Source organism: Inquilinus sp. YAF38, assembly GCF_052113205.1.
Taxonomy (GTDB): Bacteria; Pseudomonadota; Alphaproteobacteria; order DSM-16000; family Inquilinaceae; genus Inquilinus.
In genome coordinates, this window is the sequence record NZ_JBFRCU010000050.1 from 1 (window position 1) to 52,895 (window position 52,895).

Annotated in this window: 51 protein-coding genes and 1 riboswitch; of the genes, 23 read left to right on the forward strand and 28 right to left on the reverse strand. The window is 70.4% G+C overall.

The window, feature by feature from the left end; all coding sequences use genetic code 11:
- Nucleotides 1-146: 146 nt before the first annotated feature.
- The 4 genes from AB4Z01_RS21255 to AB4Z01_RS21270 form a co-directional block, all read right to left on the reverse strand.
- Entirely contained in the window at nt 147-584 is a 438-nt protein-coding gene (locus AB4Z01_RS21255; RefSeq protein ID WP_441697222.1) for a cupin domain-containing protein, read from the reverse strand.
- Nucleotides 581-1,183 (reverse strand): glutathione S-transferase, encoded by a 603-nt coding sequence (locus AB4Z01_RS21260; protein ID WP_441697225.1) that lies wholly within the window; start codon nt 1,181-1,183, stop codon nt 581-583. Before AB4Z01_RS21260 ends, AB4Z01_RS21255 begins: the two co-directional genes overlap by 4 nt.
- 166 nt (nt 1,184-1,349) lie before the next feature.
- Nucleotides 1,350-2,120: a hydroxyacylglutathione hydrolase gene (gloB, locus tag AB4Z01_RS21265; RefSeq protein WP_441697227.1), complete on the reverse strand. Its 771-nt coding sequence runs from the start codon at nt 2,118-2,120 to the stop codon at nt 1,350-1,352.
- Between the two features lie 267 nt (nt 2,121-2,387).
- The gene (locus AB4Z01_RS21270; RefSeq protein ID WP_441697230.1) at nt 2,388-4,274 is read right to left on the reverse strand and encodes a DNA/RNA non-specific endonuclease; all 1,887 of its coding nucleotides are present in this window, start codon (nt 4,272-4,274) and stop codon (nt 2,388-2,390) included.
- A gap of 107 nt (nt 4,275-4,381) precedes the next feature.
- On the opposite strand from AB4Z01_RS21270, the gene AB4Z01_RS21275 reads away from it, so the two are divergent.
- From AB4Z01_RS21275 to AB4Z01_RS21290, 4 genes are all read left to right on the forward strand, one after another.
- A complete protein-coding gene (locus AB4Z01_RS21275) occupies nt 4,382-5,143 on the forward strand; it encodes a methyltransferase domain-containing protein (protein ID WP_441697233.1) in 762 nt (253 codons plus the stop codon).
- Nucleotides 5,144-5,303: 160 nt separating this feature from the next.
- The gene (locus AB4Z01_RS21280; protein WP_441697236.1) at nt 5,304-6,167 is read left to right on the forward strand and encodes a chorismate mutase; all 864 of its coding nucleotides are present in this window, start codon (nt 5,304-5,306) and stop codon (nt 6,165-6,167) included.
- A 3-nt stretch (nt 6,168-6,170) separates the two neighbouring features.
- Nucleotides 6,171-7,274, forward strand: a complete 1,104-nt coding sequence (hisC, locus tag AB4Z01_RS21285; RefSeq protein ID WP_441697239.1) for a histidinol-phosphate transaminase — start codon at nt 6,171-6,173, stop codon at nt 7,272-7,274.
- On the forward strand, nt 7,271-8,221 hold the full coding sequence (locus AB4Z01_RS21290) for a prephenate/arogenate dehydrogenase family protein (protein ID WP_441697242.1): 951 nt from the start codon (nt 7,271-7,273) through the stop codon (nt 8,219-8,221). Before hisC ends, AB4Z01_RS21290 begins: the two co-directional genes overlap by 4 nt.
- A 186-nt stretch (nt 8,222-8,407) precedes the next feature.
- Here the strand turns inward: AB4Z01_RS21290 and AB4Z01_RS21295 are convergent, their stop codons facing one another.
- Complete coding sequence (locus tag AB4Z01_RS21295; RefSeq protein ID WP_441697245.1) at nt 8,408-9,427, reverse strand: DUF2125 domain-containing protein; 1,020 nt, start codon at nt 9,425-9,427, stop codon at nt 8,408-8,410.
- Between the two features lie 125 nt (nt 9,428-9,552).
- Here AB4Z01_RS21295 and AB4Z01_RS21300 point away from each other — a divergent pair, with 125 nt between their 5' ends.
- A complete protein-coding gene (locus tag AB4Z01_RS21300) occupies nt 9,553-10,125 on the forward strand; it encodes a gamma-glutamylcyclotransferase (RefSeq protein WP_441697248.1) in 573 nt (190 codons plus the stop codon).
- Here the strand turns inward: AB4Z01_RS21300 and AB4Z01_RS21305 are convergent.
- Nucleotides 10,122-13,508, reverse strand: coding sequence for an LAGLIDADG family homing endonuclease (locus AB4Z01_RS21305; RefSeq protein WP_441697250.1), 3,387 nt, complete (start codon nt 13,506-13,508; stop codon nt 10,122-10,124). The genes AB4Z01_RS21300 and AB4Z01_RS21305 overlap by 4 nt on opposite strands.
- Before the next feature lie 91 nt (nt 13,509-13,599).
- A complete protein-coding gene (locus tag AB4Z01_RS21310) occupies nt 13,600-14,778 on the reverse strand; it encodes a serine hydrolase domain-containing protein (RefSeq protein WP_441697253.1) in 1,179 nt (392 codons plus the stop codon).
- Nucleotides 14,779-14,857: 79 nt separating this feature from the next.
- Between AB4Z01_RS21310 and AB4Z01_RS21315 the strand changes: the two genes are divergently transcribed.
- The gene (locus AB4Z01_RS21315) at nt 14,858-15,466 is read left to right on the forward strand and encodes a TetR/AcrR family transcriptional regulator (RefSeq protein WP_441697256.1); all 609 of its coding nucleotides are present in this window, start codon (nt 14,858-14,860) and stop codon (nt 15,464-15,466) included.
- On the opposite strand, the gene AB4Z01_RS21320 is transcribed toward AB4Z01_RS21315, so the two are convergent.
- The 4 genes from AB4Z01_RS21320 to AB4Z01_RS21335 form a co-directional block, all read right to left on the reverse strand.
- Entirely contained in the window at nt 15,463-15,858 is a 396-nt protein-coding gene (locus AB4Z01_RS21320) for a DoxX family protein (RefSeq protein ID WP_441697259.1), read from the reverse strand. The genes AB4Z01_RS21315 and AB4Z01_RS21320 overlap by 4 nt on opposite strands.
- A 118-nt stretch (nt 15,859-15,976) precedes the next feature.
- On the reverse strand, nt 15,977-17,506 hold the full coding sequence (locus AB4Z01_RS21325) for a hypothetical protein (RefSeq protein ID WP_441697262.1): 1,530 nt from the start codon (nt 17,504-17,506) through the stop codon (nt 15,977-15,979).
- Between the two features lie 7 nt (nt 17,507-17,513).
- Nucleotides 17,514-18,269 carry a lysophospholipid acyltransferase family protein gene (locus AB4Z01_RS21330; protein WP_441697265.1) on the reverse strand — a complete coding sequence of 252 codons (756 nt, stop codon included), beginning with the start codon at nt 18,267-18,269 and terminating at the stop codon, nt 17,514-17,516.
- 6 nt (nt 18,270-18,275) lie between these two features.
- Nucleotides 18,276-18,899, reverse strand: coding sequence for a YdcF family protein (locus AB4Z01_RS21335; protein ID WP_441697268.1), 624 nt, complete (start codon nt 18,897-18,899; stop codon nt 18,276-18,278).
- Between the two features lie 194 nt (nt 18,900-19,093).
- Here AB4Z01_RS21335 and AB4Z01_RS21340 point away from each other — a divergent pair, with 194 nt between their 5' ends.
- Nucleotides 19,094-19,810 carry a DUF3426 domain-containing protein gene (locus AB4Z01_RS21340; protein ID WP_441697271.1) on the forward strand — a complete coding sequence of 239 codons (717 nt, stop codon included), beginning with the start codon at nt 19,094-19,096 and terminating at the stop codon, nt 19,808-19,810.
- Between the two features lie 26 nt (nt 19,811-19,836).
- Here the strand turns inward: AB4Z01_RS21340 and AB4Z01_RS21345 are convergent, their stop codons facing one another.
- From AB4Z01_RS21345 to argH, 6 genes are all read right to left on the reverse strand, one after another.
- Nucleotides 19,837-20,634 (reverse strand): alpha/beta fold hydrolase, encoded by a 798-nt coding sequence (locus AB4Z01_RS21345; protein ID WP_441697274.1) that lies wholly within the window; start codon nt 20,632-20,634, stop codon nt 19,837-19,839.
- Between the two features lie 81 nt (nt 20,635-20,715).
- A complete protein-coding gene (locus AB4Z01_RS21350; protein ID WP_441697277.1) occupies nt 20,716-21,684 on the reverse strand; it encodes a threonine ammonia-lyase in 969 nt (322 codons plus the stop codon).
- 32 nt (nt 21,685-21,716) lie between these two features.
- Nucleotides 21,717-24,212 (reverse strand): TIGR02302 family protein, encoded by a 2,496-nt coding sequence (locus tag AB4Z01_RS21355; protein WP_441697280.1) that lies wholly within the window; start codon nt 24,210-24,212, stop codon nt 21,717-21,719.
- Nucleotides 24,213-24,226: 14 nt separating this feature from the next.
- Nucleotides 24,227-25,489, reverse strand: coding sequence for a diaminopimelate decarboxylase (gene lysA, locus AB4Z01_RS21360; protein WP_441697282.1), 1,263 nt, complete (start codon nt 25,487-25,489; stop codon nt 24,227-24,229).
- Complete coding sequence (locus AB4Z01_RS21365; protein ID WP_441697285.1) at nt 25,486-25,626, reverse strand: hypothetical protein; 141 nt, start codon at nt 25,624-25,626, stop codon at nt 25,486-25,488. The genes lysA and AB4Z01_RS21365 overlap by 4 nt, the downstream gene beginning before the upstream one ends.
- Nucleotides 25,623-27,047, reverse strand: a complete 1,425-nt coding sequence (gene argH / locus AB4Z01_RS21370) for an argininosuccinate lyase (RefSeq protein ID WP_441697288.1) — start codon at nt 27,045-27,047, stop codon at nt 25,623-25,625. Before argH ends, AB4Z01_RS21365 begins: the two co-directional genes overlap by 4 nt.
- 14 nt (nt 27,048-27,061) lie before the next feature.
- On the opposite strand from argH, the gene AB4Z01_RS21375 reads away from it, so the two are divergent.
- The 12 genes from AB4Z01_RS21375 (at nt 27,062) to zapE (ending at nt 37,321) form a co-directional block, all read left to right on the forward strand.
- Complete coding sequence (locus tag AB4Z01_RS21375) at nt 27,062-27,649, forward strand: TlpA family protein disulfide reductase (protein ID WP_441697290.1); 588 nt, start codon at nt 27,062-27,064, stop codon at nt 27,647-27,649.
- 443 nt (nt 27,650-28,092) lie between these two features.
- Nucleotides 28,093-28,323, forward strand: coding sequence for an AbrB/MazE/SpoVT family DNA-binding domain-containing protein (locus tag AB4Z01_RS21380; protein WP_441697292.1), 231 nt, complete (start codon nt 28,093-28,095; stop codon nt 28,321-28,323).
- 135 nt (nt 28,324-28,458) lie between these two features.
- A complete protein-coding gene (locus tag AB4Z01_RS21385) occupies nt 28,459-29,331 on the forward strand; it encodes an HpcH/HpaI aldolase/citrate lyase family protein (RefSeq protein ID WP_441697295.1) in 873 nt (290 codons plus the stop codon).
- A gap of 239 nt (nt 29,332-29,570) precedes the next feature.
- Nucleotides 29,571-29,903 carry a succinate dehydrogenase, cytochrome b556 subunit gene (sdhC, locus tag AB4Z01_RS21390; protein ID WP_441697298.1) on the forward strand — a complete coding sequence of 111 codons (333 nt, stop codon included), beginning with the start codon at nt 29,571-29,573 and terminating at the stop codon, nt 29,901-29,903.
- Nucleotides 29,903-30,298, forward strand: coding sequence for a succinate dehydrogenase, hydrophobic membrane anchor protein (gene sdhD, locus AB4Z01_RS21395; protein WP_441697301.1), 396 nt, complete (start codon nt 29,903-29,905; stop codon nt 30,296-30,298). The genes sdhC and sdhD overlap by 1 nt, the downstream gene beginning before the upstream one ends.
- Nucleotides 30,299-30,302: 4 nt before the next feature.
- A complete protein-coding gene (gene sdhA, locus AB4Z01_RS21400) occupies nt 30,303-32,093 on the forward strand; it encodes a succinate dehydrogenase flavoprotein subunit (protein WP_441697303.1) in 1,791 nt (596 codons plus the stop codon).
- A gap of 100 nt (nt 32,094-32,193) precedes the next feature.
- On the forward strand, nt 32,194-32,487 hold the full coding sequence (locus AB4Z01_RS21405; RefSeq protein ID WP_441697306.1) for a GIY-YIG nuclease family protein: 294 nt from the start codon (nt 32,194-32,196) through the stop codon (nt 32,485-32,487).
- Between the two features lie 103 nt (nt 32,488-32,590).
- Nucleotides 32,591-33,373 (forward strand): succinate dehydrogenase iron-sulfur subunit, encoded by a 783-nt coding sequence (locus tag AB4Z01_RS21410; protein WP_441697309.1) that lies wholly within the window; start codon nt 32,591-32,593, stop codon nt 33,371-33,373.
- Between the two features lie 143 nt (nt 33,374-33,516).
- Nucleotides 33,517-34,929, forward strand: a complete 1,413-nt coding sequence (locus tag AB4Z01_RS21415) for a homospermidine synthase (RefSeq protein WP_441697312.1) — start codon at nt 33,517-33,519, stop codon at nt 34,927-34,929.
- Nucleotides 34,926-35,699, forward strand: coding sequence for a GNAT family N-acetyltransferase (locus AB4Z01_RS21420; protein WP_441697315.1), 774 nt, complete (start codon nt 34,926-34,928; stop codon nt 35,697-35,699). Before AB4Z01_RS21415 ends, AB4Z01_RS21420 begins: the two co-directional genes overlap by 4 nt.
- A gap of 188 nt (nt 35,700-35,887) precedes the next feature.
- The gene (locus AB4Z01_RS21425; protein WP_441697318.1) at nt 35,888-36,088 is read left to right on the forward strand and encodes a DUF433 domain-containing protein; all 201 of its coding nucleotides are present in this window, start codon (nt 35,888-35,890) and stop codon (nt 36,086-36,088) included.
- 75 nt (nt 36,089-36,163) lie between these two features.
- On the forward strand, nt 36,164-37,321 hold the full coding sequence (gene zapE, locus AB4Z01_RS21430; protein WP_441697320.1) for a cell division protein ZapE: 1,158 nt from the start codon (nt 36,164-36,166) through the stop codon (nt 37,319-37,321).
- Nucleotides 37,322-37,337: 16 nt separating this feature from the next.
- On the opposite strand, the gene AB4Z01_RS21435 is transcribed toward zapE, so the two are convergent.
- On the reverse strand, nt 37,338-38,174 hold the full coding sequence (locus AB4Z01_RS21435) for an SDR family NAD(P)-dependent oxidoreductase (protein WP_441697323.1): 837 nt from the start codon (nt 38,172-38,174) through the stop codon (nt 37,338-37,340).
- A gap of 108 nt (nt 38,175-38,282) precedes the next feature.
- On the opposite strand from AB4Z01_RS21435, the gene AB4Z01_RS21440 reads away from it, so the two are divergent.
- Nucleotides 38,283-39,224, forward strand: coding sequence for a LysR family transcriptional regulator (locus AB4Z01_RS21440; protein ID WP_441697326.1), 942 nt, complete (start codon nt 38,283-38,285; stop codon nt 39,222-39,224).
- Between the two features lie 195 nt (nt 39,225-39,419).
- Here AB4Z01_RS21440 and mntR read toward each other — a convergent pair whose 3' ends face one another.
- Nucleotides 39,420-39,854 carry a manganese-binding transcriptional regulator MntR gene (gene mntR / locus AB4Z01_RS21445; protein ID WP_441697328.1) on the reverse strand — a complete coding sequence of 145 codons (435 nt, stop codon included), beginning with the start codon at nt 39,852-39,854 and terminating at the stop codon, nt 39,420-39,422.
- Between the two features lie 231 nt (nt 39,855-40,085).
- On the opposite strand from mntR, the gene AB4Z01_RS21450 reads away from it, so the two are divergent.
- Nucleotides 40,086-41,459, forward strand: a complete 1,374-nt coding sequence (locus AB4Z01_RS21450) for an Nramp family divalent metal transporter (protein WP_441697331.1) — start codon at nt 40,086-40,088, stop codon at nt 41,457-41,459.
- Here AB4Z01_RS21450 and AB4Z01_RS21455 read toward each other — a convergent pair.
- Both AB4Z01_RS21455 and cysE read right to left on the reverse strand, forming a co-directional pair.
- Nucleotides 41,446-42,270 (reverse strand): arylamine N-acetyltransferase family protein, encoded by an 825-nt coding sequence (locus AB4Z01_RS21455; RefSeq protein WP_441697334.1) that lies wholly within the window; start codon nt 42,268-42,270, stop codon nt 41,446-41,448. The genes AB4Z01_RS21450 and AB4Z01_RS21455 overlap by 14 nt on opposite strands.
- Nucleotides 42,271-42,322: 52 nt before the next feature.
- Nucleotides 42,323-43,180: a serine O-acetyltransferase gene (gene cysE / locus AB4Z01_RS21460; protein ID WP_441697337.1), complete on the reverse strand. Its 858-nt coding sequence runs from the start codon at nt 43,178-43,180 to the stop codon at nt 42,323-42,325.
- Between the two features lie 291 nt (nt 43,181-43,471).
- On the opposite strand from cysE, the gene AB4Z01_RS21465 reads away from it, so the two are divergent.
- Nucleotides 43,472-44,404 carry a 2-hydroxyacid dehydrogenase gene (locus tag AB4Z01_RS21465; RefSeq protein ID WP_441697340.1) on the forward strand — a complete coding sequence of 311 codons (933 nt, stop codon included), beginning with the start codon at nt 43,472-43,474 and terminating at the stop codon, nt 44,402-44,404.
- A 124-nt stretch (nt 44,405-44,528) separates the two neighbouring features.
- On the opposite strand, the gene AB4Z01_RS21470 is transcribed toward AB4Z01_RS21465, so the two are convergent.
- The 3 genes from AB4Z01_RS21470 to AB4Z01_RS21480 are packed head-to-tail and all read right to left on the reverse strand — an operon-like array spanning nt 44,529 to nt 47,174.
- Entirely contained in the window at nt 44,529-45,395 is an 867-nt protein-coding gene (locus AB4Z01_RS21470) for a C40 family peptidase (protein WP_441697342.1), read from the reverse strand.
- Nucleotides 45,392-45,748, reverse strand: a complete 357-nt coding sequence (locus AB4Z01_RS21475; RefSeq protein ID WP_441697345.1) for a MarR family winged helix-turn-helix transcriptional regulator — start codon at nt 45,746-45,748, stop codon at nt 45,392-45,394. The genes AB4Z01_RS21470 and AB4Z01_RS21475 overlap by 4 nt, the downstream gene beginning before the upstream one ends.
- Before the next feature lie 40 nt (nt 45,749-45,788).
- Nucleotides 45,789-47,174, reverse strand: a complete 1,386-nt coding sequence (locus AB4Z01_RS21480) for a leucyl aminopeptidase family protein (protein WP_441697362.1) — start codon at nt 47,172-47,174, stop codon at nt 45,789-45,791.
- A 91-nt stretch (nt 47,175-47,265) separates the two neighbouring features.
- Here AB4Z01_RS21480 and AB4Z01_RS21485 point away from each other — a divergent pair, with 91 nt between their 5' ends.
- A complete protein-coding gene (locus AB4Z01_RS21485; protein WP_441697348.1) occupies nt 47,266-47,901 on the forward strand; it encodes a glutathione S-transferase family protein in 636 nt (211 codons plus the stop codon).
- A gap of 209 nt (nt 47,902-48,110) precedes the next feature.
- Here AB4Z01_RS21485 and metA read toward each other — a convergent pair whose 3' ends face one another.
- The 4 genes from metA to AB4Z01_RS21505 all read right to left on the reverse strand — a co-directional run.
- The gene (gene metA / locus AB4Z01_RS21490) at nt 48,111-49,031 is read right to left on the reverse strand and encodes a homoserine O-acetyltransferase MetA (RefSeq protein ID WP_441697350.1); all 921 of its coding nucleotides are present in this window, start codon (nt 49,029-49,031) and stop codon (nt 48,111-48,113) included.
- A gap of 40 nt (nt 49,032-49,071) precedes the next feature.
- Nucleotides 49,072-49,177: riboswitch (SAM-I-IV-variant riboswitch) on the reverse strand.
- Nucleotides 49,178-49,250: 73 nt separating this feature from the next.
- A complete protein-coding gene (locus AB4Z01_RS21495; RefSeq protein ID WP_441697353.1) occupies nt 49,251-50,303 on the reverse strand; it encodes a TAXI family TRAP transporter solute-binding subunit in 1,053 nt (350 codons plus the stop codon).
- Between the two features lie 11 nt (nt 50,304-50,314).
- Entirely contained in the window at nt 50,315-51,610 is a 1,296-nt protein-coding gene (locus AB4Z01_RS21500) for an MFS transporter (RefSeq protein WP_441697356.1), read from the reverse strand.
- Nucleotides 51,611-51,767: 157 nt separating this feature from the next.
- The coding region (locus AB4Z01_RS21505) for a cell wall hydrolase (protein WP_441697359.1) at nt 51,768-52,895 on the reverse strand (1,128 nt) is incomplete at its 5' end.

Genomic DNA, 52,895 nt, shown 5'->3' on the forward strand with positions numbered 1-52,895 from the left:
TTACAGGAGAGGTCAGAGACGCGAAGCGGCTCCGGGTGAGGGTCCTTTGTCGAGGCCCGGGCCAGCCCTCACCCGGTCGTCCTGCGGACGCCCGACCTCTCCCGCCAGGCGGGAGAGGCAACGCAAAAACAAGATCTTCTCTCTCCCTACCCCAGCTCCGGGCGCCAGTCCGGCGGGGCCAAAGTGAAGCCTTCGAAGCGGAAGGCGGGGGCGACGACGCAGCTGACCAAAGTCCAGTCGCCGAGGCTGCGCGCCGCCTGCCAGTGCCCCTCCGGCACCACGCCCTGGAAGCGGTCGCCGGCCATGAAATCGGGGCCGAGGCGCAGCACCTCGCCCGCCTGCCCGGTTTCCGCGATCGACAGTTCCAGCGGCGCGCCGGCCTGCCAGATCCAGATCTCCGGCGCGTCGATGGCGTGCCAGTGCGACACCTCGCCGGCGCGCAGCAGGAAGTGGATCAGCGAGACCCGGCCGCGGCCGCCTTCCGGCGGCGGGTCGCGCCACAGCTCGACATAATGCCCGCCCTCGGGGTGGGGCTGCATGCCGAGCCTGGCGATGATCGCCTCCGGCGTCACGGCCGGGCTCATGCCTGGGCGATCGTCGCGATGTAGGACGGCCGCTCGGCGAAGCCGGCATGCCAGGCGGCCAGGCGCGGATGGGTCTCGCGCCAGCCCCAGTCGGCGAAGCGCAGGTCGAGATAGCCGAGGGCACTGGCGGCGCCGATCGTGCCGATGGTCACCGGCCCGTCGAGCTCCGCCGCATCGGCCTCCATCTGGTCGAGCGACTTCCGGATCTTGGTCTTCTGGCGTTCGATCCAGGGCTCGTGCTGCTTGTCGGCGGGGCGCAGCGTGATCTCGTAGCGGATCAGCAACGCGGCATCCATCAGCCCGTCGGCCAGGGCTTCCCAGCGCAGGGCGCGCCAGCGGTCCGCCCCCGCGGCCGGAACCAGCTTCGCCCCGTCATGCAGCGTGTCGAGATACTCGCAGATCACCGGGCTGTCGTAGAGCGGGCCGAACTCGGTCTCCAGCACCGGGATCTTGTTCAGCGGGTTGCGCGCCGACAGGCCGCTGGCCGGATCCTCGGTGCTGGTCGGCACCACCTCGATCCGGTCCTGCAGGCCGGTCTCATGGGCGACGATGCGGACCTTGCGGGCGAAAGGCGAGAACGGGCTGTAGAGGAGCTTCATGATCGTCCTGAGGCAATATTGAACAACAACTGATCCAAAATTGTCATGCCCGGGCTTGACCCGGGCATCCAGAGACTGTCGACATCCTCTGGATTGCCGGGTCAAGCCCGGCAATGACAATAAAGGGACTACATTCATTCTCGATGCCGGTTCTCCACATGCTCGGTCAGAACCGGTCCTTGCGGCCGCGGATCTCGGCGAAGACGGCGACCGGGTCGGCGCCGGCCATGCCGAGCGCGGCCTGCAGGTCCGGCTTGTCGGCGCGCAGGAAGGGGTTGGCCAGCTTCTCGCGGCCGAGCTGGGCCGGGATGGTGGCGGCGCCGCTCTCGCGCGCGTCGTCGACATCCTCGGCGTAGGCCTGCAGCACCGGGTTGGCGCCATCGACCGTCAGCGCGAAGCGGGCGTTCGACTGGGTGTATTCATGGCCGCAATAGATCCGGGTGGTGTCCGGCAACGCCCGCAGCTTCAGCAGGCTGGACCACATCTGCCCGGGCGTGCCCTCGAGCAGGCGGCCGCAGCCGAGCGCGAACAGCGTGTCGCCGCAGAACAGCACGCCGGCATCCTCGAACCAGAAGGCGATGTGGCCGGCGGTGTGGCCGGGGACGTCGAGCACCGATCCCCTCGCGGCACCGACCATGACGTGGTCGCCCTCGGCCACGCCGCGGTCGAGGTCCGGGATGCGCGCCGATTCCGCCGCCGGCCCGACGATCGAGGCGCCATAGCGCTTCGCCAGCTCGTGGTTGCCGCCGACATGGTCGCCGTGGTGGTGGGTGTTCAGGATCCAGTCCAGCCGGCCGCCCTTGGCCTCCAGCTTCGCCGCCACCGGGTCGGCCTCGCCGGGGTCGACCACGCCGACCATGCCGGTCGAAGCGTCCTCCAGCAGATAGGCGTAGTTGTCCTTCAGGACGGGGATCAGCGTGACGCGAAGCGAGGCCATGCGTCCTCCTGGACCGGGGTTCGAAGCGGGTCGGGGCAGCATAGCCGCTCCCGACCCGCTCCGCGACCCCGGCGCGTCAGTGAGGCGGGTGGTTGGACGAAGCGCCATGTTGCCTCTCCCGTTTACGGGAGAGGTCGGAGACGCGAAGCGGCTCCGGGTGAGGGCTCTTTGTCGAGGCCCGGGCCAGCCCTCACCCGGTCGTCCTGCGGACGCCCGACCTCTCCCGCCAGGCGGGAGAGGTAATCCGCTCCCTGTATCGGGCGTCGATCACAGCTCGATGTCGGTCAGGCTCTCGATCAGCGTCACCCGCGGCAGGGATTCGGCCATGCCGCGGCGGCCGCGCGCCGGGCGGACCGGTGCCGCGCGGTCGTCGGCCGCCTTGAGGTCGCCGAAGTCGAGGCCGGTGCGGCTTTCCAGCGCCGCGATCGGCAGCTGGTACAGCCGGAACGGCTCCAGCCCCAGCGCCTCGATCCGGTTCAGCAGGTCCTCCTGGGTCAGCAGGAAGGCCTTGGCCTTCAGCGCCCCGGCCTCGACATAGGCGACGATCTTCCAGAAGTCGCGCGGGATGGCGGTGCCGCGATAGACCGGGTCGTCGTCGCGGAACACCGGGCCGCCCAGCACCGAGACGCGCAGCTGCTCGACCTCGACCTCCTCCAGGATCGCGTTCTCGAGCAGGCCCCACAGCCCGTTCAGCCCGGACTGGTTGTAGGCCTCATGCTGCGGCGCGATGTTGGTGAAGTAGAAGGAGTCGCGGTTGGCCCGCGCCGCCTCCTCCGGCGGGCCCCAGACCAGGTCCTGGCGCCGGGCGATATGGCCGCGGTCGAGGCGGTTGGCGGCGTAGAGCGCGTCGCCGGTCTGCCATTTCGCGTCGACCAGCGGATCGACCGTGAACTTCAGCCCGCTGCGGCTGAGCAGCCGGATCTGGCCGCCATCGACGTTCCAGGCGACCCAGCGGGCCAGCCGGCGCGACTTGCTGAGCACCAGCGAGAAATGGGTGTGGCGGATGATCGCGAAGCCGCCGGCCTTGGCCGCATCCGTCTCCTGCGCCCGCGACATCGCCGGCAGCGGCACGGTCTTGCCGGCCAGGAACAGCGGGTCGAAGCCGCCGCCGGTGGCGGCCGGGGCGGTCAGCGCCGGCGGCACCGGCTCGATCTCGAGCTTCTTGAACACGGCATCGGCGGTGCAGGCCAGGGCGAAGTCGCCCTCGCCGGCATCGGCGCCGTCGGCCTCGCCGCCGAAATGCAGGCCCAGCATGACGTCGGTCGGGTTGCCCTTGCCGTCGAGGCCGAGCCAGACCGAGCCGGAATCGCCACCCTTGCTGATCTCGTTCTCCGCCGCCGGGCGGTCCGGGTCGGGGCCGATCTCGAAGCCGCCGATGCGCTTGAACCCGACCCCATCGCCGTAGGACAGCTTCACCGTGGTCTCGATCCGGGTGACGATGCCCCAGGTGACGCCGGTGGTGCGGCCGGACTTCACCACCCGGTCGCCGAGCTCCGGCCGGCCGAGCCGGGCGACCCGGACGCCGAGATCGAGGATCTTCGGATCGATGCCGCGGCCTTCGATCCGGGCGATGGCGCAGTCGCCGGCGAGGCCGAGATGGCTGCGCACCAGCACACCGCAGCCGTTGCTCTCGATCCGGTTGTCGTCGAACGGCCCGGGCTGGACGATGGTGTCGCCGAGCCGGCCCAGCTCGCCCTGCAGCACATGCCAGTTCGACAGGATGTGCGGCCGCCCCTCCTGCCGGTCGTAGACGATGCAGCCGAGCGTGCCGGCCGTGCCCGCGGGATGGCTGACGCTGATGCCGGGCAGCAGCGGGTCGTGCCGCAGCTTGCGTGAGTCCTTCACCACCTGCGGCACCAGCTGCCAGGACGGCTTGTAGCGACGCTCGACCACATCGGTCGGAATCGTGATGCCGTCGACCACGATGCTTTTCGGCAGCGGCGGGATGCCCTCATCCACCAGCGCCTGCGGCGCGATCTTGCGGCCGACGGTGAACTGGATGCACAGCGCGCCGGTCGGCTTGCCGCCTTCGAGCTTGCGGCCGATGCCGACCGAGGTGACGTTCGGATGGTCGAGATAGAGGTCCGCGGCCTCGCGGGCGGCCTGTTTCAGGCGCTCCGGGTCGATTCCGCGCGGCTCGGTCTTGCGGGCCATCAGGCGGCTCCTGAAATATCCTGTTGTGGCAGCCAGACGCGACGATGGGCCAAAGCCCGCCGCGATGCGTTATCCTAGCGTGGGCAGCCCCTTGGGACGACCGCCGGATGTACAGCGACATCATCGATCTGCGTGAATTCTACGAGACCAGCCTGGGCCTGGTGGTGCGCCGCATGGTGCGCCGCCAGATCCGCACGCTGTGGCCGGACACGCATGGCCAGATCATCCTCGGCCTGGGCTATGCCACGCCGTTCCTGCGGCCGTTCCTGGGCGAGGCCGAGCGGGTGATCGCCTGCATGCCGGCCGAGCAGGGCGTGGCCCATTGGCCGCCGGATGGCCGCGGCCTGGTGGCGCTGAGCGAGGAATGCGAGCTGCCGCTGCCCGACATGTCGGTCGACCGGGTGCTGCTGGTGCACGGGCTGGAGGCGACCGAGCAGCTGGGCGAGCTGATGCGCGAGATCTGGCGCGTGCTGAACGGCAGCGGCCGGCTTCTGGTGGTGGTGCCGAACCGGCGCAGCCTGTGGGCGCGGTCCGACCGCACCCCGTTCGGCCACGGCAAGCCCTATTCCTCGAACCAGCTGAACCAGATGCTGCGCCAGCACCAGTTCGTGCCGGAGCGGGTGGCCCGCGCTTTGTGGCTGCCGCCGACGCATTCACGCTTCCTGCTGTCCACCGCCCCGGTGTGGGAGGAGGTCGGCGCCCGCTGGTTCCAACGCGTCGCCGGCACGGTGATGGTCGAGGCGTCGAAGCAGATCTACCAGCTGTCGCGCGGCAAGAAGGTCCGTGCCCGGCGGCCGGTGCTGGTGCCGGTCGGGGCGGCGCAGCCGGCCCTGGGCGTGCGGCGCGAGGGCGAGGAGCAGCCGAGCTAGGAAAAATCGAGACGGGAACAGCCGCAGTCCGGGGTCCGGCATGGATGCGAAAGTCCATGTCCGTGATACGTAAAACCCCAGATGTTTCCTTTGCTTTCGCCCCCTGCCCGTTCTACATCTGATCGCCCTCGCCCCGGCAGGTTCCAGCCCGCTCCAGACGATGCCAGACACCCCCCAGACGCTCGACTCGTTGCGCCGGCAGATCGACGAGATCGACGAGGCGATCCATGACCTGATCATGCAGCGGGCCGGGGTGGTGCAGGACGTTGCCGTCGCCAAGAACGGCGACCCGCTGGCGATGCGGCCGGGCCGCGAGGCCGCGATTCTGCGCCGGCTGGCCGCCCGGCACGGCGGCGGCTTTCCGTTGCCGGAGCTGACCCGGATCTGGCGTGAGCTGATCGCCGGCTGCACCCGCATGCAGGCCCCCTTCGCCGTTGCCGTGCACGCGCCCGAGGCCCGGGGCGAGCTGTGGGACCTGGCGCGCGACCATTACGGCAGTCACACCCCGACCACCGCGGTGGCCGGGCCGATGCAGGCGATCCGCGCCGTCTATGACGGCAGCGCCGCCGTGGCCGTGGTGCCGTGGCCGGTCGAATCCGACGCCGATCCCTGGTGGCAGACGCTGCTGTCGGACGACCCGCGCACGCCGCGGATCGTCGGCAGCCTGCCCTTCGTGGTGACCGAGCGGAACCGCGACGAGCCGCTGGCCCTGGCGGTCGCCCCGCTCGACCCCGAGCCGACCGGCGACGACCACGCCCTGATCGCGGTCGAGCTGACCGGCGACATCAGCCGCAGCCGGCTGAAGCAGATCATCGAGACCGCCGGCCTGCCGCCGGTGGCGTTCTGGACCCGGCCGGCCCGCAACGCCGAGGACTCCGCGGTCCATCTGGTCGATGTGGCCGGCTTCGTCGCCGTCGGCGACCCCAGGCTGGGCACCCTGCGCGAGCGGCTGGACGGCCTGGCCCCCCGCATCCGCCTGATCGGCGGCTTCGCCACCCCGATCGCCATCGGCCGCCGGAGCTAAGCCATGACGACCATCCAAGCTCCACGCCCGCGTCCGGGCCTGCTCGACATCGACCCCTATGTTGGCGGCGAGGCCAAGGCGGTGCCGCATCCGCAGCTGGGCCGGCCGATCCGGCTGGCCTCGAACGAGGGCGCCTTCGGCCCGAGCCCGCAGGCGACCGCGGCCTATCGCGAGCTGGGCGGCGAGATCCACCGCTATCCCGACGGCGGCTGCAGCGCCCTGCGCCACGCCCTGGCCGCCCGCTTCGGCCTGGACGCGGAGCGCATCGTCGCCGGCGCCGGGTCGGACGAGCTGATCGCCCTGCTGACCAAGAGCTATGCCGGGCCGGGCGACGAGGTGCTGTACAGCCGGCACGGTTTCCTGATGTACCCGATCGCGGCCAAGGCGGTCGGCGCCACGCCGGTCGCGGCGCCGGAGGCTGACCGCAAGACCGATGTCGACGCGCTGCTGGCGCATGTGACGCCGCGCACCCGCATCCTGTTCCTGGCCAACCCGAACAACCCGACCGGCTATCTGCTGCCGAAGGCCGAGGTCGAAAGGCTGCACGCCGCCCTGCCGCCGGACGTGATCCTGGCGCTGGACGCCGCCTATGCCGAATACATCGACGACCCGGACTACAGCGCCGGTGCGGAGCTGGTCGACCGGACCGGCAACGTCGTGATGCTGCGCACCTTCTCGAAGATCTACGGCATGGGCGCGCTGCGGCTGGGCTGGGCCTATGCCTCGGCCGGCATCACCGACATCCTGCATCGCGCCCGCGGCCCGTTCAACGTCAGCGCCGCGGCCCAGGCGGCGGGCGTCGCAGCATTGGCCGACGAGGCCTTCATCGAGAAGAGCCGTGCCCACAACGCCGAATGGCGGCGCTGGACCGCGGCGGAGCTGGAGACGCTCGGCCTGTCGCCGCTGCCCTCGGCCGGCAACTTCCTGCTGGTAGATTTCGGCGACCGCGACGCCGAGGCGGCGCGGCTGCACCTGAAGGACACCGGCATCCTGGTGCGCCAGATGGGCGGCTACGGCCTGCCCAGCTGCCTGCGCATCACCATCGGCACCGCGGACGAGATGCGGGCGGTGGTCGCGGCTCTCGCCGAGCATCTGCGCGGCCGATGAGCGCGCCGGCGAACGACACCGGAGCGCCGATCTTCAAGCGCCTGGCCCTGCTGGGCATCGGCCTGATCGGATCCTCCGTCGCGCGCGCCGCCCAGAAGCACGGGCTGGCGAGCGAGATCGTCGGCCACTCCCGGCGCCAGGAAACCCGCGACGAGGCGATGGCGCTGGGTTTCCTCGACCGGGTCGAGGCCGACCCGGCCGCCGCCGTGGCCGGCGCCGATGCGGTGATGATCTGCGCCCCGATGGGCGCCTATGAGCAGCTGGCCAAGGCCATCGCCCCGGCCCTGGCGCCGGGCGCGGTGGTCACCGATGTCGGCTCGGTCAAGGGCATGGTGGCGAAGACCATCGCGCCCTATCTGCCGGCCGGGGTGCATCTGGTGCCCGGCCACCCCATCGCCGGCACCGAGCATTCCGGGCCGTCCGCCGGCTTCGCCGAGCTGTTCATCGACCGCTGGTGCGTGCTGACGCCGGAGCCGGGCGTCGACCCCCAGGCGGTGGCCAAGGTCGAGGCGCTGTGGCGCGGCATGGGCATGATGGTCGAGCGCATGACCGCCGAGCACCATGACCGGGTGCTGGCCATCACCTCGCACATCCCGCATCTGATCGCCTACACCATCGTCGGCACCGCCTCGGACATGGAGGAGGCGACCCAGGCCGAAGTGATCCGTTTCTCCGCCGGCGGCTTCCGCGACTTCACCCGTATCGCCGGCTCCGACCCGGTGATGTGGCGCGACGTGTTCCTGACCAACAAGGACGCGGTGCTGGAGGTGCTGCAGCAGTTCACCGAGGATCTGGTGCGGCTGCAGCGCGCCATCCGCCGCGGCGAGGGCGATACGCTGCAATCCTGGTTCACCCGCACCCGCGCCATCCGCCGCGGCGTCGTCGACGCCCATCAGGAGGAGATGGAGCCGGAGAAGGCGGCGCGCCTGACCAAGGAAGAGGATTGAAGGCCGGTTCGTAGGGCGGGTTCGCTTGAGCCTGACGCTTGCGGTCTCTCCTTCCTGTCATTGCCGGGCTTGACCCGGCAATCCAGTGGGCGTCGACAGTCTCTGGATGCCCGGGTCAAGCCCGGGCATGACAGTTGGGAGGATGGGCGGGATGTCGGGCTCGCTTCGAGAACCCGACCTACGCGGTCACTGTGCCCACTTGATCTCCGGCAGCTTCGCCACCTGCAGCGGGCCGAAGGACACCTTGCCCTTCTCGATCGTGATCGGGGCGGTGACGGTGCGGGTGCCGTCGGCCGCCGGCTGGCCGGCCATCAGGTCGAGCCCGACCTTGGCGAAGCCGGCGTCGCGGTCCTTGACCACGCCGGCCTTCTGCAGATCCTCGATCACCGCGCCGTAGCCGCGGATCTTCGCCGTCAGCGTGCCCTGCGGCTGCAGCTTGTCGTCGAGGTCGAGGGTGCCGCCGGCATCGATCACGAGCGGGCCCCAGCGCAGCGCCAGATTGTCGACCCGGAGCTTGCCGCCGGCGGCACGCCAGGCGGTCAGCTCCGGCGCCGTCGCGGCCTTCGGCAGCGGGCCCAGCACGGTCAGCCGCGCCGCCACCATGTCGACCCGCCGGCCCATCGCCTGCAGGCCGAGATCCGGCGTCTCCAGCCCCTCGATGTCGAGCGAGGCGGCGGCGCCGGCCCCGGCCTCCTCCGGCGCGCGGTCGACCGAGCCGTTGACCCGGGCGATCGGCAGCGGCGCCTGCAGCAGCCCGCCGGCGAGTTCGACCTGGGACAGGGTCAGCAGGATCCGGTTCGGCTTGCCATCGCTGCCGATCCGGGCGCTGCCGCTGCCCGAGCCTTTGACATCCACGGTCAGCGCCGGGCTTCCCGGCAGGGTGATGCGCTGCGGCGGCGCGATGGTGAAGCCGACCTCGGGCAGGGTCCAAGGCCTGGCGGTGGCGACCACCCCGGCGGCGTTCCAGGCCAGCCCGTCGATCCGGCGCAGGCTGGGCGCCTGCGATGCGACGGTGAAGGCCAGCGGGAAGCCCTCGACGCTCAGCGTGCCGGGATCGACCGTGACCCCGGGCGGCGGGTTGGCGGCGAAGGCCTGCGCCTGGGCCTCGACCTTGCCCGCGGCCCAGTACCAGCCGCCGGCCCAGCCGGCGGCGAGCAGGGCGATAAGGGTGGTGGGAACGACGACGATACGGCGGCGGCGACGCATGGCGGTCCCGGATGATGGCACGAGCAGGGCACGTGGCCGCGACCGCGCCCCGGAGTCAAGCCGAAGCAGCAGAACGCGACACGACGCCCCTCCCCTTCGCAGCTGCGAAAGGGTACATCTGTGATATGGCCGATGGTCATCACGATTGGAAGACGCCGAACCTGCCGCTGATCCCGGGCGAGCCGCTCTGGGTGTTCGGCTATGGCTCGCTGATGTGGAATCCGGGCTTCCCGCATCTCGAGCGGCAGCCGGCGGTGCTGCATGGCTATCACCGCCGTTTCTGCGTCCTGTCGCACCGCTACCGCGGCACGCCGGAGCGGCCGGGGCTGGTGCTGGGCCTGGACCGCGGCGGCTCCTGCCGCGGCATGGCCTTCAAGGTGGCGCCGGAGCATGTGCAGGCGGTGATCGCCTATCTCTGGGACCGCGAGATGGTGACCGGCGTCTATCGCCCGAGCCTGAAGCAGATCCGCCTGCCCGATGGCCCGGTCACCGCCTGCTGCTTCCTGGCCGACCGCCGCCATCGCCAGTATTGCGGCGCGCTGGACGTGGAGGAGACGCTGGCGATGATCCGCACCGGCATCGGCAGCAGCGGACCGAACCGCGACTATCTGCTGAACACGGTCGAGCATCTGCGCGAGCTGGGCATCCGCGACGGCGCCCTGTTTGCGCTGGCGGAGCGGGTGGCCGAGCCGGCTTAGCCGCAGCGCGAATAGCCGCAGTTCAGGCAGGTGTCGCAGCCCTCCTGCCGGATCAGGGTCGGGTGGCCGCATTTCGGACAGGACCGGCCCGGCGGCCGCGCCGGCGCGCCGGCCGCCTCCGCCGTCACCTCGACCGCCACCTCGGGCACGATGCCCTCCGGCTTCGCCAGGAAGCCGGTCGCCACCATGTGCCGCTCGATCGTCTCGCCGATCGCGGCCAGCAGCGACGGCACGTAGCGCCCGCCCATCCACTGCCCGCCGCGCGGATCGAACACGGCCTTCAGCTCCTCGACCACGAAGGCGACGWCGCCGCCGCGGCGGAACACGGCGCTGATCATCCGGGTCAGCGCCACGGTCCAGGCGTAGTGCTCCATGTTCTTCGAGTTGATGAAGATCTCGAACGGCCGCCGGCGGCCGTCGACCACCTCGTCGTTGAGGGTGACGTAGATGGCATGGTCGCTGTCCGGCCAGCGCAGCTTGTAGGTCTCGCCCGGCAGCACCTCCGGCCGGGCCGCGGGCGCGCTGAGGCCGGGGGCGTCGGCCACGCGCTTCGGCGGCGACTGCGGCTTCGCCTCCAGCACCGCGCCGGTGATCGCGTTCGGCCGGTAGGTGGTGCAGCCCTTGCAGCCCAGCGCATAGGCCTGGGCGTAGATGTCCTTGAAGGCGTCGAAGGACAGGTCCTCCGGGCAGTTGATGGTCTTGCTGATCGAGCTGTCGATGTGCTTCTGCGCCGCCGCCTGGATCGCCAGATGGTCGGCTGGCTGCAGCGTCTGGGCGTCGGCGAAGTAATTCGGCAGCGGCGCATCGGCGCCGTGGATCTCGCGGAACAGGCGGTGGGCGTAGTTCTCCACCGTCTCCGCCCGCCGGCTGCCGTCGGGCAGCAGCACGTTGCGGGTGTGGGTCCAGGCGAAGACCGGCTCGATCCCCGAGGCGACGTTGCCGGCGAACAGCGAGATGGTGCCGGTCGGCGCGATCGAGGTCAGCAGCGCGTTGCGGATGCCGTGCCGGGCGATCAGGTCGCGGATCTCCTGCGGCAGCTCGGCGACGCCGGGCGCGGCCAGGAACGCGTCGCGGTCGAACAGCGGGAAGGCCCCCTTCTCCGCCGCGATTTCCGCCGAGGCGCGGTAGGAGTGCAGCTTGATCGCCTCGAGCCACTCCTCGGTCAGCGCCGCCGATTCGGGCGAGCCGTAGCGCACGCCCAGCATCAGGAAGGCATCGGCCAGGCCGGTGACGCCGAGACCGATGCGCCGCTTGGCCCTGGCCTCGGCCGCCTGCTCCGGCAGCGGGAAGCGCGACACGTCGACGACATTGTCCATCAGCCGGATGGCGACCGGCACGATCTCCGCCAGCGCCGCGTGGTCGAAGCGGGCCTCGGGCGTGAACGGATCGAGCACCAGCTTCGCCAGGTTGACCGAGCCGAGCAGGCAGGCGCCGTAGGGCGGCAGCGGTTGCTCGCCGCAATTGTGCAGCACCAGGCCGTTGCCGTCGAAGGCGTTCGGGCCGGGGATGCGAACGTCGTAGACCTCCTCCTCCCCGTCCGGCACCAGCTGCTTGACGGTAGCGACGAACCGCTCGCGGTTGAGCGCCCGGCGATAGCCCGCCAAGGCGCTATCGAGCCGCGCCCGCTTGTCGGTGTCGGCGAAGCCGATCCGGGCGGCGAAGCGGGCGATGCCGGCCCCGGCGACGACGAGCTCGTGATCGGCGGAACAGTCGTAGAGGCGGCGCCCGCCCTTGCCGTCCGGCAGCAGGCGCGGGCCGGCGGCGCGACGCTCGGCGTGGATCGATGAGGCGATGCCCAGCCGCAGCAGCATGCGCTGGACCGCGCGCAACAGTCCCAGATCGCTCTGCGCCAGGCGGATGCTGACGCCCTTGTCCCGGGTGCCCTGGACCGACCCGTCGGCGTCGAACAGGCCGCGCAGCAGCCCGATCGCGAAGGCCGAGGACGCTTGCTCGATCGCCGGCGTGATCGTCTTGCGGCCGGGTGCAAGGCCGAGCGACAACGTCAGATCGCGCAGGGCCCCGAGACTGAGCCGCCGCTCGCCCCGGCCTGGCACCCGCATCCAGCCCACGAAATCGGCACGGTGCGGCAGTGACAGGGCGGCCGTGAGTGCCGCCGTCATCACTCCGGCAATGCCCGGACGGGCGTCAGCACCGTTGACCGTGGCCTCGCCGGGCCAGACCGAGAGCACGGCCTTGTCGGATTTCAGCGTGCCGTCGCCGATCAGCAATCCGACCAAGTATCCTTCATTTTCCGAACCCGGTCCGGACCAGGCGAGCCCATCGCCATGATCATGCAGGCGGAGGCGATCGCCCTGCTTGAGATCGCCCGCCTTGCGCCATTCGGTCTCGATCCGGAAGCGTGACACCTCGGTCGCGACCAGAACCGGATGGTCCGCCGTCAGGCGCAGGGCGTGGCCTTCCGCCGTCTCCAGCCGCAGCACCGGCTTGCGGCCGGTCGGGAAGAAGCCTTCAGGCCCGGAGGATGCCGGCTGCCCGTTCACCAGTGCAACGAAAGGCCGGCCGAGCAGGTCACCGACCATACGGGAACCGTCCAGGGTCTGGACCCAGGTGTCCGCTGTGACGCAGGGATTGGTGCTCTGGATCGTCTCGCAATAGGCCAGATTGTTCTGCGCGTTGATGCGGTCGATGAAGATCACGCCGGGCTCGGCCGAATCATAGGTCGAGCGCATGATCCGGTCCCACAGCTCGCGCGCCGGCAGGGTGCGGAAGACGCGGCCGGCGAACACCAGCTCCCAGGGCGCGTCGTCGGCCACCGCCTGCATGAACGGGTCGGTGACCAGGACCGAGAGGTTGAACATGCGCAGCCGGCCGGGGGTGCGCTTGGCCTCGATGAACTCGACCACGTCCGGATGGTCGCAGCGCAGCGTCGCCATCATCGCGCCGCGGCGGGAGCCGGCGGACATGATGGTGCGGCACATCGCGTCCCACACATCCATGAAGGACAGCGGGCCGGAAGCGTCGGCCCCGACGCCGGCGACCGGCGCGCCCTTCGGCCGGATGGTGGAGAAATCGTAGCCGATGCCGCCGCCCTGCTGCAGCGTCAGCGCCGCCTCGCGCAGATGGGCGAAGATGCCGGACATGCTGTCCGGCACCGTGCCCATGACGAAGCAGTTGAACAGGGTGACCTCGCGACCGGTGCCGGCGCCGGCCAGGATGCGGCCGGCCGGCAGATAGCGGTGGTCGCGCAGGATGCCGAGGAAGCGCTCGGTCCACAGCGCGGGGTCCGATTCGGCGGTGGCCACGGCGGTCGCGACCCGGCGCCAGCTGTCGTCGACCGACTGGTCGACAGGCGTGCCGTCCGGCTGCTTCAGCCGGTACTTCATGTCCCAGATCTGGGTCGCGATATCGCCCGGCTCGGCCACGACGGACCTCCCGCAGAACGGCATACCCCCAAAGGATGGGGGTACGCCCAGGGCGGGTCAACCAGGGTTCGTGGCAGCCCCCAGGATGCCGCTATTCCAGCCCGGCATAGATCGCGGCACGCAGATCGGCGACGAATTCGCCCTTCATACCCTCCAGCGCGGTGTTGGTGAGGCCGACGACGGCGAGCCGCCTGGCCGGATCGACGAACCAGCTGTGGCCGTAGACGCCGCCCCAGCGCCAGGTGCCCACGGTCATCGGCACCCCGGCCGCCGCCGGGTCGGTCACCAGCGCGAAGCCATAGCCGAAGGTGGTGCCCGGCGAGGCCGGCATCGCCAGGCCGGGGATCTGGCTGGTGGCCATGGCATGCACCGTCTCCGGCCGCAGGATCGGCGCGCCGCCGCGGCGCAAGGCTTCGAGGAACACCAGGAAATCGCCGGCCGTGCCGGCCATGCCGGCGCCGCCTGAGGGGTAGGAGGCCGGATCGAAGATGCGGCCCGGGGCGAAGCTGAGCCCGGCAAACTCCCGCGGCGCCGGGATGGCGTAGTGCTCGCCCATCCGCACCGGCGCCGGCTCGTCATCGGCATAGGCGGCGGCCAGGCGCGACCGGTCCGGCGGGGCGAAGCCGGTGTCCTGCAGGCCGAGCGGGTCGGTGACCCGGCTTCGCACCAGGTCGCCCAGGCTTTCCCCCGCCGCCCGTTCCAGCACCGCGCCGAGCACGTCGAGCGCCACCGAATAGGCCCATGCCGAGCCGGGGGCGAAGGCCAGCGGCACCGAGGCGATGCGGCGCAGGTTGTCGGCGAAGGACCGGCCCGGCGCGTCGAGCCCGTCGGACACGCCGGCGCGGTGATAGGGGCCGTCCGCCGGCTCGGTGAAGCCGTAGATCAGGCCGGCGGTGTGGGTCAGCAGGTGATGGATGGTGATCACCGGCTCGCTGCCGTCGGCCAGCTTCGGCCGGAAGTCGGGCAGGAACTTCGTCACCGGATCGGCCAGGGCGATCCGCCCCTCCTCCACCAGCCGCAGGGCGGCGGCGGTGACCATCGGCTTGGTCAGCGAGGCGTAGAGGAACACCGAGTCCTCGCGCATCGCCCGCCCGGCTTCGCGGTCGGCCAGGCCGGCGGCGCGGCGATAGACCAGCCGGCCATCCTGCGCCACCAGCACCACGGTGCCGACCAGGCGCCCTTCCGCCAGCGCCCGGTCGATCGCGGCATCGATCCCTCGCGACAGGGCGGGAACGGCGGCCGGCACATCGTCGAACAGGGCGGTCGTCATCGCGGGACTCCATTTTCAGATGGATCGCTACGAAATATCATCGCAGAGTGTTCGTCAACTGGATTTCAGACCGATCGCTATGAAAACAGATCCGCCGCGTCCCCGCGGCCGCCCCAGGGGCTTCGACCGCGACGCGGCGCTGGACCGGGCGCTGCCGGTGTTCTGGCGCCAGGGCTATGAGGGCGCGTCGATCGCCGACCTGACCGCGGCGATGGGCATCACCACGCCCAGCCTGTACGGCGCCTTCGGATCGAAGGAGCAGCTGTACCGCGAGGCGCTGGACCGCTACCGCGCCGACCCCCAGCGGGCCGCGCCCTGGGCGATGACGGCACCAACGGCGCGCGAAGCGATACGGCTGATCCTGGAGGGCTCGGCCCGCGACTTCAGCGACCCGGCGCACCCGCCCGGCTGCATGGTCTCCACCGCCGTCCTGACCTGCGCCCCGGAGAACCGGCCGGCAGCCGCCGTGGTGACGGAAAGGCGCGGCGCATCGGTGGGCCGCCTGCGCGCCCGCTTCGCCCGCGCCCTGGAGGAGGGCGAGCTGCCGCCCGGCACGGACCCGGACGAGCTGGCGCGGTTCTACGGCGCCATCATCCAGGGCCTGTCGGTCCAGGCGCTGGACGGGGCCGGCCGCGACGAGCTGATGAAGATCGTGCGCCGGGCGATGGCCGCCTGGCCGACCGCCTAGGCCCGTCCGATCACCGAGCGGCGCCATGACAGGATCCGGCCGGGGCCATGCGCCGCGGCGAAGAGCAGCCCGGCCAGGAAGGTGAAGTGGTCGACGAAGAAGCCGAACTCGGCCTGGTTCCCGGCCCAGTGCGACGGGCCGTGGAAGGCGAAGGCCAGGAACACGACATAGACCGCCGCAACCAGGCAGGTCTCGGTGAAGAACGCCCCGGTCAGAAAGCCGATCACCAGCAGGCATTCAAGGATGGCCGCCAGCCAAGCCAGCAACATCGGCATCGGGAATCCGGCCATGGCGATGTAGCCGGCGGTGTCGCCCATGCCCATGAATTTGAAGCTGACCGCCAGCAGGAAGACCGCGGCGAAGATCAGCCGGCCGACGAGAATCGCCGCCAAGCGCCACGCAGGCGCAGTCGCATCAGCATCCATTGTGACCCCCTCGACGATTAGGACGACGAGCGTAGCCGAGACCGGGTGGCGGGTCCAATCCGCTGCGCAACCGATTCCGGGGCAATCAGTCCGGCAGCGTCACCGGCGTCCCTGCGGCCAGAGGGCGGCGCAGCCGGTCGGGGTCGTCGTAGCGCCACAGCGGAATGCCGGCGCAGCGTTCGACCCGGTCCGGCATGCCGTAGCGGGCGACCACGGCACGGGCGTTCAGCCCGTCCATCAGGATGAAGCCGAAAGGTGCGGCGCCGCCGGCCCGGTCCTGATTGATGATCCAGCGATAAGGGGCGCCGTTGCGCGCCACCTGGGCGATCTGGATCCGCCGGCCGGAATGCAGCACCAGCGGCTTGGCCCACCAGTAGCCGGCGAGGCCGGCGGCCGGACCCTGGAAGCAGGCCAGCGTCCGCGGCGGCTCGATCCGCGCCGCCAGCTGGTCCGGCCGGGCCCAGAGGGCGGCGGCGGCCGCCAGCAGCACGGCCAGAACCGCCCCGACCGGCCAGGCCGGCACCCGCAGCCGGTCGGCGGCGAGATGGGCGAGCCAGAGCGCCGTCAGGAACAGCCAGGGCTGGAAGTAGCGCAGGTAGGAATCGTCGCGGAAGATGCCGAACAGCACCACCGCCAGCAGGGTGGCCAGCGAGGACGCGGCGGTGAAGACCGCGATCCGGTCCGCCGGCGCGATCTCGCGCTCCCCGGCCGCCAGGCCGCGCAGCACCACGAGCGTGCGAAGGACCGGCAGCAGGGCGAAGGCGATCAGGCCGAGATTGACCGCCAGCTCCGCCGGATTCGCGCGCCAGAGCACGCCGCCGAGGCGGAACAGGCCGTAGCCGATGCCGATGTCAAGCTGGTCGCGATAGACCCCGCTCAGCGGGTTGACCCAGCCCTGCAGCAGGAAGGCGGCCAGCGCCGCAACGGCAATCACCGCCGAAGCCGCCAGGGCCGCCCCCCGGGTGCGCGGCGCCGGGGCGCAGAGCAGCGCCAGCGCCAGGGCCGGGGCGGCGGCGTAGGGCAGGACGAAGCTGTCCGACAGCACCCCGGCCAGGATCAGGGCGGCCAAGCCGATCAGCGTCCATGGGCCCGGGCTATCGAGCTGGCGCAGCACCAGCAGCAGCACCGTCGCGGCGATCAGGATCGCACCGAAATGGAAGGTGACGACGAAGGGATAGACCAGCCAGTTCAGCGCGTAGGGGCCGGCCAAGCCACAGCCGAAGGCGAAGAGCCCTGCCAGCGCGACGGCGAAGGCGGCCACGGCCATGGCGGCGGAGCGGCCGCCGGCAGCGCGGTGCACGGCGCCGCCGAGCAGCAGCAGCAGGCCGAGCTGCAGCGCCGCGGCCAGCGGCAGGGCCCGGCGGAAGTCGCCGGTCGCGAGGTCGGCAAGGCCGTAAACCGCCATGTCGGGGAAGACATAGGGGCCGGGGGTCAGGTGCCAGCCGCGCAGGGCGTCGAAACCGCGATGCAGGTCGTCGAACAGGGCCGGCAGGTAGAGGACGTCAGCATTGCCGGTCAGCACGGCGGCGCCGGGCAGGCGCAGCACCAGCGCCACGGCCAGCAGCGACAGGCCGGCGACCGCGACGATGAGGACGATCAGGCGAAGCCGGCGCAACCTGCGGTCAGACCGGGGCCGCCGCCCGGGCCGGGCGTGGCGTCGGCGGGCCGCCGGCGGCGACCGACAGGCGCTCGGACGCCGTCTCCAGCTCGTCCTCCAGCCGCCGCATCATCTCCTCGCGCCGCAGGCCGGGCGGGATCGGCGGCAGGAACTCAACCGTGATCGTGCCGGGGCGCTTGCGGAAGGCGCGGCGGCCCCAGAACACGCCGGAGTTCAGCGCCATCGGCACCACCGGCACGCTTAAGCCTTCATACAGCGCGCCGACGCCGATGCGGTAGGGCCGCCAGGTGCCGGGCGCGGTGCGGGTGCCCTGCGGGAAGATCGCGATCGGCCGGCCTTCCGCCACCCGGACCTTGGCGTGGTCGATCATGGCGCGGACCGCCCGGCTGCCGGCGCCGCGATCGACCGGGATCATGCCGGTCTTCAGCAGATACTTGCCCCAGACCGGCACCTTCAGCAGCTCGGATTTCAGCACGATCGCCGGGTCGGGCAGCAGCAGATGCAGCTTCAGCGTCTCCCAGGCCGACTGGTGCTTGGCGGCGACGATGCAGGCGCCGTCCGGCAGGTTCTCGCGCCCGACCACGCGGTAGTCGATGCCGAGAACGATCTTCTCCAGCCAGTACGTCACCCGCAGCCAGACGAAGATCCAGGCCATCGTCGCGCGATGCGGCAGGAACAGCGCCGGCAGCAGCACGAAGCAGCACAGCGTGGTCCAGCCGAAGAACAGCAGGTTGAAGAGGGCTGAGCGCAGGATGGTCATGACGCCCTATATCCTGCCCAGGGTGACACGCGCCAGCGCAACCAGGAATTTGTTGTATTCGGAGACGATCAGCCGCGCCGTGCCGGGCCAGGCCCACCAGCGGTCGAGATGCACCGTCTCCGGATCGACCGGCTGGCGCTTGATCTCGATCTCCGGCATCGCGGCCCGGAACTCCAGCATGCTGCGCGGCATGTGATAGTTCGAGGTGACCAGGCGCAGGCTGTGGAAGCCATGCGCCCGCATCCAGACCGCCGCCTCCTGCGCGTTGCCGATGGTGTCGGCGGCGGAATAGCCGAGGTCGACGCAGCAGCGCAGCGAATCATCGGTCGGCGACAGGGCGAACAGCTCCTCCAGCCTGACGTCGCGGTGCACGCCGCTGACCAGCAGCCGCTCGGCCACGCCGCGCGCCAGCAGGTCGAGCCCGGCGCGCAGCCGCTCGCTGCCGCCGGTCAGCACGACGATGGCGTCGGTGTGGTCGGGGTCGACCTCGCCCTCGCGCGCGGCCTGGGCCACGAACCAGGCCAGCCCCAGCGCCCAGGCCGCCGCCAGAGTGACCAGCAGCAGCAGGACCCGGCGCAGGCGGCGGCGCCAGGGCCGGGGCTTCGGAGAAAGATCAACGGTGCTCGACATCAACGGACTGCTGTTGCGCCGCGGCCGCGGTCACGGCGCCCGGACAGAAAGGGGGCGGATCGTGGCAAGATTATGCGGCCGCGTCACGGCCCCGGAGCGACATCCTTCGGCCTGGTTCCGCAACGCCTTCGCGCCGTTCACAAAATCGCCCCGGATGATATAGGCAGCGGCAAGGCGGCATGCGATAAGGCGCCATGATCGTCACCTGCCCCAGCTGTTCGACCCGTTACCTCGTCGATCCGGCGGCGATCGGCCAGGACGGCCGGCGCGTCAAATGCGCCCGCTGTGGCCATTTGTGGCGCGAATCGGCGGTCGAGGCGGTGCCGGCGCCGCCGCCACCGCCCGAGCCGCAGCCGGTGTTGATCGGGCCGGCGGCCACGCAGGCAACACCGCCACTTTCGGCTGGGAGACATATCACCAACCTGCCGGTCGTGATCACGCCGCGCCGGCGCGACGGGCCGGCGGTCGGCCTGGCGCTGGCGGTGCTGCTGGTCGGCGGCCTGGCCGGGGTGGGCTATTTCGCGCGCGATTCGATCGTCCGCTTCTGGCCGCCGGCGGTCCGGTTCTACGACACCATCGGCGTGCCGGTGGCGCAGCCGGTCGAGACCGGCGCGCTGGGCCGCGGGCTGGTGCTGCAGAACCTGGAGGTGCGGCGCGTCGCCGGCAGCGGCGTCGAGCAGGTGGTGGTGACCGGCCGGGTCGAGAACCGGGCGCTGGTCACCCGCCCGGTGCCGCCGATCGAGGTGCGCCTGCTGGACGCCAGCCGGACCGTGGTGGCGCGCACGCCGCTGGTGGTGACGACCGAATCGCTGGCGCCGGACGAGTCGGTGCAGGTGGCGGTGACGGTCGAGGCCGCGCCCGACGCCGCCACCAGGCTGGAGATCGGGGCGCAGACCGGCACCGCGCCGTAGCCGGCCCCCGGTGGGATCGGGGCTCCTCAGCCCCGGATGAAGCCCAGCAGGTCGCGGTTGAAGCGCTCCCTGTCGGTCAGGAACAGGCCGTGCGGCGCGCCGGGATAGATCTCGATCCGGCTGCCGGGGATCGCCTCGGCGACGGCGCGGCCGCAGAGATCGGCCGGCGCCAGGCGGTCGCCATCGCCCTGCAGGACCAGCGTCGGCACCGTGACGGCCTGGAGGTCGACCCGGAAATCCGCGGCGGCGTTGGCGCGCTGGCAGCCGATCGCGGCCCACAGTGCGGTCTGCAGCGCCAGGTCGAGGCCCCAGCGCACCAGCTCCGGCGAGCAGGCGGCGCCGAACAGCGCCTCGCCATTGGCGGCGTAATAGGCCGGCCGGTCGGCGCGCATGCCCTCGATGGCGTGGTCGAAGACGCTCCTGCCGTCGGCATCCGGCGGGAAGGCCAGAGCCGGGCACGGCGGCAGAGGTGCCGCCAGGACGATCCGCGCCACCCGGGCAGAGCCGTGGCGCGACAGGGTGCGCACGATCTCGCCGATCGCCATCGAGTGCCCGACCAGGGTGGTTTCCTGCAGGTCGAGCGCCGTGATCACGGATGCAAGATCGTCGGCCAGGGTGTCGAAATCGTAGCCGTCGCCGGGATGGTCGGAGCGGCCGTGACCGCGCCGGTCATAGGCCAGGCAGCGCAGCCCAGCCGGAGCCAGCTCCGCCATCTGTCCTTCCCAGATCTCGGCGCAGAGGGTGAAGCCGTGCAGGAACAGGACCGGGCGCCCCCGCCCGATGTCCTTGACGCGAAGCAGGGTGCCGTCGCGGGTCTCGATCATGGGTCTCTCTCCGCTGGTGTGGGCGGATGAGAGCGCAGTTGGGGGCGTGGAAGCGATTACCTGTCGGGTAAGCGAATGCGATCAGCTGACGCCGAAGCGGGAACGCCAGCGTTCGATGTCGGCCAGCGAGACGTTGCCGCCGCACAGGATCAGCGCCACCCGCGCGTCGCGCGGCAGCCGGTCCTTCAGCCGCAGCGCCGCGGCCCAAGTGCAGCCGGCAGCGGGCTCGGTCACCACCTTGGCCTGCTCGGCCAGGACCTGCACGCCGCGCACCGCTTCGGCATCCGGCACCACCAGCACCTCCTCCACCGCGTCGCGCACGATGGCGAGCGTGCGCTCGGAGACCGAGGGCGCGCCCAGCGTGGTGGAGATCGAGGTGATGGCCGGCAGGCGCACCGGCTTGCCCGCGGCCAGGGCCTGGCTCATGGCGTCGGCGCCCTCGGTCTCGACGCCCCAGATCCGGATCTCGGGCCGCAGCGCCTTCACCGCGGTGATGACGCCCGAGATCATGCCGCCGCCGCCGATCGAGGCGATGATGTCGGTGGTGTCGGGCGCGTCCTCCAGCAGCTCCAGCCCCATCGTGCCCTGGCCGGAGATCACCCGCGGGTCGTCGAAAGGATGGATCAGGGTGCGGCCGGCCGCCGCCTGGCGCTCGGCCTCGGCGAAGGCGGCGGCGATGTCGGAGACCAGCACCACCWCCGCCCCCWCGGCGCGGGTGCCGGCGACGTAGTTCTCCGGCGTCGCATTCGGCATGATCAGCGTGGCGTTCAGACCCAGCACGCGGGCGGCATAGGCGACACCGAGCGCATGGTTGCCGCCGGAGACCGCGACCACTCCGGCCACGCGTTCCGCCTCGCCCAGGCTGAGCATGGCGTTGAAGGCGCCGCGCGCCTTGAACGAGCCGCCATGCTGCAGCAGCTCCAGCTTCGCCACCACCGGCAGGCCGAGCCGGCTGCCCAGCAGCTCACGCGGCAGGGTCGGGGTGCGCAGCACATGGGGAGCGATGCGGGCGCGCGCCGCGCGGATCGTCTCGAGCGTGATCGCCGTCACGGGGTACCTCGTCCTGGCGGAAATGGCCGCGCTCAGAATTGGCGCAGCAGCCTTTCGATATAATCCCGTTCCGGCGGCGGGCGCGAGCGGTCGTTCAGCCGCTGGCGCAGCTCGTCGAGGATGGCACGGGCGCGTTCGGTGTCGAACTTGGTCGGCAGGCCGACATCCCCTTCGGTGGTGCCGCCGCTGTTGGTCATCGGCCGGCCCAGCGGATCCTGGTTCTCGAACATCTGCCCGTTCTGGGCGCGGCCGACCATGCCCGGCTGGGCGCCCATGCCTTCCATCATCTGCTGCGCCATGCCCTGCAGACCTTGCTGCAGCTGGTCCAGCGCCTCAGTCTGCGACGGCACGGCGCCGCCGGGGTCGCCCTGGCCCAGGGCCTCGCCCGACTGCTTCATCGCCCTCTCGGCCCGGCCGAGCGGCATCGGGATATCGCCGCCCATGTCGCCGAGCTCACGCATCAGCTCGCCCAGCGCCCGGCGCAACGCCTCCTGGGTCTGGGCATTCTGCTCCGGCGTGCCCTGCTGCGGCTGCGACGGGTCGCCCTCCTCGCCGCCTTCCTGCGCCTGCTGCTGGCGGTAGGTCTGGTCGAGCAGCTGGCGCTGCGCGTTGGTCAGCTTCTGCAGGTCCTTCAGCAGGTTCATGGCTTTCTGCTGCGCCTCGGCCTGCTGCTGGCTCATCTGCCCCATCTGCAGATTTTCCATCATGTTCTGCATCTGGGACAGAAGCTGCCGCGCCTGGTCCTTGGCGCCGGATTCAGACAGTTGCTGCATCCGGTCGATCATGTCCTGGAACTGCTTGCGGTCCATGATCTGCGCGTCCGGCGGCAGCGGCATCTCCTTCAGCTCGCCGCGCTGCATCTTGTCCCGCATCTGTTCGGCCATCGCCTGCAGGTAGCGGTCCATCGCCCGGCGCAGCTCGTCGGTGAGCTGCTTGATCTCCTCGTCGCCGGCGCCGCGCTCCAGCGCATCGGCCAGGCGCTGCTGGGCGTCGCGCAGCGACCGCTCGGCCAGCGACATGTCGCCGTCCTCGATCCGCAGCGCGGTGTCCCACAACAGGTCGCGCAACGGCGCGACATGCGGCTTCGGATCCTCCTGGGCGAAGAACAGCCGCCGGGCGGCGGTGCGCAGCGCCAGGAACACCACCCGGTCGTCATAATAGCGGTCCGGCCGCTGCGACAGCATGTCCAGCGTTTCGGCCACGGTCTGCGACTGCTCCGGCTGCAGGGTCAGGATGCGGCGCTGCTCGATGATGGCGCGGGCCACCGGGTGGTGGAACTCGCGCTCCGGCAGCGTCACCCGCTCCGGCGCCGACTTCGTGCTCTGCCCCGCCGCGTCGGTGGCGGTCAGCACGATGTCGGCCGCCTGCCCGGCCCAGGCATGCGGCGTCAGGTCCTGGTAGCTGGTGGTCTTGATCTCGCGCGGCCAGCGGCCCGGCACCGAGAGCGGGATGGTCATCGGCGTCTGGTCCAGCACCGCGGGCGCGCCCGGGGCCAGGGTGACGGTCGCGGTCAAAGTGGCGATGCCGTAATCATCGCCGGCGGTGGCGTCGAGCCGCAGCGCCTGGCGTTCGGTCGGCTTCGGCTTGTCGGTGAAGGCGACGGTCGGCGGCGCGTCCGGCACCACCTTCACCGGCCAGTCGCCCAGCACCGTGCCGTCCTGGCTGACCGACAGCCGGTCGCCGCCGGTGACCTTGGCCTGGAGCTCGTAACTGCCGCCTTCGATCGGGGTGAAGGCGGTTTCGCTGCCGGCGAGGCTGAGCGTCGGGACTTCGTCGCCGCCGGCGACGCGGCCGACCAGGGCGCTGCCGACCGGGATCTCGACCGGCCCCGGCGCCGGCTGGCCCGCCCCGGGTGCCGCCACCTGCCCGGCGGTGAGGTAGATCGGCGCCCGTCCAGTGTAGGACGGCGGTGTGACGAACAGGTCGAGCCGCGGCGCGGTGGCGGCGGTGGCGCCGAACAGCCCGGGCGACACGGCCCGGCCGAGCCGTCCGCGCCAGTCGTCGCCGGCGGCGACCACGGCCAGGATCAGCCCGATCACCACCAGGCCGCGCAGGGCGAAGCGGTCGGCCTCAGCATTGCGCGGCCGCGGCAGGCGGGGCTTGAGCAGGCGCAGCTGGGCGGCGCGCTGGGCCAGATGGCGCTGCCACAGCACGCGGCTGAGCGGGTCGGAGGTGCCGGTGGCCTGGGTGTCGTGCAGGGCGGTCAGCGGCCGGTGCTCGATGCCGCTGTCGTGCTCCAGCCGGCGCCGCGCCGCCAGGCCGTCGGGCAGGCGCAGCCGCCACAGCGGCCGGCTGGCGACGACCAGCGCGGCGGCGAAGGCGACCAGGATCAGGGTATGCAGCCAGCCCGGCAGGTCGGGCAGCAGGTCGAAGCCGGCAAGGACCAGGAAGGCGCCGAGCACGGTGGCGACCGGCCAGGCGGCACGCCACACTGCCTCCCAGGACGCAGCCAGCCACGCCAGCGCGATCTTGACGCGCGGCTCGGCCGGCTTGTCCGTCCCCGGGGCCTCCGTGGGGCTGCGGGCCACTCCTACGCCTCCGTCTAGTCGAGCCAGGGCGGCAGGCTCTCCCCGGCGACCATCTCCTCAAATGTGGGCCGTTTTCTGACGATGGCAAACCGATCTTTATCGACCAGCACCTCCGGCACCAGCGGCCGGGTGTTGTAGGTCGAGGCCATCACCGCGCCATAGGCCCCGGCGCCGGTGAAAGCGACGAGGTCGCCGGCGGCCAGCGGCGGCAGGGACCGCGCCTTGGCGAAGGTGTCGCTGCTCTCGCAGACCGGTCCGACCACGTCGAATTCGGCCTCGGCCGCGCCTTCCGCCGGCTGGCGTAGCGGCACGATGCCGTGCCAGGCGTCGTACATCGCCGGGCGCACCAGGTCGTTCATCGCCGCGTCGAGGATCACGAAGTTCCGCGTCCGCCCGGGCTTGATGAAGAGCACCCGCGACAATAGGACGCCGGCATCGCCGCAGATCGACCGGCCCGGCTCGCACATCAGCTGGCAGCCCAGATCGCCCACAGTCTCGCGCACGATGCGGGCATAGTCGGCCAGGGCCGGGGCCGGGTCGCCCTTGTAGGAGATGCCGATGCCGCCGCCGAGATCGAGCCGCTCGACCACATGGCCGGCGGCGCGCAGGTCGCGCACCAGCTCGGCCAGGCGGCGATAGGCGTCGCGATAGGGCGACAGGTCGAGCAGCTGGCTGCCGATATGGGCGGCGATGCCGACCGGGCGAACGCCGGGCAACGCCCGCGCCCGGTCATAAGCCACCGCCGCGTCCTCGAGTTCGATGCCGAACTTGTCGCCCTTGCGGCCGGTCGAGATCTTGGTGTGGGTCTTGGCGTCGACATCCGGGTTCACCCGGAAGGCGACGACCGCGTCGCGCCGCAGCCGCACCGCGACCTGCGACAGCAGTTCCAGCTCCTGCAGCGATTCCACGTTGATCTGGTGGATGCCGGCCAGCAGCGCCGCCTCCAGATCCTCGACGGTCTTGCCGATGCCGGAGAAGACGATGCGGTCGGGCGGGCAGCCGGCGGCCAGCGCCCGCTTCATCTCGCCGGTCGAGACCACGTCGATGCCGGCGCCCTGCGCCACCAGGGTGCGCAGCACCGCGAGGTTGGAATTGGCCTTGGCGGCGAAGCAGACCGCGATCGGCAAGCCGGCCAGCGCATCGACATAGGCGCGATAATTCGCGACCAGCGCCGCGGTCGAATAGACATAGGCCGGCGTGCCGACCTGCGCGGCCACGGCGGCGAGGTCGACATCCTCGGCGAAGAGGGCGCCGTCGCGATAGGCGAAGGTGGTCATGTGCTGGGATAGCCTCGTGGATAGGCGGAGGTCTTGCTGTCGGGGGCGCTGACCGAGGCCGCCTTCTTGCCGCAGGCGACGAGTCCGAAGGCAAGGATGACGGCGAGGAGCAGCCTCAGAATGACGGCGGATTTCACAGGAAACGCTCCTTTGCGGCTTGGACGGCCTCGCGCACCCGGTCGGGCGCGGTGCCGCCGTAACTCTTGCGGCTGGCGACCGAGGCCTCGGCGGTCAGCACGGCGTAGACGGCATCGGTAATGCCGGCATGGACCGCCCGCATCTCGGCGAGCGGCAGGTCGGACAGGCGGCAACCTTTGTCCTCCGCCCGCTTCACCAGATGGCCGGTGATGTGATGAGCGTCGCGGAACGGCACGCCGAGGGTGCGCACCAGCCAGTCGGCCAGGTCGGTCGCGGTCGGGAAGCCGGCCTCGGTGGCCCGGCGCATCGCCTCGGCGTTGACGGTCCAGCTCTCGACCATGCCGGTCATCGCCGCGAGGCACAGCATCAGCGTGTCGTCGGCGTCGAACACCGGTTCCTTATCCTCCTGCATGTCCTTCTGATAGGTCAGGGGCAGGCCCTTCATCACGGTCAGCAGCGCGGCCAGGCTGCCGAACACCCGGCCGGTCTTGCCGCGCACCAGCTCCGCCGCATCCGGGTTGCGCTTCTGCGGCATGATCGACGACCCGGTCGAGAAGCCGTCGGACAGGCGGACGAAGCGGAACTGCGGCGTCGACCAGAACACGATCTCCTCCGCCAGCCGTGACAGGTGCATGGCGCAGATGCCGGCGGTGGCGAGGTAGTCGAGCGCGAAGTCGCGGTCGGAGACGCTGTCGAGCGAATTGGCGGTCGGCCGGTCGAAGCCCAGCGCCTGCGCCGTCGCGTGCCGGTCGATCGGATAGGGCGTGCCGGCCAAAGCGGCGGCGCCGAGCGGGCATTCATTGGCCCGGGCGCGGGCGTCGGCGACGCGGCTGCGGTCGCGGCCCAGCATCTCGACATAGGCCAGCAGGTGATGGCCGAAGGTGACCGGCTGCGCCACCTGCAGATGGGTGAAGCCGGGCAGGATGGTGTCGGCGTGCCGTTCGGCCTGGCCGATCAGCGCCGCCTGCAGCGCCTGCAGCCCCTGCTCCAGCCGGTCGAAGGCATCGCGCACCCACAGGCGGAAATCGGTCGCCACCTGGTCGTTGCGGCTGCGCGCCGTGTGCAGCCGCCCGGCGGCCGGGCCGATGATCTCGGTCAGCCGCGACTCCACGTTGAAGTGGATGTCCTCGAGCGAGGTCTTGAACTCGAAGCGGCCCTCGGCGATCTCGCCGGCGATCTGCTCGAGGCCGCGGTCGATCGCGGCGGCGTCCTCGGCGGACACGATGCCCTGGGCGGCGAGCATTGCGACATGAGCGCGCGAACCGGTGATGTCCTGCGCCCAGAGCTTGCGGTCGAAACCGATCGAGGCATTGATCCGCTCCATGATCGCAGCCGGGCCGGCGGCGAAGCGGCCGCCCCACATCGGATTGGTGCCTTTATCGGGCACGACGGGGGTGGCAGGCTGGGTCGGATCGGACATGGGGTGCGGACCGGATGAGGAAGAGAGCAACGATCGCCGCGGGCGCGGCCGGCCTGGCGCTGCTGCTGGCGGCGGGCGCGGCCTGGTGGACGCTGCGAACCCCGGAGGGCCGGCCGCCCCTGGGCGGCACCGTCGCCAGCTTCGTCCTGGCCGACCGGCCTGAGCCGGCCCCGGAGATTACCTTCTCCGACGCCGCGGGCAACACCCTTCGTCTCACCGACTTCAAGGGCAAGGTGGTGCTGGTCAATCTGTGGGCGACCTGGTGCGCCCCCTGCGTCAAGGAGATGCCGGCGCTGGACCGGCTGCAGGCCAGGCTGGGCGGCGCCGATTTCACCGTGCTGGCGCTGTCGATCGACCGCGAGGGGCTGGCCAAGGTGCAGCCCTTCTTCGCCGCCAACAAGATCGGCGCGCTGGCGCCCTATCTCGACCCCGGCGGCCGGTCGCCGGCGCAGTTCGGCGCCCGCGGCCTGCCGACGACCCTGCTGATCGACCGCGACGGCACGGTGGTGGGCCACCAGGAGGGCGCCGCCGAATGGGACGACGACAACTCGGTCGCGCTGCTGCGGTTCTTTCTCGATCGCGGCAAGGCGGGATCTGCCTGATGGCGGATCAGAACGGCGCGGCGCCCGAATACAGGCCCAGCAGGACCATCACGCCGTAACCCCAGAGCACCGTCCGCAGCACCATCGTCCCCTCCCTTGCGCCGCCGGGCGGCGGCATCCGATGCAGGGAAGTTAGGCGCTGAGTGTATCGGTGGGATGTCGGCGGGACGGCCGAATTGTATCGTCCGTGTCGCGGCGGCTCAAATGGGTGTCGAACCCATGTAGAAGCCGATCAGAACGAGTACGCCGTAAACCCAGATGATCGTGCGGAGCATCATGACCTTATCCTCGGGCTCGAGGCCCAGGATCATGTCTACGCCGCCTTCCGTGAATGAGATGTGACGCCGGTCACGGGTGCGATTCACGCTGCCGGAATGGCCGGCGAATGAACCGTTCTCGTCACGCGTGATATACGATGACACTGTTCGTCATGGAGAGAGACCATGCGCGTGGCGAAGTGGGGCCACAGCCTGGCGGTACGACTGCCAGCGGCTGTGATTGAAGCGCTTAGTCTGAAGGAAGGCGACGAGATCGAGATTCGCGTCGCCACTGACCGCACCGTCCTCGTCGAAAGGACCCGCGGCCGGCAGCAGGCGATGGAACGACTGCGCAGGCTACGGCGGTCCTTCCCGCTCGGCTTCCGTTTCAACCGTGACGAAGCGAACAGGCGCTGAGGTGCGCCTCTATCACGTTCTGCTCGATCTTAAGCTGTCATGCCCGGGCTTGACCCGGGCATCCAGAGACTGTCGACATCTTCTGGATTGCCGGGTCAAGCCCGGCAATGACAGGTAGAGAGCAGAGGTGCACCAATGACCATCCGCCCCCGCCGTTCGCTGCTCTACGTCCCCGGCTCCAACCCGCGCGCGCTGGACAAGGCGCGCACGCTGGACGCGGACGGGCTGATCCTGGACCTGGAGGATGCGGTCGCGCCGGATGCCAAGGTGGCGGCGCGCGAGCGGGTGGTGGCGGCCGTCCGCGCCGGCGGCTGGGGGCCGCGCGAGGTGCTGGTGCGCGCCAACGCCGCCGACACGCCCTGGGGCGCCGACGACCTGGCCGCCCTGGCCGGCAGCGGCGCCKACGGCATCGTCCTGTCCAAGGTCGAGCGGCCGGAGACGGTGACGGCGGCCGAGGCCGCGCTGACCGAGGCCGGCGCGCCGAAGGACCTGATGCTGTGGTGCATGATCGAGACGCCGCTCGGCGTGCTGAATTCCGCCGCGGTCGCCGGCGCCTCCGCGCGGCTTGCCGGGCTGATCCTCGGCACTTCGGACCTGGCCAAGGACCTGCGGGCGGCGCATGAGCCGGGGCGGCAGCCGCTGCTGACCGCGCTGGGCCTGTGCCTGCTGGCCGGCCGCGCTTACGGCCTGGCGGTGATCGACGGCGTCCATCTCGACCTCGAGGACGCGGCCGGCTTCGCCGAATCGTGCCGCCAGGGCGCGGCTATGGGCTTCGACGGCAAGTCGCTGATCCACCCGAAGACCCTCGCCGCCGCCAACGCCGCCTTCGCCCCGAGCGTGGAGGCGGTGGAGACCGGGCTGCGGGTGATCGCCGCCCATGCCGCGGCGCTGGCCGCCGGCCAGGGCGTCACCATCGTCGACGGCCGGCTGGTCGAGGCGCTGCATGTCAGCGATGCGGAGCGGGTGGTGGCGATGCACCGCGCCATCGCCGAACGCAGCTGCGGGTAGAGGTTTCGGCTCACGCCGGCCCAGTTGCGAATGGCTCGCATCTGCTTGAAACTATTGGCCTGTTCGTTGACTTGCTGCAGTGCGGCGCGTAAGTCACTCCCCGACCCGTTCAGGCTCGATCGCGACCCGCGCCTGATGTCCATTGCGCATCGGAGTAAATCCGCATGTCCGCCTCCGAGGCAGTTCCTCAGAAACGGCCGAGGCCACTTTCGCCCCATCTGCAGATCTACCGTCCGCAGATGTCGACCGCGCTTTCGATCTTCCATCGCGGCACCGGCATTGCCCTGGCCATCGGCACCCTGCTGCTGGCCTGGTGGGTGATCGCGGCGGCCGCCGGCCCCGAGGCCTTTGAAGCGGCGCAGTGGTTCATCGGCTCCTGGCTCGGCCTGCTGATGCTGTTCGGCTGGACGGCGGCGCTGTTCTACCATCTCTGCGCCGGCATCCGGCACCTGGCCTGGGACGCCGGCTGGGGCTACGACCTGCCGACCATGCACAAGACCGGCTATGCCGTGCTGATCGCCACCGCGGTGCTGACCGTGCTGGCCTGGATCATCGGCCTGGTGGTGTGGTGATGACGACCAAGCCCGCTTCCCTACGCAACCCGCTGGCCCATGCCCGCGGCCTCGGCTCCGCCAAATCCGGCTTCGCCCATTGGCGCGGCCTGCGCGTCACGGCGCTGGCGCTGATCCCGCTGACCATCTGGTTCGTGATCGCGGTGATCGCCCATCTCGGGTCGCCGCTGCCGGAAGTCCGGGCTTGGCTGGCCCATCCGGTCAACGCCGCCCTGTTCATCCTGTTCATCGCCATCGGCCTGCATCACGCCGCCAATGGCCTGACCGAGGTCTATGAGGACTACATCCACGGCCACCACACCAAGCTGGTCGCCGACCTGGCGACCAAGGGCGTGGCCCTGTTCCTGGCGGCGGCGATGACCGTCTCCGTCCTCAAGATCGCCATCCTGGGATAACCCCATGCCAGCGTCCTATACCTTCATCGATCATTTCTACGACGTGGTCGTGGTGGGCGGCGGCGGCGCCGGCCTGCGCGCCACCTTCGGCATGGCCGAAAAGGGGCTGAAGACCGCCTGCATCACCAAGGTCTTCCCGACCCGCAGCCACACCGTCGCGGCCCAGGGCGGCGTCTCCGCCGCGCTCGGCAACATGGGGCCGGACGACTGGCGCTGGCACATGTACGACACCGTCAAGGGCTCCGACTGGCTCGGCGACCAGGACGCGATCGAGTACATGTGCCGCGAGGCGATCCCGGCGATCATCGAGCTCGAGCATTACGGCATGCCCTTCAGCCGCACGGAGGAGGGCAAGATCTACCAGCGCGCCTTCGGCGGCATGACCACCGAATATGGCAAGGGCCGCGCCTACCGCACCTGCGCCGCGGCCGACCGCACCGGCCACGCCATGCTGCACACGCTGTACCAGCAGGCGCTGAAGCACGAGGCGGAGTTCTTCGTCGAGTACTTCGCCATCGACCTGATCATGGACGAGGAAGGCACCTGCCGCGGCGTCGTCGCCTGGAACCTGGACGACGGCACGATCCACCGCTTCTTCGGCCACCAGACGGTGCTGGCGACCGGCGGCTACGGCCGCGCCTACTTCTCCTGCACCTCGGCCCACACCTGCACCGGCGACGGCGGCGCCATGGCGGCGCGGGCCGGCCTGCCGCTGCAGGACATGGAGTTCGTGCAGTTCCACCCGACCGGGATCTACGGCGCCGGCTGCCTGATCACCGAGGGCGTGCGCGGCGAAGGCGGGTACCTGACCAACAGCGAGGGTGAGCGCTTCATGGAGCGCTACGCCCCCTCGGCCAAGGACCTGGCGTCGCGCGACGTGGTCAGCCGGTCGATGACGATCGAGATCCGCGAGGGCCGCGGCGTCGGCCCGACCAAGGACCACATCCACCTGCATGTCGAGCATCTCGACGCCGACATCATCCACCACCGCCTGCCCGGCATCGCCGAGAGCGCCAAGATCTTCGCCGGGGTCGACGTGACCAAGGAGCCGATCCCGGTCCTGCCGACGGTGCACTACAACATGGGTGGCGTGCCGACCAACGTGCATTGCGAGGTGGTCAACCCGACCGCCGCCGACCCGAACCGCGTGGTGCCGGGGCTGATGGCGATCGGCGAGGCCGCCTGCGTCTCGGTGCACGGCGCCAATCGGCTGGGCTCGAACTCGCTGCTCGACCTCGTGGTGTTCGGCCGCGCCGCCGCGATCCGCTGCGCCGAGCTGATCAAGCCCGGCCAGACGCACAAGCCGGTGCCGGCCGATGCCGGCCAGTTCGCGCTGAACCGGCTGGACCGCGTGCGCCATGGCAAGCAGGAGGTCCGCACCTCCGACCTGCGGCTGGAGATGCAGCGGACGATGCAGAACGACGCCGCCGTCTTCCGCACCGGCCAGACCCTGGCCGAGGGCTGTGAGAAGATGGACGCCACCTGGGACAAGCAGAAGGGCCTGGGCGTCGACGACAAGTCGCTGATCTGGAACTCGGATCTGGTGGAGACGCTGGAGCTCGAGAACCTGATGATCAACGCGGTGACCACCATCCGGTCCGGCGTCAACCGCGAGGAGAGCCGCGGCGCCCATGCCCGCGAGGATTTCCCGGACCGCAACGACGTCGACTGGATGAAGCACAGCGTCGTCTGGATCGACGAGGCCGGCCGCACCCGCATCGACTACCGCCCGGTCCATCTCCAGCCGATGACCAACGAAGTCCAGAGCTTCCCGCCCAAGGCGCGGGTGTACTGAGGGAGGATAAAAAAGCCAGCCTGCTCAACGCTATCGACTCTGGAGTTCGTTTCTCTTGATCGTCATCCCCGCGAAAGCGGGGATCTCCTCGGGACCGCGGATGGACAAGTCCTTCTTCGTCTACATCATGGCGAGCCGGAAGGATGGTGTGCTCTACACCGGCGTCACATCCAATCTTCCGAAACGGGTCTGGGAGCATCGAAACAAGATCGTTTCGGGGTTTACCGCACGCTACGGTGTCGGACGCTTGGTCTGGATCGAACCGCACGAGAATGCCGAGTCCGCCATCCGGCGGGAGAGGCAGATCGAGAAGTGGCGAAGAGCATGGAAGGTGGAGTTGATCGAGAAGGACAATCCGGCTTGGGCCGACCTGTTCGACTCGCTGAACGAGTAGGTGAGAGATCCCCGCTTTCGCGGGGATGACGAGGTTGGTTAGGGGCTGGTACCGCAATTGCTATCCGGCGCCGAAACAAGGTCGAGCGCGACCCGAGGACGACATGGCCGAATTCACCCTGCCCCGCAATTCCAAGGTCCAGCCCGGCAAGACCGTGCGGGTCCCCGGCGAGATCAAGAAGCCGCGGACCTTCAAGATCTATCGCTGGGACCCGGACACCGACGAGAATCCGCGGCTCGACACCTACGAGATCGACTTGGCGCGCTGCGGGCCGATGGTCCTGGACGCCATCATCCACATCAAGAACGACATCGACTCGACCCTGACCTTCCGGCGCTCCTGCCGCGAGGGCATCTGCGGGTCCTGCGCGATGAACATCGACGGCACCAACACGCTGGCCTGCCTCAAGCCGATCGAGGAGGTCCAGGGCGACGTCAAGATCTACCCGCTGCCGCACATGCCGGTGGTGAAGGACCTGGTGCCGGAGTTGACCCACATCTACGCGCAATACGCGTCGATCAAGCCCTGGCTGCGGACCGAGAGCCCGCCGCCGCCCGACCGCGAGCGCCGGCAGAGCCCGGAGGAGCGCGAGAAGCTGGATGGCCTGTACGAGTGCATCCTGTGCTTCTGCTGCACCACCAGCTGCCCTAGCTATTGGTGGAACGGCGACAAGTATCTCGGCCCGGCGGTGCTGCTGCAGGCCTATCGCTGGATCGCCGACAGCCGGGACGAGATGACCGGCGAGCGGCTGGATGCGCTGGAGGATCCGTTCCGCCTCTACCGCTGCCACACCATCATGAACTGCACCAAGACCTGCCCGAAGGGCCTCAATCCCGCCAAGGCGATCGGCGAGATCAAGAAGCTGATGCTGGAGCGCGCCGGCTGACCTGCGTCAACCCGCAGTAAAACGTCACAAAAAAGCGCTGGTGACCCCGGCGCTTTTTTCTTATCAACCGCCCAGTCTAACCACGATCTGTCCACCTGACGGAGCGATCCTGCACGCAACACACTCGAGGAGTGTCCTTCTAAATGGCGAACCCCGCACGCACACCCTTTGCCGGCCGCATTCTCATGGTCGGTTTCGGCTCGATCGGCCAGGGCGTGCTGCCGCTGCTGCTGCGGCACCTGACCCTGACCTCCGACCGCGTCACCATCGTGACGGCGGAGACGAGAGGGCAGAAGGAGGCGGAACTGTACGGCGTCCGCTTCATCCATGAACCGGTCACCCGCAGCAATTATCGGACACTCCTCGAACCGCTGCTCGGCCCGGGCGACGCCCTGGTGAACCTCTCGGTCGACGTCTCCTCGGTCGCGCTGATCGAATTGGCGCGGGAGCGCGGGGCGCTCTACATCGACACCTGCATCGAGCCCTGGCTGGGCGGCTACACCGACCCCGACCTCAGCCCGGCCGACCGGTCGAACTATGCGCTGCGCGAGGCGGCGCTGGCACTCGGCCGCGCTCCCGGCACGCCGACCGCCGTGGTGACGCATGGCGCCAATCCCGGCCTGGTCTCGCATTTCGTCAAGCGCGCGTTGCTCGACATCGCCGCGGCGACCGGCTTCGAGCCGCCGGTGCCGGCCGACCGCGCCGGCTGGGCGGGCCTGGCCAGGACGCTGGGCGTGAAGGTGATCCATATCGCCGAGCGCGACACCCAGGTCGCCCGCTTCCCGAAGCAGCCCGGCGAGTTCGTCAACACCTGGTCGATCGACGGCTTCGTCGGCGAGGGCTGCCAGCCGGCCGAGCTGGGCTGGGGCAGCCATGAGCGCCACTTCCCGGCCGACGGCCACCGCCATGTCGCCGGGTCGCAGGCGGCGATCTGGCTGGCCCGTCCCGGCGCCGCGACCCGGGTGCGGACCTGGACGCCGCTGGCCGGGCCGATCCACGGCTTCCTGATCACCCACAACGAGGCGATCTCGCTGGCCGACTACCTGACCGTCGGATCGGGCGCGCAGCCGGAATACCGGCCGACCGTGCACTACGCCTACCACCCGTCGGACGACGCGGTGCTGTCGGTGCATGAATTCGTCGGCCGCAACTACGAGCTGCAGCCGAACAAGCGGCTGATGATGGACGAGATCACCGAGGGCATGGACGAGCTCGGCGTGATGCTGGCCGGCCATGCCAAGGGCGCCTACTGGTACGGCTCGCGCCTGACCATCGGCGAGGCGCGCGAGCTGGCGCCGCACAACAACGCCACCAGCCTGCAGGTGACGGCGGCGGTGCTGGGCGGGCTGGTCTGGGCGATCGAGAACCCGGATCGCGGGCTGGTCGAGCCCGAGGAGATGGACCATGAGCGGGTGCTGCAGGTCGCGGCGCCCTATCTCGGCGAGCTGGCCGGCGCCTTCACCGACTGGAACCCGCTGCAGGGCCGCGGTCAGCTATTCCCCGAGGACATCGACCCCGAGGACCCCTGGCAGTTCCAGAACATCCGGGTGGTGTGACCGGCTTCCGCCCGGTCGCCGGCCTGTCCCGCGAGGAGCGGGCGCGGGTCGGCGCCCTGGTGGCCGGGCACCCGGTGTTCGCCCTGTACTGGGATGCGGCGCTCGACGCCGCGGCGGCAGGCGACCGCAGCCGGATGGTGCGGCTGGAGCCGGAGGGCGCCGTCCTGGGCATCGATTTCGACGGGCTGTCGATCTACACTCCGATCGGCAGCGTCGGCGACGCCGCGCTCTTCTCCCTGCCGGCCGATCCGCGGCCGCTGGAGCTGCATCTGACCCCCGAACAGGCAGATCGGCTGCGCCCCGCCTTCGGCGATCGGCTGATGCTGGAGGACGGGCTGCGCTTTTACGCCCGGCCGCTGGGCGATCTTCCAGAGCCCGATCCCGCCTGCCAGCGGATGGGACCGGGCGAGCTGGAGCCGCTGCGCCGCTTCTACGCCGCGCATTACCCGGCGACGGTGTTCTCAGCCTGGATGCTGGCGCTGCCCTTCGTCGCCATCGTCGAGGATGGCCGCCCGGTCGCCGCCGGCGGCGTCCTCGCCCGCGCCGGCAGCCGGGTGATGATCGGCAACTTCCTGGTTGACCCCGCCCGCCGCGGCGAAGGCCTGGCCGGGCGGGTGCTGGCCGGCCTGCTGGCGGCGCTGCAGGCCGAGGGCGTGACCACGGCGCTGCTGGCCACCAACGACCTCAACCCGGCGGCCTGCCGGGTTTATGAACGCGCCGGCTTCACCCTGATCGAGCGCCGCGTGCAGCTGGACCTGCGCGCGGCCTGATACCGGCGGCCTTTGAGATCAATTCTCCAGCCTTCCGCGTCATGGCGAGCGAAGCGACGTGGCCATCCAGGGGGCGCCGATGGATGGCCACGCCCCTGCGGGGCTCGCCATGACGGATTAATATTTCGCGCCATGGGTATGACACGGCGCGCCGTGCTAACTTTGGCCGGACTGAGAGGGAAAGCCCCGTGGAACCGCTGGACCGCATTACCCGACAGCCCGGGTTGATGGACGGAAAGGCCTGCATTCGCGGGATGCGGGTCACGGTTGGCATGATTGTCGGTCAGATCGGCGCCGGTCACAGCATCGACGAGGTTCTTGCCGACTATCCCTACCTGAACCGCGAGGACGTCATGCAGGCGCTGCGCCACGCCGCTCGTTTGACCTGACGCGCCGTCGCTTCAGGCCAGGAATGCGCCGCCTTGTCTGGCATTTCGCCGGGGCTTGCGGTAAGCACCCTCGCCATGCCCGATGTTGCAGCGCAAGACGACGAGCCGCTTGCCCTCTACCGCCGCCGGATCGCCGAGGGCGTGCTGCGGGCCGATCCCGCCCAGGCCGCGGCGGTCGAGAAGCTGCAGCGGCTGCATCGGCAGCTGCGCAGCTACACCCCGCCCGAGCCCGAGGGCAACGGCCTGCTGGCCCGCCTGGGCTTCGGCAAGAAGAAGCCGGCGGTCGACCCGCCGCGCGGCCTGTACTTCTGGGGCGGCGTCGGGCGCGGCAAGTCCATGCTGATGGACCTGTTCTTCGACACCACGCCGGTGCCGCGGAAGCGCCGGGTGCATTTCAACGCCTTCATGCTCGAAGTGCATCAGCGTATCCATGAATGGCGCCAGTCGGGCGCCGCCGCCGAGAGTGACAGCGCCGATCCGATCCCACCGCTGGCCCGCCGCATCGCTGCCGAGGCGTGGCTGCTGTGCTTCGACGAGTTCCATGTCGTCGACATCGCCGACGCCATGATCCTGGGCCGGTTGTTCCAGGCGCTGTTCGGCCTGGGCGTCATCGTGGTCGCGACCTCGAACTGGCCGCCGGACGAGCTGTACAAGGACGGGCTGCAGCGCGACCGCTTCCTGCCCTTCATCGCCATGATCAAGAAGAAGCTGGAGGTGGTGCAGCTGGATGGCGGCCGGGACTATCGGCTGGACCGGCTGCGCGGCCGACCGGTCTATCATTCGCCGCTGGGCGGCCTGGCGCACAAGGCGCTGGCCGACCTGTTCGCCGACCTGACCGACGGCGCCGAGGGCGCTCCGGTCACCCTGCCCGTCCCCGGCGCCCGCACGCTGGAGGTGCCGCGCGCCGCCCGGGGCGTGGCCTGGTGCGACTTCGACGCGCTGTGCGCCCGGCCGCTGGGCGCCGCCGACTACCTGACCCTGGCCGACGCCTTCCACACCGTGATCATCGAGGGCGTGCCCCACTTCACCGAGGCCAAGCGCCACGAGATGAAGCGCTTCATCGTGCTGATCGACAGCCTGTACGAGGCCCGCCGGCGGGTGGTGATCGCGGCCGAGGTGCCGGTCACCCAGCTCTACGCCGGCGACAGCCAGGCGCTGGAATTCGCCCGCACCGAGAGCCGGCTGATGGAGATGCAGTCGGCCGAATATGTCGAGGCGAAGAAGGCGGCCTGAGACCGCCTGTCCTCTTTCAGGCCGGGTCGGCCGCCGGGAAATCGGTGCTGCGGGTCACCTCTTCCCAGAGGTTCATCTCCTCGATCAGCGCATCGAGCTTGGTCTGAGCGCGGTGCAGGGCATCGCTTCCCAGCAGCAGATGCAGCGGCGGGTTATCCGCCCGGACGGCCGCGCGGATGGCCTGCGCGGCCCGGTCGGGATCGCCGAGCTGCTTCCCGGCCATGCTGTCGAACGCCGCCGCGCTGCGCCCGACGCTGGCCGCATAGGCCGCGTCCTCCGCCTCGCTCTTGCGGATCGAATGCGTCGACAGGAAGTCGGTCCGGAAGGCGCCTGGCGCCACCGCGGTGACCTTGATGCCGAGGGGCGCGACCTCCTGCGCCAGGCCCACGCTCAGCCCCTCCAGCGCATGCTTCGCCGCTGCATACAGGCTGGAGCCGGGGCCGGGGGCCCGGCCCGCGATCGAGGTGATGTTGACGATGTGGCCGGAGCCCTGGGCCCGCAGATGGGGCAGCGCCGCGCGGATGATGCGGAACGGCGAGAACACGTCGACATCGAACAGCCGCGCCACATCGGCATCGCCGGCCTTCTCGACGGCGCCGAGCAGGCCGTAGCCCGCATTGTTGACGATCACGTCGACGCGGCCAGCCAGGGCAAAGGCCCGTTCGACGGCCGCTTCCGCCGCTGCGCCGTCGGCGAGGTCGAGGGTGAGGACGTGCAGCGTCCCCGCCCCGGCCGGCAGGTCGGGCCCGCCGCTTCTGACGGTGCCGATGACGGTGTCGCCTTCCGCCAGCGCCGCCTTGGCCAGCGCCAGCCCGAGGCCGCGCGAGATGCCGGTGATGAACCAGGTCGTCATGAGAGGTCTCCTGTTGCGACCTCCGAAATAGGCCCGGCCGGCGGCCTTCAGAATGCACGGCATTCTGACAGCGCTTGTAAGCTGCCCTTAAAAGCGGTTCATTGGCCCATGGATTCCCTGTTGTCGGGCAGCGACTACAATCAGCTGCGGGCCTTCGTCGCCGTCGGCGACCTGCTGAGCTTCAGCCGGGCGGCGGAGATGCTGGGCGTCTCGCCTTCGGCCCTGAGCCAGATGGTGCGCGGCTTCGAGGAGCGCGTCGGCGTGCGGCTGCTGAACCGGACCACGCGCAGCGTGGCGCTGACCGAGGCCGGCGAGAACCTGTTGCGCCGGGTGCGGCCGGTGGTGTCGGAGCTGAGCCAGGCGATCGGCCAGGTGCGGCGCTATCGCGAGCGGCCGGCCGGCACGGTGCGGATCCACGCCTTCCGCTCGGCCGCGGAGGCCTTCATCCAGCCGATCCTCTCGGCCTTCGCCGAAACTTATCCGGACGTCGTGCTCGACATCACCCTCGACGACGAGGTGACCGACATCGTCGCCGGCGGCTTCGATGCCGCGATCCGGATCGGCGAGGTGATCGAGCGAGACATGGTCGCGGTCCGCCTGGGCCCGGCGATGCGCCAGACCGCGGTGGCGTCCCCCGCCTATCTGGCCGCCCATGGCCGGCCGGAGCATCCGCGCGACCTGGTGCAGCATCGCTGCATCCGCTGGCGCTGGCCGGGGCGGGCCACGCCCTATGCCTGGGAGTTCTTCGAGGATGGCGGCTGGTTCTCGGTCGCGGTCGACGGCCCCCTGATCGTCAACGACAAGGAGATGGCGCGGCGCGCGGCGCTGCAGGGCATCGGCATCGCCTTCCCGGTCGAGCAGACCGTGGCCGGCGACATTGCCGCTGGCCGGCTGGTGCCGATGCTGGAGCGGTGGTCCGCGACGTTCCCCGGACTGTTCCTGTGCTATCCGCAGCAGCGCCAGATGGCGCCCGCCCTGCGCGCCTTCATCGATGCGGTGAAAGCCGCGGCTGCCGGAACTGCCTCGTCGGCGACCGCGCCAGAGCCTTGATCGGAGCGCTGATGTCGCGGCGCAAGCGGGACCTTTTCGAAATCCCCTCATCCGTCATCCCCGCGAAAGCGGGGATCTCGCAACGCTTCGACCGGTAAGGGATTCCCGCTTTCGCGGGAATGACGGCGAAGAGATGAGTCGGTATTCAGCAAAGATCTCGCAAGCGGGCGTGATCGAGGAACGATCGCACCCGCTTCAGGCCTTCATCGTCACCAGGCGCTCGAAGGCGGCCAGGGTCTCGGCGCTGACATGGTGCTCGATGCCCTCGGCATCGATCTCGGCCGCCTCGTCGCTGACCCCGATCGACTTCAGGAACTCGACCACGATGCGGTGCCGCCGGCGGCAGGAATCGGCCATCTCGCGGCCGGCGTCGGTCAGGAAGATCGAGCGATAGGGACGGGCGCTGACCAGCCCTTCGCGCTGCAGCCGGGCGACGGTCTTGTTCACCGTGGCATGAGCGACGCCGAATCGCTCCGCCAGCTCGACGATCCGCGCCTCGCCCTGGCTGTCGATCAGCTCGGCGATCATCTCGACATAGTCTTCCGCCGTCTCGGTCTGCCGGGCCTGGCGCACCCGGCTGAACCCCGCGGCCTGCAGCCCGGTGTCGGTCGGGCGGTCCTGTTCCGTCATCTCGTCTGTCCTTCGGAGCCGGATGCCTCCTGGCCCCATTGATGAGTCTGGACCGCGGCGCCGCGGTCCACAGGCCGGCGCGGTTGCGGCGCATCATACCGGCAGATCGGAAAATGACAAGGTGATGACGCTTGCCAAGAATGTAGCCATGGCTACATTATACAGGACGGGGAGATCGAATCGGCAAACGACCTTCGCCCGCTGCGCGGCAGCGGAGAGAAACGAGCACGCATGATGAGAAGCGATATCGCGGCCCAGGACATCGCCCAGCAGGGCAGCGCCGCCGGCTCCGGCTGGCGCACGGATCCGACAGCCCCGAGCCTGCCCGAGGTGCATCGCAGCATCGCGGTGCCGGTCGGCGTCGGCTGGCTGCGCAAGCTGTTCGCCTTCGTCGGTCCCGGCTATCTCGTCGCCGTCGGCTACATGGACCCGGGCAACTGGGCGACCGACCTGGCCGGCGGCTCGGCCTTCGGCTACACGCTGCTGTCGGTCATCCTGCTGTCGAATGTGATGGCGATCCTGCTGCAGGCGCTGTCCGCCAAGCTGGGCATCGTCACCGGGCGCGACCTGGCCCAGGCCTGCCGCGACCATTACCCGAAGCCGGTCGCCATGGCCCTGTGGCTGCTGTGCGAGATCGCGATCGTCGCCTGCGACCTGGCCGAGGTGATCGGCACCGCGATCGCGCTGCAGCTCTTGTTCGGGATCCCGCTGCTATGGGGCGTGGTGCTGACCGCGCTCGACGTCATGGTGGTGCTGTACCTGCAGAACCGCGGCTTCCGCCATCTCGAGGCCTTCATCATCGGCCTGATGCTGGTCATCGCCGGCTGCTTCCTGGTCGAGCTGATCCTGGCCCAGCCGGCCATCGCCGAGATCGCCCGCGGCTTCATCCCGTCGCCCGAGATCGTCACCAACCCGGAGATGCTGTACATCGCCATCGGCATCATCGGCGCGACGGTGATGCCGCATAACCTGTACCTGCACTCCTCGATCGTGCAGACCCGGGCCTATGACCGGACCGAGACCGGCAAGCGCGAGGCGATCCGCTACGCCACCATCGATTCGACCGTGGCGCTGATGTTCGCCCTGTTCATCAACGCCGCGATCCTGATCCTGGCCGCCGCCGCCTTCCACACCACCGGCCGGACCGAGGTGGCCGAGATCCAGGACGCCTACCAGTTGCTGGCACCGGCGCTGGGCGTCGGCATCGCCAGCACCCTGTTCGCCGTGGCGCTGCTGGCCTCCGGCCAGAACTCGACCCTGACCGCCACCCTGGCCGGGCAGATCGTGATGGAGGGCTTCCTCTCGATCCGGCTGAGACCCTGGCTGCGGCGGCTGATCACCCGCGGCATCGCCATCGTGCCAACGGTGATCGTCACCGCGATGTATGGCGAGAGTGGCACCGCCCATCTGCTGGTGCTGAGCCAGGTGGTGCTGAGCCTGCAGCTGCCCTTCGCCGTGGTGCCGCTGGTCGCCTTCACCAGCGACCGGGCCAAGATGGGCCGCTTCGCCAACCCGGCCTGGCTGAAATGGACCGCCTGGCTGGTCTCGGCGATCATCATCGTGCTCAACGTCAAGCTGCTGTTCGACTGGGTCACCGGGGCGTAGCCGGCCGGAGCAGTCGCTCCAGGGCTTGGTCGAGCCCGTCCGGCAGGGCCAGGCCGAACACCTCGGCCAGCACCGATTTCACCTCGGCGGCGTTCGCGAGGGTCCGCCGTTCGATGCCGCCGTCCAGCCGGTGCACGGCGTAGTCGGTATTGCGCAGGGCGTGGCGGCTGCCTGGCTGCGGCCGGGCGACGATCAGGCCGGTGACGAAATGCGAGCCGGGATGGGTGGCGAGGTACCAGTTGGCCGCCTCGTAATCGACCGGCCACTGCTCCTGCAGGTCGAAGCGGTACAGCGACTTCCACTCCTCGCCGACCTTGGTTTGAAGCTTGAGGTCGCGGTCGACGGGCAGCAGCCGGAAGGGCTCGTGCGGCGTCGGCTGCCCGATGCCGAGCTCGAGGCGCAGCACGCCGGTCAGGGTCTGGCCGCCGAAGCCGACATCGACGATCCGTGGCCCGTCATCGAGCACGACCCGCAGCAGCATATGGCTGCGCGGGCTGACATGGTCCTCCGGGTGGCCCCACAGCACCCGTGCGGCAAGGGCGGTCACCCGGAAGCCGATGGCCAGCAGCGCCAGGCGCAGCAGCAGGTTCTGCTCGAAGCAGTAGCCGCCGCGGCCGCCCTGCACCAGCTTGCGCTGCAGCGAAGCGGGATCGAGCAGCGGCGTACGGCCGAGGAACGGGTCGAGATTCTCGAACGGGATGGTGCAGGCGTGGCGGAAGACCAGCGCCTGCAGCGTCGCCAGATCCGGCGCCACCGGCCGGTCATGGCCGATCCGGCGCAGATAGGCGTCGAGATCGAAGCTGTCGGTCATAGCGGCTCCCCCACAGCAGCAGCCTGCGGAGGAGGAGCCTAACCCGACGCGGTCAGATCACGAAGTCGATGCCGGGCGGCACCGGGATCGAGTGGTCCATGGTGAGGGCAGGGAGTGGCTCCGAACACGAGCCGATGATGCGGGCGGGGACGCCCACCGCGGTCCGGTGCGGCGGCACGGAGGCCAGCACCACGCTGCCGGCACCGATCTTGGCGCCCTCGCCGATCTCGATGTTGCCGAGGATCTTGGCGCCGGCGCCGATCAGCACGCCGTCGCGAACCTTGGGATGGCGGTCGCCGCTTTCCTTGCCGGTGCCGCCGAGGGTGACGCCGTGCAGGATCGAGACGTCGTTGCCGACCACCGCGGTCTCGCCGATGACGACGCCGGTGCCGTGGTCGATCAGCAGCCCCCAGCCGATCCGGGCGGCGGGGTGGATGTCGACCGCGAGGCTCTCCGATACCCGGCTCTGCAGGAAGCTGGCGAGGGCGTGGCGCCCCTGGCCGAGCAGCCAGTGGCCGACCCGGTGCCATTGCAGCGCGTGGAAGCCCTTGAAGAACAGGAACGGCGTCAGGTGGTTGCGTGCCGCCGGGTCGCGGTCCTTGATGGCGTCGAGGTCGAGCACCGCGTGGCCGGCGATGGTCGGGTCGGCGCGCATCGCCTCGGACGCCAACGCCAGCAGCCGGTCATGGCAGGCGGTGTCGCATTCCAGCTTGGTGGCCAGCAGGCGGGCGAGCGCGTCGCTGAAATCCGCGGCGCCGAGCACGATGCGTTCGACGACCGGGGCCAGGATCGGCTCCTGCCGCGCCAGGACGGTGGCGGAATCGCGCATCAGCGCGAAGACCTCGGCGTTCCGGTCGAACACGATCGGGCCGGCAATTTCGGCCTTCCGCGCCAGGGCGGTGTCGGGCATGACCTCTTCCCCTTTGCCGGGCCGGGCGGCGGGGAGCTGCGCCCGGCAACAATGACCATCGAAATGAGATAGGACTTCCCCGGCGGCTTGTCATCAGCGGAGATGAATTCTTTAGTACTACATGAATCTTGTGATTAGATTTTTATTTCAACATGCAATTGTGTTTATAACCACGAGCTGCAGCGATCTGGGGTCCATATGTGTAGAGCGCCAGCGCCTAGCTTGGGCTGGCAATGGCGGGTCGGGATCTCGTACGGTCGCTCTGAATGCTGATCCCGGAGAACCACCAGAATGCCCGTCGCCGTCTTCGCCTCGGCCACCGATGATCCCGCCCAGTGGCTGCCGGCGCTGCGCACCGCGATGCCGGCGCTGGAGGTCCGGGTCTGGCCCGAGATCGGCGACCCGGCCGAGATCGACTATGCCATCGTCTGGAAGCCGCCGGCCGGGATGCTGGCGGGGCTGCCCAACCTCAAGGTGATCTATTCGCTCGGCGCCGGCATCGACGCCATGCTGCGCGACCCGACCCTGCCGGCCGACGTGCCGCTGGTGCGCATGGTCGATCTCAGCCTGACCGAGGGCATGGTCGAGTTCGTGGCCGAGCAGGTGCTGGCGATCCACCGCCAGGCCCGGACCTACCGCGCCCAGCGGGCGGCGGGGGTGTGGCGGCAGCACGACCAGCGGCTGGCGCGCGACGTCACGGTCGGCATTCTCGGCCTCGGCACGCTGGGCGGCGCCGTGGCGCGGGCACTGATGGCGCTGAACTTCCGGGTGGCGGGCTGGAGCCGGACGCCGAAGGCGGTCGAGGGCGTGGAAGGCTTTGCCGGCGCGGCCCGGCTCGACGCCTTCCTGGCGCAATCCGAGATCCTGGTCTGCCTGCTGCCGCTGACGGCGGAGACCGAGAACATTCTCGATCGCCGGCTGTTCGCCGCCCTGCCGCGCGGCGCCTGGGTGATCAATGCCGGGCGCGGCCATCACCTGGTCGATGCCGACTTGGTGGCGGCGCTCGATTCCGGCCATCTCGCCGGCGCGGTGCTGGACGTGTTCCGGACCGAGCCGCTGCCGCCCGACCACCCGTTCTGGACCCATCCGAAGGTGGTGCTGACGCCGCATGTCGCCGCCAACAACAACGCGACCTACGCGACCCTGCGCCTGGCGGAGCAGATCGCCCGCTTCGAGCGCGGTGAGCCGATGGAGGATGTGGTCGACCGGTCGCGGGGGTATTAGCCCCTCACACGTCGTCATTCCCGCGAAAGCGGGAATCTCTATCCGGTTGAGACGTGACGAGATCCCCGCTTTCGCGGGGATGACGAAACGGGGTTTTGGCTTCGAGAAGCCGCAGACGGCGGACCTACCGCTCGAACCGCCGCACCGCGGTGATGCCCTTGCCGTCCGCCGCCTGGGACCGGGCCGTGACCTCGCGCACCGGGTCGAGGGAGACGCAGGCGGCGCGGACATTGGCGTGGATCAGGGTCTCGCCGTCGACCATCAGCCCGACATGGCCGGGGAAATAGACCAGGTCGCCGCGCTGCAGCCCGGCGCCCTCATCGGTCCCGACCAGCGTCGCGGCGGTCTGCGCCTGGCGGTAGGTGTCGCGCTCGATGGCGTGGCCGGCGGCGGCACAGGCGAGCTGGGCCAGGCCGGAGCAGTCGATGCCGAGGCTGGAGCGGCCGCCCCAGAGATAGGGCACGCCGAGGAAGCGCTGCGCCGTCGCCACCACGTCGGGCTCGGCGGCGTCGAGCGGCCCCAGCGCCACCTCCGGCAGCCAGCCGCCGGGTTCCCCGGCCTCGCGGATCCGGGCATAGCCCTTCGCCGTCTCGATCACCTCGACCGGGCTGCGGAAGCTCAGAGCGCGGACCGGCGGCAGCTTGAAGTCGGGGCCCGGGTAGAGGAAGGCGCGGAAGGCCCGCACCCGGTGGGTCGGCGCGGCGATCCGGTCGGACAGGCCGGCCGCCTCGACATAACCGACATAGCCGTCCGCCATGAGCTGGCCCCAGGCCCAGCCGTCCTTGACCTCATAGACCGTGATGGTCTCGCCATGCAGCATCTCGGTCGCCTGGCCGCGCGATGCGTCGGGCGCCGAGCGCATCGGCACGATGCCGCGGACTGCCTGGTGCAGCGTGCCGGCGGCGTAGCGCTCCGCCGCATGAACGCCGCGCAGGCTCATCGCCGCGAGGTCCGGCCGCCACGGCACCAGCTTGCGGTCCAGCTCGGTCACGCCGCGACGCCGATCATGCTGGCCGCCTGGCGCACCAGATCGGCGAAGCCGTCGAGATAGGACTGCCCGGCCTCGGTCCGCTCGATCAGCACGTTGCGCCGGTCGGCCGTGTCGACGGTGCGGCGGGTCAGGCCGAGCTCGCCCAGACGATCGAGCGCCCGGGTCACCGCCGGCTTCGAGATGTGCAGGGTCGAGGACAGGCCGCGCACCGTGTGCGGCGCCGGGGTCAGATAGATGGTGAGCAGGAGCGCGATCTGCCGCGACGACAGGTCCGGCGCCTCGCGCCGGACCGCCGCGGTCAGGGCGTGGCGCCACAACTCCAGCGCCTGCAGCGAGGTCAGGGCGACGGTCATGCCGCTCCCGTCCCCGGCGACGGCGATACGGTCGATCGAATCAGCGCCGGCCTCCAAACCGCTCCTCCAGCAGGGCGTAGACCGCCCGCATCGTCATCGCCTCGCCGCCCTTCGGCCGGCCCGGGCGGTCGGCGGCGTTCCAGGCATAGAGGTCGATATGCACCCAGGGCACGCCCGGGGCGACGAAACGCTCCAGGAACAGGGCCGCGGTGATGGCCCCGCCGAAGCGCGTGTCGGGTGCGTTGTTGATGTCGGCGATGCCGGATTTCAGCAGCCGGTTGTAGGGCTGCCACAGCGGCAGGCGCCACAGCGGGTCCTCGACCCGGCGCGAGGCAGCGGCCAGTGCGTCGGCGGTGGCGTCGTCATTCGAGAACATCGCCGGCACATCGGTGCCGAGCGCGACCCGGGCGGCGCCGGTCAAGGTGGCGAAGTCGACGATGATCTCCGGCTTCTCCGACGACGCCTCCTCCAGCGCGTCGCACAGCACCAGCCGGCCCTCGGCGTCGGTGTTGCCGATCTCGACCGTCAGCCCCTTGCGGCTGCGATAGACGTCCATCGGCCGGAAGGCGTCGCCGGACACCGCGTTCTCGACCGCCGGCACCAGCACGCGCAGCCGCACCGGCAGCTGCGCCATCATCACCATGCGGGCGACGCCGAGGGCATGGGCAGCGCCGCCCATGTCCTTCTTCATCAGCAGCATGTTGCCGGAATCCTTGAGGTCGAGTCCGCCCGAATCGAAGACGACGCCCTTGCCGACCAGCGTCACCTTCGGCGCCGACGGGTCGCCCCAGGTGATGTCGATCAGCCGCGGCGCCCGGCTGGCGGCGCGGCCGACGGCGTGGATCATCGGGTAGTTGCGGGTCAGCAGCTCGTCGCCGGTGATGACGCTGAAACGGGCGCCGAATTCCTTCGCCAGCGCCTCGGCCGCCGCGGCCAGCTCGGCCGGGCCGAGGTCGTTGGCCGGGGTGTTGACCAGGTCGCGCACCAGCGTGGTGGCGCTGGCCGCGCGCTCGACCGCGGCGCGGTCGGCGGCCTGCGGCCAGACCAGCTTGGCCGACACCCGCTCCGGCCCCTTGTAGCGCCCGTAATGGTAGCCGCCGAGCGCCCAGCCATAGGCGGCGGTGGTGGCGGTCGCCGGCTCGGCCGAATCATCCAGCGTGTAGGTGCCCGCCGGCAGCCCGGTCGGCAGCCCGGCGAAGGCCCAGGGGTCGGAGGCGGAGTCGACTCCGACCAGGATCGCGTCGACCCGCCCGCCTTCGCCCGGCAGCGCCAGGGTGCGGCCCGATTCCGCGGCGAAGCCGTTGGCCTCGGCCCAGGCCCGCCGCGCCGGCGTCGCGACGGCGCGCCAGCCATCCAGCGCGGCCTTGCTGAGCGGGATCAGAGAGACGGTCTCTCCCTCGGCGGCATCGACCAGATTCGGCAGCACGGCGCAGGCCTTCTTGCGTTCGGGAACTCGGGGCGGCACACCATGCTCCAGCCCGTTTCCCTTGCCAACCCCTCAGCCCGAGCGGACCGTCATGCGCCTCATCATCGGCAACAAGCGCTACTCCTCCTGGTCGCTGCGGCCTTGGCTGGCCCTGGCGCATCATGAGATCGCCTTCGAGGAGATCCTGATCCCGCTCTACCGCGACGGGTCGAAGGAGGCGATCCTCAGCCATTCGCCGAGCGGCAAGGTGCCGGCCCTGATCGACGACGGGACGACGGTCTGGGACAGCCTGGCGATCCTGGAATATCTGGCGGAGCGCTTCCCGGATCTCGCTTTGTGGCCGAGCGACCCGGCCCGCCGGGCGCTGGCCCGATCGATCTCGGCGGAGATGCACAGCGGCTTCACCGGCCTGCGCAACGAGCTGCCGATGGACCTGGCGCCATCCGATCCCGGCCAGGCCCGCAGCGATGCGGCCGAGGCCGACATCGCCCGCGTCACCGCGATCTGGCGGCAGTGCCGCGAGGCGGCCGGGGCCGAGGGGCCGTTCCTGTTCGGCGCCTTCAGCGCGGCCGACTGCATGTACGCCCCGGTCGTCATCCGCTTCGACCGCTACCGCGTGCCGCTCGACCCGGCCTGCCGGGCCTATGCCGACGCGGTCCTGGCCCTGCCGGCGATGCGACGCTGGGTCGAGGCTGGACTGGCCGAGCCCTGGGTGCTCACCTTTTAGAGCGTCTTTGTAGTGCCTCTCCCGCCTGGCGGGAGAGGTCGGGCTCGCGCAGCGAGACCGGGTGAGGGTTGGCCCAGGCCTCGACAAAGAGCCCTCACCCGGAGCCGCTTCGCGTCTCCGACCTCTCCCGTAAACGGGAGAGGCAAAATCAGCTCCTTCGTGCGATAGGCTGATCGATCCGGCCCAAATCAACCCGCTCCAACCCCCGGCTAACCCCGCCCGATGTCGCCGACGTCGTAAGGCGTGGTCTGGTAGATCTGGTTGATCCAGTTGCCGAACAGCAGATGGGCGTGGCTGCGCCACCGGTTCTGCGGCCGGCGCTCGGGGTCGTTGCCCGGGAAATAGTCGTGCGGCAGGGCGATCGCCTTGCCGGCGGCGACGTCGCGGAAATACTCGTCGCCGAGCGTGTCAGTGTCGTATTCGACATGGTTGAACATGTGCAGCGACCGGCGGCTGGCATCTTCCAGCAGGCACAGCCCGGCCTCGTCCGACTCCATCAGCACCTTCATGCCGCTGGCGGCCGGGATGTCCTCGCGCCGGTTCTCGGTCCAGCGCGACACCGGGATGGTGAAATCGTCGGAGAAGCCGCGCAGATAGGGCGAGGCCGCCTCGATGATGCGATGGCGGTACACGCCGAACTTCTTCTCGGGCAGCGCGTGCTTGGGCACGCCGTGGAAATGATGCGCGGCGGCCTGGGCGCCCCAGCAGATGTTGAAGCAGCCATGGACGTTGGTCTGCGTCCAGTCGAAGACCCGGCGCAGCTCGTCCCAATAGGTCACCTGCTCGAACGGCATCGTCTCGACCGGCGCGCCGGTGACGATGAAGCCGTCGAACTTCTCGGCCCGGACGTCCTGCCAGTCACGATAGAAGGACAAGATGTGGTCGCTGGGCGTGTTGCGCGGCACATGGTTGGTCATCTTGACCAGCGTCAGCTCGACCTGCAGCGGCGAGGCGCCGAGCAGCCGGGCGAACTGGGTCTCGGTCTTGACCTTGTTCGGCATCAGGTTCAGCAGGCCGATCCGCATCGGCCGGATGTCCTGCCGCACGGCCTGCGCCTCGAGCATCACCATGACCCCTTCCGCCTCGAGGACGGAGCGGGCGGGCAGGTCGTTCGGAATCTTGATCGGCATTCGGCTCTGTTCCGCGTGTCGTGAGCAGGACCGATTGTGGATGGACCCGTTTGGTTGTCGGTTCGACCACATCCCCCCTCTCGGGGGCGCCACCTTGCTCGGGAAGCAGGTTGGCGTCGGGCAATGCCCAACTCCTGATGTGCCGCCAGTTCTACGGGGTCCGCCCGCAGATTTCAACTGGATGAATGCGCGGCGTCGTCCGGCCCGCCGGGCCTCGGCTCAGGGCGTGGCCCGGGCCGGCAGGCTCAGCACCGCATGCTCGGCATAATAGCGGGCGGCGCCGGGATGCAGCGGCACGCCGAGGCCGCGCGCGGCGCCGTCGATCGAGATCTCCTTGCCGCGCGGATGGCCCGCGGCCAGCAGGTCCAGGGTCGATTTCTGCCACAGGGCACGGGCGATCTCGTAGACCGTGGCCTCCTCGATCCGCTCCGCCACCAGCCAGATCGCCCCGACCGACAGGGCCGGCACCTCCACGGCGACGCCGTCATAGAGCCCGGCGGGGATCGGCTCCTGGGCGAAGAACGGCACCTTGGCGATCAGCGCCTCGGCCTCCGGCCCGGTGATCGGCAGCAGCCGGATCGGCCGCCGCCGCGCCAGGTCGGCGATCACCCCGAGCGGCGGGCCGCCGGTCATCACCATGGCGTCGAGCCCGCCTTCGGCCAGCAGGTCGGCCGAAGGCTCCGGCCGCTCATAGACCTCGGTCACATCCGTCTGCTTGAGGCCGTAGGCGGCCAGGATCAGGCGGATGTCGTAGATCGTGCCGGAGCCTTCGGCGCCGACCGAGACGCGCTTGCCCTTGAGGTCGGCGACCGACTGCACCGGGCTGTCCGCCGGCACCACAATATGGACGAATTCGGAGAACAGATGGGCGATGGCGCGCAGGCCGATCACCGGCGGCTCACCGGCGAACGGCCCCTCGCCGGCATAGGCGGCGAAAGCGACGTCGGCCTGGGCCAGGCCGGAATCGAACTCGCCATTCTGGATTCGGCGGATATTGTCGATCGAGCCGGCGCTGGCCTGGGCGACCGCGATCAGGCCGGAGACGCCGCAGCTGCCGCCGGCACTGCCACACGGCGGCAGGCCCGGGGGCCCGGAGATGGCGCCGGCGATGATGCCACCGATCGGGAAATAGGTGCCGCCGGTGGTGCCGGTGCCGATGCGGAAGAACAGCGGGTCCTGCGCCCGCGCCGGCAGCACCTCGCCGAACCCCGCCGCGGCCATCCCGGCGGCGGGAAGCACCGTGGTCAGCAGGCGGCGGCGGGTGAGCGGCATGGCGGTTCCCTTCAGGCGGCGTCGCGCATGGTCGGCGGCGTCTCGTCCGGCGCGCGCGGATCGAGCTCGGCCGCCACCGCCGTGGTGGTCGGCGCCACCGAGACGAAGCTGCCCTGCTCCTCGTTCGGCTTCGCCGCGCGCCGGGTCATGCGGTAGACGGTGAACAGCGCCAGCAGCGCCGCGACCGACCCAGTCCAGACGAACAGCCCATCCGGGCCCAGCAGCTGCATCACCTGCGACGCCACGATCGGCCCGAAGATCGCGCCCGTGCCGTAGCACAGCAGCAGGCCGGCGGCGGCCGGCACCAGCTGCTCCGGCGTCATGAAGTCGTTGGCGTGGCTGAGGCTGAGCGGATAGATGGTGTAGGATAGCCCGCCGAAGGCCGCGAGCAGCACCAGCAGCAGTGTCATCGAGCTGCCGCCGAACAGCGCCAGAGCTGCGCTGATCAGGGCCAGAGAGATGGTGATGCCGAGGAACACCTGGCGCCGATCGAAGCGGTCGGACAGCCGGCCGACCGGGTATTGCAGCAGGAAGCCGGCGAAGATCGCCGTCATCATGAAGCTGGCGATCCAGTTCGGCGCGGGGTCGATGGTGCGGGCATAGACCGGCCCCATGCCGGAGAAGGCGGCGCTGATCAGCCCGACCGAGACGCAGCCGGCGACGCCGAGCGGCGAGATCGCGATCAGGGTGCGCAGGCCGAAGCGCTTGACCTTGATCACCGGCGGCGTCTCGACCGGGGTCAGCGCCAGCGGCACCAGCGACAGCGACACCAGCATCGCCACCACCGAGAACAGGGCGAAGCTGGCCGGATCCATCATCGTCAGCCAGGGCTGCGACAGGCCGAAGGCGGTGTAGTTCACCGCCATGTAGGAGGACATCACCCGGCCGCGCACGGCATTCACGGCGCGGGCGTTCAGCCAGCTTTCGATGATGGTGAACAGCACCGCCATGCTGATGCCGGTGACCAGGCGCAGCGCCGCCCAGACGATCGGGTCGACCCAGAGGGCGTGGAACAACGCCGCGGCGGAGGCGATCGCGGCGAAGGCGGCGAAGGTGCGGATATGGCCGACCAGCAGCACGATCCGCGGGCAGATCAGGGTGCCGAGGGCGAAGCCGCCGGCATAGAAGGCCAGCACGAAGCCGATGGTGCCGACATCGAAGCCGTCGAGATCCATCCGCACCGCGAGCAGCGTGCCAAACAGCCCGTTGCCCATGATCATGATCGCGGCGCTGAACAGCAGCGGCGCGACGGCCAGGAGGACCGAACCGAGCGAAGGTGTCGCAGAAGCGGGGGTGGTGGCAGCCATCACGTCCGTTCTAGGTCGGCCGAAAGGCCGGGGCCAGGGAAGATTCGTGACGATTTCAGGGCAAGCCGCCCGATGGTCCCGGCCCGCAGTTAAGGTGGGTCGGACAGCCGGGCGGACCAGCCCCTGGCCGCCGGATGATCGGCGGGACGGCGCCGGGTCAGCCGCCGCGCTTCGGCCGGTAGAAGACGTGGTCGCCGATCGCGGCGGTGCGGCGGAAGCGGTTGGTCCAGGCCGGCATGCCGCGGCCCAGCGCCCGCATCGCCGCCGGGGCGAAGAAGTACTGGGCGCCGTCGGTCGGGTCGTCGGCGAAATAGCCATCCAGCATCTGCCAGACCACCAGGCGCGCGGTGCGCTGCAGGATCTCGTCCTGGGCGCTGAGCGGCTGCGGGAACTTCGGCATGCCGCCGCCCCGCACCGCCTTGGCGAAGGCGCGGAAGCGCGGGCGCGACAGCGGCTCGAACTGGCCCGGATCGGCCAGCACCTCGCAGGGCGATTCGCCGAAATCATCGGCCACGGCGATGCGGTTCATCACCACCCAGACCACCGCCGCCATGCCGCGCGTGCCCTGGTTGCCGGCCTCGGTATAGGCGGTGAAGGCGAGGCAGCGCAGCGCGCGCTCCGCCTCGGTCGGCTCGGGCGGCAGGGGCACGCCGCCGATGCTCATCGGCGCCGACCCGTACTGCCGCAGCAGCGGCGAGGGCTGGTCGAGCGCGGTGCCGCCGGCGGAGACGAAGATGGTGCAGGCCAAGTCGCCCGGGCCACAGCCGGTCAGGCGACGGCCGGCGCCGTCGGCCTCGGCGTCGCGCAGCCAGGGGGCGCCCGCCGGCTGAAGCAGCGACACGGCGCGGGCCAGGGCGACGTCGAGCCGCTCGGTCTCCTCCGGCTCGGGCCGGTCGACCCGCAGCAGCGAGGAGCGCGACCGGGCCGAGACCGGCGCGGCGGCGGGCGCGGCGGGCTGCACCGTGGCCACGGCATCGGCCGCGACGACCGCCGACCCCGATCCGGACAGGGCGGCCAGGGCAGGCTGGGCCGGGACCGGATCGGCGGTCGCCGGCATCACCGCGGCCACCGGCGCGATCGAGGCCGGCGACGCGGCGGCGGTCTCGGCCAGCAATTCCGCCATCGGTCCCAGCGAGGCGACGACCACGGGCTTCACCTCGTTCGGGGCGACATCGATCAGGGCCGCGGTGCCGGGCTGGGCCGCCGGAGCGGCGACGGGCTCCACCGCCGCCGTGTCCGCCAGACCCTCGGCCGGGGCCAGGGGCGGCTCGGTGGTCGCCTGCAC

Coding starts and splice junctions, on each gene's coding strand:
- AB4Z01_RS21300 (WP_441697248.1), top strand. CDS start 9,553: ATGGCCGATGGTCATCACGATTGGAAGACGCCGAACCTGCCGCTGATC.
- AB4Z01_RS21275 (WP_441697233.1), top strand. CDS start 4,382: ATGTACAGCGACATCATCGATCTGCGTGAATTCTACGAGACCAGCCTG.
- sdhA (WP_441697303.1), top strand. CDS start 30,303: ATGCCAGCGTCCTATACCTTCATCGATCATTTCTACGACGTGGTCGTG.
- AB4Z01_RS21435 (WP_441697323.1), bottom strand. CDS start 38,174: ATGACGACCTGGTTCATCACCGGCATCTCGCGCGGCCTCGGGCTGGCG.
- AB4Z01_RS21330 (WP_441697265.1), bottom strand. CDS start 18,269: ATGACCATCCTGCGCTCAGCCCTCTTCAACCTGCTGTTCTTCGGCTGG.
- AB4Z01_RS21345 (WP_441697274.1), bottom strand. CDS start 20,634: ATGATCGAGACCCGCGACGGCACCCTGCTTCGCGTCAAGGACATCGGG.
- cysE (WP_441697337.1), bottom strand. CDS start 43,180: ATGCCCGACACCGCCCTGGCGCGGAAGGCCGAAATTGCCGGCCCGATC.
- AB4Z01_RS21415 (WP_441697312.1), top strand. CDS start 33,517: ATGGCGAACCCCGCACGCACACCCTTTGCCGGCCGCATTCTCATGGTC.
- AB4Z01_RS21380 (WP_441697292.1), top strand. CDS start 28,093: ATGCGCGTGGCGAAGTGGGGCCACAGCCTGGCGGTACGACTGCCAGCG.
- AB4Z01_RS21340 (WP_441697271.1), top strand. CDS start 19,094: ATGATCGTCACCTGCCCCAGCTGTTCGACCCGTTACCTCGTCGATCCG.
- AB4Z01_RS21450 (WP_441697331.1), top strand. CDS start 40,086: ATGATGAGAAGCGATATCGCGGCCCAGGACATCGCCCAGCAGGGCAGC.
- zapE (WP_441697320.1), top strand. CDS start 36,164: ATGCCCGATGTTGCAGCGCAAGACGACGAGCCGCTTGCCCTCTACCGC.
- AB4Z01_RS21495 (WP_441697353.1), bottom strand. CDS start 50,303: ATGCCGCTCACCCGCCGCCGCCTGCTGACCACGGTGCTTCCCGCCGCC.
- AB4Z01_RS21465 (WP_441697340.1), top strand. CDS start 43,472: ATGCCCGTCGCCGTCTTCGCCTCGGCCACCGATGATCCCGCCCAGTGG.
- AB4Z01_RS21405 (WP_441697306.1), top strand. CDS start 32,194: ATGGACAAGTCCTTCTTCGTCTACATCATGGCGAGCCGGAAGGATGGT.
- AB4Z01_RS21500 (WP_441697356.1), bottom strand. CDS start 51,610: ATGGCTGCCACCACCCCCGCTTCTGCGACACCTTCGCTCGGTTCGGTC.
- mntR (WP_441697328.1), bottom strand. CDS start 39,854: ATGACGGAACAGGACCGCCCGACCGACACCGGGCTGCAGGCCGCGGGG.
- sdhC (WP_441697298.1), top strand. CDS start 29,571: ATGTCGACCGCGCTTTCGATCTTCCATCGCGGCACCGGCATTGCCCTG.
- AB4Z01_RS21335 (WP_441697268.1), bottom strand. CDS start 18,899: ATGTCGAGCACCGTTGATCTTTCTCCGAAGCCCCGGCCCTGGCGCCGC.
- AB4Z01_RS21440 (WP_441697326.1), top strand. CDS start 38,283: ATGGATTCCCTGTTGTCGGGCAGCGACTACAATCAGCTGCGGGCCTTC.
- argH (WP_441697288.1), bottom strand. CDS start 27,047: ATGTCCGATCCGACCCAGCCTGCCACCCCCGTCGTGCCCGATAAAGGC.
- gloB (WP_441697227.1), bottom strand. CDS start 2,120: ATGGCCTCGCTTCGCGTCACGCTGATCCCCGTCCTGAAGGACAACTAC.
- AB4Z01_RS21475 (WP_441697345.1), bottom strand. CDS start 45,748: ATGACCGTCGCCCTGACCTCGCTGCAGGCGCTGGAGTTGTGGCGCCAC.
- AB4Z01_RS21295 (WP_441697245.1), bottom strand. CDS start 9,427: ATGCGTCGCCGCCGCCGTATCGTCGTCGTTCCCACCACCCTTATCGCC.
- AB4Z01_RS21375 (WP_441697290.1), top strand. CDS start 27,062: ATGAGGAAGAGAGCAACGATCGCCGCGGGCGCGGCCGGCCTGGCGCTG.
- AB4Z01_RS21310 (WP_441697253.1), bottom strand. CDS start 14,778: ATGACGACCGCCCTGTTCGACGATGTGCCGGCCGCCGTTCCCGCCCTG.
- AB4Z01_RS21315 (WP_441697256.1), top strand. CDS start 14,858: ATGAAAACAGATCCGCCGCGTCCCCGCGGCCGCCCCAGGGGCTTCGAC.
- AB4Z01_RS21270 (WP_441697230.1), bottom strand. CDS start 4,274: ATGGCCCGCAAGACCGAGCCGCGCGGAATCGACCCGGAGCGCCTGAAA.
- AB4Z01_RS21410 (WP_441697309.1), top strand. CDS start 32,591: ATGGCCGAATTCACCCTGCCCCGCAATTCCAAGGTCCAGCCCGGCAAG.
- hisC (WP_441697239.1), top strand. CDS start 6,171: ATGACGACCATCCAAGCTCCACGCCCGCGTCCGGGCCTGCTCGACATC.
- AB4Z01_RS21280 (WP_441697236.1), top strand. CDS start 5,304: ATGCCAGACACCCCCCAGACGCTCGACTCGTTGCGCCGGCAGATCGAC.
- AB4Z01_RS21485 (WP_441697348.1), top strand. CDS start 47,266: ATGCGCCTCATCATCGGCAACAAGCGCTACTCCTCCTGGTCGCTGCGG.
- lysA (WP_441697282.1), bottom strand. CDS start 25,489: ATGACCACCTTCGCCTATCGCGACGGCGCCCTCTTCGCCGAGGATGTC.
- metA (WP_441697350.1), bottom strand. CDS start 49,031: ATGCCGATCAAGATTCCGAACGACCTGCCCGCCCGCTCCGTCCTCGAG.
- AB4Z01_RS21290 (WP_441697242.1), top strand. CDS start 7,271: ATGAGCGCGCCGGCGAACGACACCGGAGCGCCGATCTTCAAGCGCCTG.
- AB4Z01_RS21260 (WP_441697225.1), bottom strand. CDS start 1,183: ATGAAGCTCCTCTACAGCCCGTTCTCGCCTTTCGCCCGCAAGGTCCGC.
- AB4Z01_RS21255 (WP_441697222.1), bottom strand. CDS start 584: ATGAGCCCGGCCGTGACGCCGGAGGCGATCATCGCCAGGCTCGGCATG.
- AB4Z01_RS21455 (WP_441697334.1), bottom strand. CDS start 42,270: ATGACCGACAGCTTCGATCTCGACGCCTATCTGCGCCGGATCGGCCAT.
- sdhD (WP_441697301.1), top strand. CDS start 29,903: ATGACGACCAAGCCCGCTTCCCTACGCAACCCGCTGGCCCATGCCCGC.